Origin of the sequence: Pseudomonas sp. BN417, assembly GCF_029871205.1 — a bacterium.
GTDB lineage: Bacteria > Pseudomonadota > Gammaproteobacteria > Pseudomonadales > Pseudomonadaceae > Metapseudomonas.
Genome location: NZ_SSOJ01000141.1, coordinates 26682 through 81528, shown reverse-complemented (window position 1 = coordinate 81528; position 54847 = coordinate 26682). Strand labels below are relative to the sequence as shown.

At 66.9% G+C, this 54847-nt stretch carries 51 protein-coding genes and 2 pseudogenes (1 of these 53 running past the window's edge); 19 read left to right on the top strand and 34 right to left on the bottom strand.

Going from position 1 to position 54847, the window contains the following annotated elements:
* On the bottom strand, positions 1–372 hold the 5' end (the start) of the coding sequence (locus E8F11_RS20285; protein WP_280290670.1) for a formate/nitrite transporter family protein. The gene continues 516 nt to the left of window position 1, outside the view; 372 of the gene's 888 nt are visible here — the first part of the coding sequence; the start codon lies at positions 370–372; its stop codon lies beyond the left edge, outside the window.
* 214 nt (positions 373–586) lie between these two features.
* Here E8F11_RS20285 and E8F11_RS20280 point away from each other — a divergent pair, with 214 nt between their 5' ends.
* A complete protein-coding gene (locus E8F11_RS20280; protein WP_280290669.1) occupies positions 587–1057 on the top strand; it encodes a PA2169 family four-helix-bundle protein in 471 nt (156 codons plus the stop codon).
* Between the two features lie 39 nt (positions 1058–1096).
* On the opposite strand, the gene E8F11_RS20275 is transcribed toward E8F11_RS20280, so the two are convergent.
* The 3 genes from E8F11_RS20275 to E8F11_RS20265 form a co-directional block, all read right to left on the bottom strand.
* Positions 1097–2515 (bottom strand): saccharopine dehydrogenase NADP-binding domain-containing protein, encoded by a 1419-nt coding sequence (locus E8F11_RS20275; protein ID WP_280290668.1) that lies wholly within the window; start codon positions 2513–2515, stop codon positions 1097–1099.
* Between the two features lie 118 nt (positions 2516–2633).
* Positions 2634–3149: a DUF4142 domain-containing protein gene (locus tag E8F11_RS20270; protein ID WP_280290667.1), complete on the bottom strand. Its 516-nt coding sequence runs from the start codon at positions 3147–3149 to the stop codon at positions 2634–2636.
* Between the two features lie 96 nt (positions 3150–3245).
* Positions 3246–3602 carry a DUF3509 domain-containing protein gene (locus tag E8F11_RS20265; protein ID WP_280290666.1) on the bottom strand — a complete coding sequence of 119 codons (357 nt, stop codon included), beginning with the start codon at positions 3600–3602 and terminating at the stop codon, positions 3246–3248.
* Positions 3603–4105: 503 nt separating this feature from the next.
* On the opposite strand from E8F11_RS20265, the gene E8F11_RS20260 reads away from it, so the two are divergent.
* The 4 genes from E8F11_RS20260 to E8F11_RS20245 all read left to right on the top strand — a co-directional run bounded on the left by E8F11_RS20260 (position 4106) and on the right by E8F11_RS20245 (position 5654).
* A complete protein-coding gene (locus E8F11_RS20260) occupies positions 4106–4324 on the top strand; it encodes a hypothetical protein (RefSeq protein WP_280290665.1) in 219 nt (72 codons plus the stop codon).
* The gene (locus E8F11_RS20255) at positions 4324–4620 is read left to right on the top strand and encodes a hypothetical protein (protein WP_280290664.1); all 297 of its coding nucleotides are present in this window, start codon (positions 4324–4326) and stop codon (positions 4618–4620) included. Before E8F11_RS20260 ends, E8F11_RS20255 begins: the two co-directional genes overlap by 1 nt.
* Positions 4621–4707: 87 nt before the next feature.
* A complete protein-coding gene (locus E8F11_RS20250; protein ID WP_280290663.1) occupies positions 4708–5127 on the top strand; it encodes a phosphotransferase system, HPr-related protein in 420 nt (139 codons plus the stop codon).
* 284 nt (positions 5128–5411) lie between these two features.
* On the top strand, positions 5412–5654 hold the full coding sequence (locus tag E8F11_RS20245) for a metallothionein (RefSeq protein WP_280290662.1): 243 nt from the start codon (positions 5412–5414) through the stop codon (positions 5652–5654).
* Between the two features lie 144 nt (positions 5655–5798).
* Here E8F11_RS20245 and E8F11_RS20240 read toward each other — a convergent pair whose 3' ends face one another.
* Complete coding sequence (locus E8F11_RS20240; protein WP_280290661.1) at positions 5799–6176, bottom strand: Rho termination factor N-terminal domain-containing protein; 378 nt, start codon at positions 6174–6176, stop codon at positions 5799–5801.
* A gap of 181 nt (positions 6177–6357) precedes the next feature.
* On the opposite strand from E8F11_RS20240, the gene E8F11_RS20235 reads away from it, so the two are divergent.
* From E8F11_RS20235 to E8F11_RS20215, 5 genes are all read left to right on the top strand, one after another.
* Positions 6358–6894 carry an MgtC/SapB family protein gene (locus E8F11_RS20235; protein ID WP_280290660.1) on the top strand — a complete coding sequence of 179 codons (537 nt, stop codon included), beginning with the start codon at positions 6358–6360 and terminating at the stop codon, positions 6892–6894.
* 160 nt (positions 6895–7054) lie between these two features.
* Positions 7055–9040: an alpha-1,4-glucan--maltose-1-phosphate maltosyltransferase gene (locus E8F11_RS20230; protein WP_280290659.1), complete on the top strand. Its 1986-nt coding sequence runs from the start codon at positions 7055–7057 to the stop codon at positions 9038–9040.
* Positions 9041–9054: 14 nt separating this feature from the next.
* Entirely contained in the window at positions 9055–12360 is a 3306-nt protein-coding gene (gene treS, locus E8F11_RS20225; RefSeq protein ID WP_280290657.1) for a maltose alpha-D-glucosyltransferase, read from the top strand.
* Entirely contained in the window at positions 12357–14528 is a 2172-nt protein-coding gene (glgB, locus tag E8F11_RS20220; protein ID WP_280290656.1) for a 1,4-alpha-glucan branching protein GlgB, read from the top strand. Before treS ends, glgB begins: the two co-directional genes overlap by 4 nt.
* 157 nt (positions 14529–14685) lie before the next feature.
* A complete protein-coding gene (locus tag E8F11_RS20215) occupies positions 14686–14892 on the top strand; it encodes a hypothetical protein (RefSeq protein WP_280290655.1) in 207 nt (68 codons plus the stop codon).
* Here the strand turns inward: E8F11_RS20215 and E8F11_RS20210 are convergent.
* From E8F11_RS20210 to E8F11_RS20200, 3 genes are read right to left on the bottom strand one after another with little or no spacing between them, the layout of a single operon-like run.
* Positions 14889–15659: an alpha/beta fold hydrolase gene (locus tag E8F11_RS20210; RefSeq protein ID WP_280290654.1), complete on the bottom strand. Its 771-nt coding sequence runs from the start codon at positions 15657–15659 to the stop codon at positions 14889–14891. The two genes, E8F11_RS20215 and E8F11_RS20210, sit on opposite strands and share 4 nt — an antisense overlap.
* The gene (locus E8F11_RS20205) at positions 15646–16743 is read right to left on the bottom strand and encodes a DUF3182 family protein (protein ID WP_280290653.1); all 1098 of its coding nucleotides are present in this window, start codon (positions 16741–16743) and stop codon (positions 15646–15648) included. Before E8F11_RS20205 ends, E8F11_RS20210 begins: the two co-directional genes overlap by 14 nt.
* Complete coding sequence (locus E8F11_RS20200; RefSeq protein ID WP_280290652.1) at positions 16743–16901, bottom strand: hypothetical protein; 159 nt, start codon at positions 16899–16901, stop codon at positions 16743–16745. The genes E8F11_RS20205 and E8F11_RS20200 overlap by 1 nt, the downstream gene beginning before the upstream one ends.
* 171 nt (positions 16902–17072) lie before the next feature.
* Here E8F11_RS20200 and E8F11_RS20195 point away from each other — a divergent pair, with 171 nt between their 5' ends.
* Together E8F11_RS20195 and E8F11_RS20190 are read left to right on the top strand one after the other, a co-directional pair.
* The gene (locus E8F11_RS20195; RefSeq protein WP_280290651.1) at positions 17073–17402 is read left to right on the top strand and encodes a DUF2513 domain-containing protein; all 330 of its coding nucleotides are present in this window, start codon (positions 17073–17075) and stop codon (positions 17400–17402) included.
* A gap of 29 nt (positions 17403–17431) precedes the next feature.
* Complete coding sequence (locus tag E8F11_RS20190; RefSeq protein ID WP_280290650.1) at positions 17432–19888, top strand: glycogen/starch/alpha-glucan phosphorylase; 2457 nt, start codon at positions 17432–17434, stop codon at positions 19886–19888.
* Positions 19889–20056: 168 nt separating this feature from the next.
* Here the strand turns inward: E8F11_RS20190 and E8F11_RS20185 are convergent, their stop codons facing one another.
* Entirely contained in the window at positions 20057–20692 is a 636-nt protein-coding gene (locus tag E8F11_RS20185; RefSeq protein WP_280290649.1) for an NAD(P)H-binding protein, read from the bottom strand.
* A complete protein-coding gene (locus tag E8F11_RS20180; RefSeq protein WP_280290648.1) occupies positions 20689–20913 on the bottom strand; it encodes a hypothetical protein in 225 nt (74 codons plus the stop codon). The genes E8F11_RS20185 and E8F11_RS20180 overlap by 4 nt, the downstream gene beginning before the upstream one ends.
* 170 nt (positions 20914–21083) lie before the next feature.
* On the opposite strand from E8F11_RS20180, the gene E8F11_RS20175 reads away from it, so the two are divergent.
* Positions 21084–21248 (top strand): PSPA7_2676 family Cys-rich small protein, encoded by a 165-nt coding sequence (locus tag E8F11_RS20175; RefSeq protein ID WP_280290647.1) that lies wholly within the window; start codon positions 21084–21086, stop codon positions 21246–21248.
* A gap of 255 nt (positions 21249–21503) precedes the next feature.
* On the opposite strand, the gene E8F11_RS20170 is transcribed toward E8F11_RS20175, so the two are convergent.
* From E8F11_RS20170 to glgA, 10 genes and pseudogenes are all read right to left on the bottom strand, one after another.
* Positions 21504–22484 (bottom strand): lysylphosphatidylglycerol synthase domain-containing protein, encoded by a 981-nt coding sequence (locus tag E8F11_RS20170; RefSeq protein WP_280290646.1) that lies wholly within the window; start codon positions 22482–22484, stop codon positions 21504–21506.
* Positions 22484–23692, bottom strand: a complete 1209-nt coding sequence (gene clsB / locus E8F11_RS20165; protein ID WP_280290645.1) for a cardiolipin synthase ClsB — start codon at positions 23690–23692, stop codon at positions 22484–22486. The genes E8F11_RS20170 and clsB overlap by 1 nt, the downstream gene beginning before the upstream one ends.
* Positions 23689–24474, bottom strand: coding sequence for an endonuclease/exonuclease/phosphatase family protein (locus E8F11_RS20160; RefSeq protein ID WP_280290644.1), 786 nt, complete (start codon positions 24472–24474; stop codon positions 23689–23691). The genes clsB and E8F11_RS20160 overlap by 4 nt, the downstream gene beginning before the upstream one ends.
* 91 nt (positions 24475–24565) lie before the next feature.
* A pseudogene (locus E8F11_RS20155) lies at positions 24566–24640 on the bottom strand (hypothetical protein); the annotation flags it as partial.
* Positions 24641–24838: 198 nt separating this feature from the next.
* A complete protein-coding gene (glgX, locus tag E8F11_RS20150) occupies positions 24839–26992 on the bottom strand; it encodes a glycogen debranching protein GlgX (RefSeq protein WP_280290643.1) in 2154 nt (717 codons plus the stop codon).
* Positions 26993–27018: 26 nt separating this feature from the next.
* Positions 27019–27291: a DUF2934 domain-containing protein gene (locus E8F11_RS20145; RefSeq protein WP_280290642.1), complete on the bottom strand. Its 273-nt coding sequence runs from the start codon at positions 27289–27291 to the stop codon at positions 27019–27021.
* On the bottom strand, positions 27288–30098 hold the full coding sequence (locus E8F11_RS20140) for a malto-oligosyltrehalose synthase (protein WP_280290641.1): 2811 nt from the start codon (positions 30096–30098) through the stop codon (positions 27288–27290). Before E8F11_RS20140 ends, E8F11_RS20145 begins: the two co-directional genes overlap by 4 nt.
* Positions 30091–32163, bottom strand: a complete 2073-nt coding sequence (malQ, locus tag E8F11_RS20135; RefSeq protein WP_280290640.1) for a 4-alpha-glucanotransferase — start codon at positions 32161–32163, stop codon at positions 30091–30093. The genes E8F11_RS20140 and malQ overlap by 8 nt, the downstream gene beginning before the upstream one ends.
* Positions 32160–33923, bottom strand: a complete 1764-nt coding sequence (gene treZ / locus E8F11_RS20130; protein WP_280290639.1) for a malto-oligosyltrehalose trehalohydrolase — start codon at positions 33921–33923, stop codon at positions 32160–32162. Before treZ ends, malQ begins: the two co-directional genes overlap by 4 nt.
* Positions 33923–35461 carry a glycogen synthase GlgA gene (glgA, locus tag E8F11_RS20125; protein WP_280290638.1) on the bottom strand — a complete coding sequence of 513 codons (1539 nt, stop codon included), beginning with the start codon at positions 35459–35461 and terminating at the stop codon, positions 33923–33925. The genes treZ and glgA overlap by 1 nt, the downstream gene beginning before the upstream one ends.
* A gap of 291 nt (positions 35462–35752) precedes the next feature.
* Between glgA and E8F11_RS20120 the strand changes: the two genes are divergently transcribed.
* Together E8F11_RS20120 and E8F11_RS20115 are read left to right on the top strand one after the other, a co-directional pair.
* Positions 35753–36244, top strand: coding sequence for a CinA family protein (locus E8F11_RS20120; RefSeq protein WP_280290637.1), 492 nt, complete (start codon positions 35753–35755; stop codon positions 36242–36244).
* Between the two features lie 379 nt (positions 36245–36623).
* Positions 36624–36853, top strand: a pseudogene (locus tag E8F11_RS20115) (hemerythrin domain-containing protein); the annotation flags it as partial.
* Between the two features lie 219 nt (positions 36854–37072).
* On the opposite strand, the gene E8F11_RS20110 reads toward E8F11_RS20115, so the two are convergent.
* The 5 genes from E8F11_RS20110 to E8F11_RS20090 form a co-directional block, all read right to left on the bottom strand.
* On the bottom strand, positions 37073–38530 hold the full coding sequence (locus tag E8F11_RS20110) for an amidase (protein WP_280290636.1): 1458 nt from the start codon (positions 38528–38530) through the stop codon (positions 37073–37075).
* A gap of 65 nt (positions 38531–38595) precedes the next feature.
* Positions 38596–39630, bottom strand: a complete 1035-nt coding sequence (locus E8F11_RS20105; RefSeq protein ID WP_280290635.1) for an extracellular solute-binding protein — start codon at positions 39628–39630, stop codon at positions 38596–38598.
* Positions 39631–39646: 16 nt separating this feature from the next.
* Positions 39647–40456 (bottom strand): ABC transporter permease, encoded by an 810-nt coding sequence (locus tag E8F11_RS20100; RefSeq protein WP_280290634.1) that lies wholly within the window; start codon positions 40454–40456, stop codon positions 39647–39649.
* Complete coding sequence (locus tag E8F11_RS20095) at positions 40453–41379, bottom strand: ABC transporter permease (protein ID WP_280290633.1); 927 nt, start codon at positions 41377–41379, stop codon at positions 40453–40455. Before E8F11_RS20095 ends, E8F11_RS20100 begins: the two co-directional genes overlap by 4 nt.
* Positions 41380–41407: 28 nt before the next feature.
* The gene (locus E8F11_RS20090; protein WP_280290632.1) at positions 41408–42529 is read right to left on the bottom strand and encodes an ABC transporter ATP-binding protein; all 1122 of its coding nucleotides are present in this window, start codon (positions 42527–42529) and stop codon (positions 41408–41410) included.
* 247 nt (positions 42530–42776) lie between these two features.
* Here E8F11_RS20090 and E8F11_RS20085 point away from each other — a divergent pair, with 247 nt between their 5' ends.
* Positions 42777–43673, top strand: a complete 897-nt coding sequence (locus E8F11_RS20085) for a LysR substrate-binding domain-containing protein (protein WP_280290631.1) — start codon at positions 42777–42779, stop codon at positions 43671–43673.
* Positions 43674–43724: 51 nt separating this feature from the next.
* Here the strand turns inward: E8F11_RS20085 and E8F11_RS20080 are convergent, their stop codons facing one another.
* From E8F11_RS20080 to E8F11_RS20060, 5 genes are all read right to left on the bottom strand, one after another.
* Positions 43725–44435, bottom strand: coding sequence for an rRNA pseudouridine synthase (locus tag E8F11_RS20080; protein WP_280290630.1), 711 nt, complete (start codon positions 44433–44435; stop codon positions 43725–43727).
* A 199-nt stretch (positions 44436–44634) separates the two neighbouring features.
* Positions 44635–45552 carry a biotin-dependent carboxyltransferase family protein gene (locus E8F11_RS20075; RefSeq protein ID WP_280290629.1) on the bottom strand — a complete coding sequence of 306 codons (918 nt, stop codon included), beginning with the start codon at positions 45550–45552 and terminating at the stop codon, positions 44635–44637.
* On the bottom strand, positions 45549–46262 hold the full coding sequence (locus E8F11_RS20070; protein ID WP_280290628.1) for an allophanate hydrolase subunit 1: 714 nt from the start codon (positions 46260–46262) through the stop codon (positions 45549–45551). The genes E8F11_RS20075 and E8F11_RS20070 overlap by 4 nt, the downstream gene beginning before the upstream one ends.
* Entirely contained in the window at positions 46259–47002 is a 744-nt protein-coding gene (locus tag E8F11_RS20065) for a 5-oxoprolinase subunit PxpA (protein WP_280290627.1), read from the bottom strand. The genes E8F11_RS20070 and E8F11_RS20065 overlap by 4 nt, the downstream gene beginning before the upstream one ends.
* A 113-nt stretch (positions 47003–47115) precedes the next feature.
* Positions 47116–48399: an MFS transporter gene (locus E8F11_RS20060; protein ID WP_280290626.1), complete on the bottom strand. Its 1284-nt coding sequence runs from the start codon at positions 48397–48399 to the stop codon at positions 47116–47118.
* Positions 48400–48694: 295 nt separating this feature from the next.
* Here E8F11_RS20060 and E8F11_RS20055 point away from each other — a divergent pair, with 295 nt between their 5' ends.
* The gene (locus E8F11_RS20055) at positions 48695–49648 is read left to right on the top strand and encodes a LysR family transcriptional regulator (protein ID WP_280290625.1); all 954 of its coding nucleotides are present in this window, start codon (positions 48695–48697) and stop codon (positions 49646–49648) included.
* A 96-nt stretch (positions 49649–49744) separates the two neighbouring features.
* On the top strand, positions 49745–50542 hold the full coding sequence (locus tag E8F11_RS20050; protein WP_280290624.1) for a putative hydro-lyase: 798 nt from the start codon (positions 49745–49747) through the stop codon (positions 50540–50542).
* 109 nt (positions 50543–50651) lie between these two features.
* Here the strand turns inward: E8F11_RS20050 and E8F11_RS20045 are convergent, their stop codons facing one another.
* The gene (locus tag E8F11_RS20045) at positions 50652–51776 is read right to left on the bottom strand and encodes a P1 family peptidase (RefSeq protein ID WP_280290623.1); all 1125 of its coding nucleotides are present in this window, start codon (positions 51774–51776) and stop codon (positions 50652–50654) included.
* Between the two features lie 40 nt (positions 51777–51816).
* Positions 51817–52926 carry a polyamine ABC transporter substrate-binding protein gene (locus E8F11_RS20040; RefSeq protein ID WP_280290621.1) on the bottom strand — a complete coding sequence of 370 codons (1110 nt, stop codon included), beginning with the start codon at positions 52924–52926 and terminating at the stop codon, positions 51817–51819.
* Positions 52927–53037: 111 nt separating this feature from the next.
* On the opposite strand from E8F11_RS20040, the gene E8F11_RS20035 reads away from it, so the two are divergent.
* The gene (locus E8F11_RS20035) at positions 53038–53811 is read left to right on the top strand and encodes a LuxR family transcriptional regulator (protein ID WP_280290620.1); all 774 of its coding nucleotides are present in this window, start codon (positions 53038–53040) and stop codon (positions 53809–53811) included.
* Between the two features lie 21 nt (positions 53812–53832).
* On the opposite strand, the gene E8F11_RS20030 is transcribed toward E8F11_RS20035, so the two are convergent.
* Together E8F11_RS20030 and E8F11_RS20025 are read right to left on the bottom strand one after the other, a co-directional pair.
* A complete protein-coding gene (locus tag E8F11_RS20030) occupies positions 53833–54144 on the bottom strand; it encodes a DUF2892 domain-containing protein (RefSeq protein ID WP_280290619.1) in 312 nt (103 codons plus the stop codon).
* A gap of 87 nt (positions 54145–54231) precedes the next feature.
* Positions 54232–54516 carry a hypothetical protein gene (locus E8F11_RS20025; protein WP_280290617.1) on the bottom strand — a complete coding sequence of 95 codons (285 nt, stop codon included), beginning with the start codon at positions 54514–54516 and terminating at the stop codon, positions 54232–54234.
* Between the last annotated feature and the right edge of the window lie 331 nt (positions 54517–54847).

The window sequence follows — 54847 nt, the reverse complement described above, 5'->3', positions numbered from 1 at the left end:
GAAGTTGCCCGCGGTGGGTTTGCTCATCACCGGCAGTACGGCGGTCAGGGTGTTTTCGGTGAACAGCTGCTGGCGCGCCAGGATCACTGCGAGGAAGCCCGCCGAGTAGCCGATGCTGGCGAGGGCGTGGGCGCCTTCGACACCTTCCAGGCGTGCGCGCAACAGGCCCATGGCCATGAGCGAGAGCCCCATGGACAGCCCGGCGGCCAGGGCCGACCACCAGAGCGCGGCGACCGTGCGTTGCAGCTCCTTGTCGCCCTGCACTCGGATGATCTCGTGGACCACCGCGGCCCGCGGCGGCTGCCCCTTCCTGACATCCTGTTCTTCCTTGGGGGTGAGGGCGGGGGTCTTGTCGCTCTTGCTCTTGTCCATGGCTCGCCTCGCGCTGCATAGGTAGGACATGCAGTAGTGACCGCCGCTGCCACTGCCACGCTCCGCAGCGTCGATAGCCGGCGGGCCGTCCGGGCAGAAAGGCTGAACGATCCACCGCCACCCCGCGTCGGAACCAGGGTAGGCCCCGCGCGGGCCTCCACTCCGATTATTGGCTCGGCGAGGCCCCGCCACGTCGACCCGGGAGAACGGACCCATGGATATTGCAAACGACCGCAAAGAAATCATCCGTGTACTCAACGACCTGATCGAGACCAGCAAGGACGGCGAGGCCGGCTTCAAGGTCTGTGCCGGGGACGTCAAGCGTCCGGACCTGAAGGACCTCTTCATCGAGCGCTCGCGGGAATGCGGCAGTGCTGCCGCCGAGTTGCAGCGGGCGGTACTGGAGCTGGGCGGCAAGCCCGAGGGCAGGACCAGTGTCGGCGGTGCCCTGCACCGTCACTGGGTGGACCTCAAGTCCCTGGTAACCGGCAAGGACGAAGAGGCCATTCTCAACGAGTGCGAACGGGGCGAGGACCTGGCCAAGAACCACTACGCTAAGGCCCTGCATCATGAGCTGCCCACCGATATACGGGCGATGGTCCAGCGTCAGTACGAAGGCGTGCTGCGCAACCATGACCAGATCAAGGCGCTGCGCAACGTCGAGCGCGCCCGCGCCCGCGCCTGACCAGTCCCGGCCGCCGCTTGCACGTGCAGGCGGCGCCGGTCAGCTGACCAGGAAGTTGACGAACTGCCAGGGATCGTCGCGGTCCAGTTCCTCGTCCATCAGTCGCCCGCGGTCCTGCAGCGGGTTCCAGTCGGCATAGAAGCCCGCCACTTCGCCCAGGTAGGGGCGGATGAGATCGAGCATTTCTGCGAAGGGCAGCTCCTCCGGCTCGAGGATGCCGCGCCGCGGATTGGCCATGGCCCACACCACCCCCGCGAGGACCGAAGCGGTCACCTGCAGGCTGGTGGCGCTGTTCTGCGGACAGAGTTCGCGGGCCTCTTCGATGGACAACCGCGAACCGTACCAGTAGGCCTGCCGCTCATGGCCGAGCAGCAGCACGCCCAGTTCGTCGCGGCCGCCGATGATGTCAGCGTCCAGCAGCCGTGCCTGGCGCTGGGGTCGCCAGTTGCGCGCGGCCAGTTCGTGCAGGGAGAGGAGGGCGTCGTTGCAGGGTTGGTAGGCGTAGTGCACCGTGGGTCGGTAGCGCGGATTGCTGCCTGTGCCCAGAGTGAAATAGTCGGCGAGGGAGATCGACTCGCCGTGGCTGATCAGGTAGCCAAGGGTCGGCCCGATCGACGGCGTCCAGCTGCGCACCTGGGTCACCGCGCCGGGCCGCTGCAGGTAGATGGACGCCTGGCAGCCGCTCTCGTGGCGAAGGCCGTCGCTGGGCAAGCGCTGCTCATGGCTGCCCCAACCGAGTTCGGCGGGCTGGCAGGCTTCGCTGATGAAACCGTCGATGGACCAGGTGTTGACGAACTCGTCGTCCACCTTGCGCCGCAACCCCTGCTGGGAATCCCGCTCGGCGATGTGGATGCAGCGCACCGCCAGGCGTTCGGCGAGCGCCGCCCAAGCTTCCCGCTCGGTCGGCGCGGATACCGGCTGGCCCAGGCCGGCGGCCAGGTTCAGCAGTGCCTGCTTGACCAGATGGGATACGAGACCGGGGTTGGCGCCGTGGGTCAGTAGGGCGGTGGGGGCGTCTTCGCCAGGTCGGCGCAGGGCCAGGACGCTTTCGCGCAGGGCCTGGTTGCAGCGCTGGGACAAGGTGCGACGGGGATCGGTATAGCCGCCGGCCCAGGGCTCGATGCAGGTATCCAGGTAGAGCACGCCGCGCTCGCGGCAGAACTCCAGCAGCGCCAGGCTGGAAACATTCACCGAAAGATTGAGCAGGAAGTCCCCGGCATCGAGCAGCGGTGCCAGCTCGTCGCGGTAGTTCGCCGCATCCAGACCGATGCGGCGGAACTGAACCCCCTGCGCCTCGGCAAAGGCCTGGCCGTGCGGGTCAGGACTCAGGACAACCACACGGCGTGGGTCCAGGTCGATATGACGGCGGATCAGCGGCAGCACGCCCTGGCCGATGCAGCCGAAGCCGAGCAGCACCAGGCGGCCTTCGAAACGCTGGAGCAACTGCGAGCTGGACATGGCCTGCATCACCTCGGCTGGGTGGGTTGGAGCCACCTGGGACGAGCGGGGCGCCTCTCCGGATCATAGCCCCGGTCGCGAAAGTCGGCCGGATGGCGCCACTGACGCAAAGGACTCGCTATCGGGTGGCGCCCACGTCGACCGCCAGGTCCTCGGCCAGGCGCAGGTGTTGTTCCAGCTGCGGCAGAGTCTGGATGGCGAAGGCGCGGATATCCTCATCCTCCGAGTTGGCCGCCTGGTGGAACAGCGCCACGCTGGCCTTGTGGGCCACCACCTGGTTGTTCGCATAGGCCTGGTCGAAGGACCTCTCGCCGCGCATCTCGAGGATTTTCTGCTTGGCCCGCGCCATCAGTGTGGGAGTCTCCGGCACCTTGATCCTGCGCTTCTGCGCCAGAGCGGCGAGCTGCCGGTTGGCCGCCGCGTGCTCGGTGACCATCATCTGGGCGAACTCCTTCACCTTGAGCGAGGTGCCCTTTCGCAGCGCCAGCTTGCCGGCTTGGACCTCGGCGATGCCATTTGCCGTGGCCTTGGTCACGAACTCCCGCACGCTGATTTCATCGGCGGCCTGCGCGGTCACGGCCAAGGGAAGCGATCCGAGCAGGGTGAACATCAGGATTCCAATGCTGCGAAACATCTGGCGTCCTCCAGTTCTGAACCTCTCACACGGTAGAAGAGGCGGGAAACGGGAAGTTCCATGCGGCCGGAGTCCGGCCAGCCCCGGCCAGCAGCCTCAGGATCTGCAGCGGGCCTGAAGACGCGCTCCGGCCATCGCCACCTTGCGCTCCCGGCGAGGCTGGTTGGGGATGAAGCTGGGCAGCTCGGAACCATGCTTGAATTGCAACGCCTGGTCGTCCCGCAGCGGGCCCGCTTCCAGGATGAGGTCGCGCCTGATCCTTTCCACCAGGGTTCGCAGGACCGCGCCGTTGCACAGCTCTTCGCGGTCGATCGCCCGGCGCACCAGGCGCTTGCCATGCTGGTCGCGCAATTCCAGTACCAGCGCGCCGTCCGGGCGCTGCTGGAACCGTACCTTGAAGTCGAAGAACGCTTCGGCGAGATACTTTGCTGCAATGGATTGAATGGCTTGCACTGTCCGATCTCCTTTCCGTTCACTTCCGATGGTCCTGGCTATCCGTGCGTCCTTGTCGAGTCGATTGGCCAGGCTGGGTTTCCTTGTTCCCCGGAAGGTGCGGCGCTCCCTGCTCAGTGTCGCTCCGCTGGTTGTTCTTCAAGGCGCACGAATTCACGAGCCGGGCACAGCGGCCCGCTCTGGAACAAGGTTGTGGGGGAACCCGAGGCTTTCGCCGTGCCCGCTTTCACGGTGCAAAAAAACATAGCCAAAATCAGCGTAAATGCGAGAAATTCGTCAAATTAGTGGTGCCAAAACAATGGCATAGCATCCGTTCGTCGGCAGCCATATCGGAGCGATAGCAGAGCGATACTGCGCGAACGGCTCTGCATCGGGCTTTGCCTGATGGCGCTGGGCAAACGCTCGACGGAAGGCCGTTCGCCAGCATTTACGACTGGACTTTCCCTGCTAGGTTTTCAAGTCCGGCTGCTCGATTGGTGAGAGGACTGATAATGAATAATTTGATGCATCGCCAGGTTGAGGACACCCTGAACAGAATGAGCGTCACCTTCCAGTTCGAATGCCTGTGGGGGGACGATGGCAGTTGCTCCATCATCCTCAGCAACCAGCACCTCGCCATACCCCGAACGACAGTGGCCGGCATCCGCCAGCAGGACCTGCTGGACGAAACCAGCACCCAGCGGCTGGCCCTCGAATTGATGGACAAATTGCTGGACGACTGATGGGACGCTCCAGCCTCAAGCGGCGCAGGACGCGAGCCCTGGTCCTGCGCCAACCGCCCCGCAAGGATTCGCGCAGCATCCAGCGCTTCGGCATCTGCATGCTCTTCGGCGTGTTGCTGCTGGGCATCTACGGCCAGTACGCCGGGCGTGGCCCCGGGGACAGCCGGCCGGTGCTACGCCAGCAGGCGCCGGTATTCCACTTCGAGACCCGGGTCGTCCGTGCCCCGGCCAGGGACACGGACGACACCCAGGCCGCCCGGGAAGCGTTCGACAACCGCGGACGCCTGCATTTCTAGCCCCTCGCCGGGCCGCCCGGCAAAAAGTCTGAATCATTCGTCATGGCTTCCAGTCGATTGAGGTAGGTACTCAGCTGGAGAAGCCAGATGATCCGCGACAACCCCCTGCCGCGAGCACCAGACGACGCCGAGGACCGCTCGGTGCGCGAGCTGGACTTCAGTGAAGAGCGTGTCGAGCGCCAGGGCCGCATTGGCGACCAGCGCCCGGCCGGCGAGGTCGAGAAGGAATTCCCGCCGGAGCGCGTGGCCGAGAGCGGCATGACCGGCGGCGAAACCCTGACCGACAGCGAACACGAAGACAACGTCACCCTCGATGACCTCAGCCCCGACACCCTCTACGACCTGACCGGCACCAGTGCGCCGGCCGATGCCGACCTGCGTCGCGTCGACGAGTCCGAGATCGGCGGCGGTATCGGCCTCGATGAAGCCGAGCTGGGGCGCTCCGCCCCGCTGGACGGCAAGCTCTGGACCGACAAGGTTTCGCCCGCGGGCGACGAAGAGGAATGAGCACGCGCGATCGCGCGGGGAGGCTCCATGAACAGTCCCAGGATTGGCTGGACTCCAGCCAAGCGTTTCGGCGTGAAAGTCAGGGTATCCCTGTCCCGCAAGCGTTCACGGCGCCATACCAGGGCGCGTCGGGGAGACCCGGGCGGCAGGGAGGAGTGATCCATGGCTTCGCTCCTTTCCCTGCGTAGGCACCGTTATCCGAGCGCTCCGCAAAGGCTGCCGGGCAGCCGCTTCATCCGCACTCCCAACACGGCCATGGGCTTTTTCCTGCAGAGGATTCGGCCATGAATGACAACCGCTGCGCCTGCCCCAGCTGTACCTGTGTGGTGGACGCCAACGCCCTGATCCGAGACGGCAAGGCCTACTGCTGCGCCGCCTGCGCCGACCGCCACCCGGAAGGCTGCAAGCAATGCCGCGATGCCGAGTGCCGCTGCGGCGATCCCACCGTTCGCGACAAGCCGAAGGAGTCCCAGGTGGACAACGCGCTGGAGGAAACCTTCCCGGCGAGCGATCCGATTTCGCCTTGACCTCCCGGCCCGCACCAGCCCCCGGCTTGACGCGGGCAACGGCATTGACCAGGTAGGTGGGGCACGTGCAGGCCTCTTCACACCGCCAGACCCAAGGTAAAAAAATCCGCCGCAACACCAACCGCGGCGGTTAGGGGAAGGGGATTAGCGGGCTTTGCGCAAGGCCTCGATCAACTCCTGCTTACGCATCTTCGAGCGGCCGGCGATATTGCGTTTGCGTGCCCGGTCCAGGAGTTCGGTCTTGCTCATCGAAGCCAGGGTGCTCCCCGGCCGGGGAACGCCACGCCGGGTCGCCGCGGCGCGGCGGGCAGAAGATTTGCGCGCGGCTCTCTTGGTTTCCGGGCTGGTGCGCTGGCCGGAACCGCCGGCTTTCTCGCCGCCGCCGGATTGCTTGTTCACGGTGGCCCAGGCGCGGGCCTCGGCTTCGCCTTCGGAAACGCCCTTGGCCTCGTAACTTGCCTCTATGTGCTCGGCCTTGCGCTTCTGCTTGTCGGTGTACTTCGCCTTGCTTCCACGTGGCATGGCGTGGTCCTCCTGATTCGTCGTGCGGCCGGACTGTCGCGCGGCCCCTGTTTCGGAAGAAGGCCGGGCCCGGGCGAAGGTTCAGCCCTTCTGATGAACGGGCCTGCCGCCCCTCGCATTGGCCGAACCTCTGCGGCTGGCCTGGCCTCAGAAGTTCATGGGCCCTGTCTCGGAAAGGCCGATGGACTTCAGCGAACGCATCCTGGTAACCCTGCTGAGCGAGTTCTCCGACCTCGGCCAGGTGGAGTACCTGACCCGCGCCATCCTGCGCCTGGGCCTGGCCATACTGCTGGGCGGGCTGCTGGGTTACGAGCGGGAGGTGATGGGCAAGGCCGCGGGCGTCCGCACCCATATGCTGGTGTGCCTGGGCGCCGCGCTCTTCGTCATGGCCCTGGAGCAGGAGGGGGCGGGACACGACGCCATCAGCCGGGTGATCCAGGGCATTGCCGCCGGCATCGGTTTTCTCTGCGCTGGCACCATCCTCAAGGGCCATAGCACCTCGGACGTGAAGGGCCTGACCACCGCCGCCGGGCTCTGGTCCGCCACTGCCATTGGCGTGGCCGTGGGCCTGGGCCGCGAAGCCACCGCCGTGCTCGGCACCCTGATGGCGCTGCTGGTGCTCCACGTGATCCCCCTGCTGGTGGACCCCAGGCCGAACGGCGAGCGGGGCAACGAACCGACCAGCAAGCCGAACGGCAAACAGGACGACGACTCTTAGGCAGCCATCGGCCACCGGTCCAAATCCCTGTGAACTTTTCCCGCCGATCCGCTTTCGGAACTCAAGAGGCCAGCGTTGCCGGGATGCCGCATCCGCCGGCCCGCCGCGCCTGACGGATTCACGAACGAAACGTCTGCCAGGCGTAAAGGAGCCAGGAGCGATGCTTTCGATCCAACAGGCCGAAACCGGCGCCATCCTTGCGGCCCAGCAACCGCGCCTTGCCATCGAGGGAGTGGAACCGGTCGTGGAAGGGGGGCGCTTCGCCGCCAAGTGCCTGAGCCATCAGCCACTGGACATCGGCGCGGTGATCTTCGCCGACGGCCACGACCAGCTGGCCGCCGACCTGCTCTGGCGCAAGGCCGGCGAGGCCGACTGGCAACGCGTGCCCATGCAGGCGCTTGGCAACGACCTCTGGACGGCGCGCCTGGTGCCGGACGCCGTGGGCCGCGCCGAGTTCGCCATCGAAGCCTGGGTGGACCTCTATGCCAGCTACCGTTATGAGCTGTTGAAGAAGTTCGGCGCGGGCGTGCCGGTGCAGCTGGAGCTCAAGGAGGGCGCGCAGCTGATCCAGCGCATTGCCGCCGAGGCGCCGGCGGAACTGGGCGCTGAGCTGGAGCAGCTGATGGACCGGCTGGAGACCCGGCAGGCCGTGGACGAGCAGGTGGCGCTGCTGATCGAGCCGGAGGTGGGCGAGCTGATGCGCCGCGCCGAGCACCGCCCGCATCTGCTGCGCAGCGACAGCTACCCGCTCGATGTGGAGCGTCGCCTGGCCCAGTTCGGCAGCTGGTACGAGCTGTTTCCACGCTCGGAGAGCGGCGACCCGCAGCGCCATGGCACCTTCGCCGATGTCCAGCGGCGCCTGCCCGAAATCGCTGCCATGGGTTTCGACGTGCTCTATTTCCCGCCTATCCACCCCATCGGCAAGACGCACCGCAAGGGCCCCAACAACAGCCTGGTGGCCGGGCCGGACGATCCCGGCAGCCCCTACGCCATCGGCGGCGGGGAGGGCGGTCACGACGCGCTGCACCCGCAGCTGGGCAGCTTCGAGGATTTCCGCGAGCTGGTGAACGCCGCACGGGCGCATAACCTGGAAGTCGCGCTGGATTTCGCCATCCAGTGCTCACACGACCACCCCTGGCTGCGCCAGCATCCCGACTGGTTCAACTGGCGGCCGGACGGCAGCATCCGCCATGCGGAGAACCCACCGAAAAAGTATGAGGACATCGTCAACGTCGACTTCTATGCCGAGGCCGCTATCCCCGGCCTCTGGCTGGCCCTGCGTGACGTGGTGCTGGTCTGGGTGGAGCTGGGCGTCACTCTGTTTCGCGTGGACAACCCCCATACCAAGCCCATGCCGTTCTGGGAGTGGCTGATCGCCGACGTTCGTGGGCGCCACCCGCAAGTGATCTTCCTCTCCGAAGCCTTCACCCGGCCGGCGATGATGGCGCGCCTGGGCAAGCTCGGCTTCAGCCAGAGCTACACCTACTTCACCTGGCGCAATACCAAGGACGAACTGCAGAGCTACCTCACCGAGCTCAACCAGCCGCCCTGGCGCCATTGCTACCGGCCGAACTTCTTCGTCAACACGCCGGACATCAACCCGTTCTTCCTCCATGCTGCGGGACGCCCCGGTTTCCTCATCCGCGCGGCCCTGGCCACCATGGGTTCCGGCCTTTGGGGCATGTACTCGGGCTTCGAGCTGTGCGAGGGGGCGGCGGTGCCGGGCAAGGAGGAGTACCTGGATTCGGAGAAGTACCAGCTGCGCATCCGCGATTACCAGGCACCGGGCAACATCTGTGCGGAGATCTCCCGACTCAATCAGATCCGCCGCGACAATCCGGCGCTGCAGACCCACCTTGGGTTCCAGGCCTACAACGTGTGGAACGACAGGATCCTCTACTTCGGCAAGCGCACCGAGGACCTGGCCAATTTCATCCTGGTCGCCGTCAGCCTCGACCCGGAGCATGCCCAGGAAGCCCACTTCGAGCTGCCGCTCTGGGAGTTCGGCTTGGCCGACGATGCCGACCTCGAGGGCGAGGACCTGATGAACGGTAACCGCTGGGTCTGGCACGGCAAGGTGCAGTGGATGCGTATCGATCCCTGGCATCTGCCGTTCGGCATCTGGCGCATCCGCCCGGTCCGCTGACAAGGAGCACGCCCATGGCCAAGCGCAATGGCGGCAGCGCCTTCCTCAACGACCCGCAGTGGTACAAGGACGCGGTGATCTACCAGGTCCACGTGAAGTCCTACTTCGATGCCAACGACGACGGCATCGGCGACTTCCCCGGCCTGATCGACAAGCTCGACTACATCGCCGACCTGGGGGTCAACACCCTCTGGCTCCTGCCGTTCTACCCCTCGCCTCGGCGCGACGATGGTTACGACATCGCCATCTATCGTGGCGTGCACCCGGATTACGGCAACCTTGCCGACGCCCGCCGCTTCATCGCCGAAGCCCACCGCCGCGGCCTGCGGGTGATCACCGAGCTGGTGATCAACCACACCTCCGACCAGCACCCCTGGTTCCAGCGCGCGCGCCATGCGAAGAAGGGCTCGAAGGCGCGGGACTATTACGTCTGGTCCGACAGCGACGAGAAGTACGCCGGCACCCGGATCATCTTCATCGACAGCGAGAAGTCCAACTGGAGCTGGGACCCGGTCGCCGGCCAGTACTTCTGGCACCGCTTCTATTCCCACCAGCCGGACCTCAACTTCGACAATCCCAAGGTGCTCAACGCCGTGCTCGGGGTGATGCGCTTCTGGCTCGACATGGGGGTGGACGGCCTGCGCCTAGACGCCATTCCCTACCTGATCGAACGCGACGGCACCAACAGCGAGAACCTGCCCGAGACCCACGCCGTGCTCAAGCGCATCCGTGCCGAGCTGGACGCCCGCTACCCCGATCGCATGCTGCTGGCCGAGGCCAACCAGTGGCCCGAGGATACCCATCCCTATTTCGGCGATGACGACGAATGCCACATGGCCTTCCACTTCCCGCTGATGCCGCGCATGTACATGGCCATCGCCCAGGAAGACCGCTTCCCCATCACCGATATCCTGCGCCAGACTCCGGAAATTCCGCCCAGTTGCCAGTGGGCGATCTTCCTGCGCAACCACGATGAGCTGACCCTGGAAATGGTCACCGATGACGAGCGCGACTACCTGTGGAACTACTACGCGGCCGACCGCCGCGCGCGCATCAACCTCGGCATCCGCCGGCGCCTGGCGCCGCTGGTGGCGCGCGACCGGCGCCGCGTCGAGCTGCTCAACAGCCTGCTGCTGTCCATGCCCGGTACCCCGACCCTCTACTACGGCGACGAGATCGGCATGGGCGACAACATCTACCTGGGTGACCGCGACGGCGTGCGCACGCCCATGCAGTGGTCGGTGGACCGTAACGGCGGCTTCTCCCGCGCCGACCCGGCCAGCCTGGTGCTGCCGCCGATCATGGACCCGCTCTACGGTTTCCAGACCATCAATGTCGAAGCCCAGGCCCACGACCCCCACTCGTTGCTCAACTGGATGCGCCGCATGCTCAGCGTGCGCAAGCAGCAGAAGGCCTTCGGCCGCGGCAGCCTGAAGATGCTGGCGCCGAGCAACCGGCGGATCCTCGCCTACCTGCGCGAGTACCAGGACGGCGACGGCCGGGAGGAGAGCATCCTCTGCGTCGCCAACCTCTCCAGCGCGGCCCAGGCGGTGGAACTGGAGCTGGCCGAGTACGACGGTCGGGTGCCGGTGGAAATGCTCGGCGGCGCATCCTTTCCGCCCATCGGTCAGCTGACCTACCTGCTGACGCTGCCGCCCTACGGCTTCTACTGGTTCTACCTGGCCGATGCCTCGCAAATGCCCAGCTGGCACCTGAAACCGGTGGAACGCATGCCCGAACTGCAGACCCTGGTGCTCTCGCGGGACCTCGGCGAGCTGATGGCAGGCAAGGCACGGCAGGCCCTGGAGTTCGAATCCCTGCCGCTGTACCTGCCCAAGCGCCGCTGGTTCCCTGGCGAGCGGCTGCCCGCCGGCAGCGTCCACCTGCTCTATGCCATGCCATTGGGGGAGGGCGCCGATGCGCCCTTGCTGGCCGGGCTGGAGGTGCACGGCGCCCACGGCAGCGAGTTCTACCAGCTGCCGCTGGCAGCGGTGCCCGAGCGTGCCAGCGGCAGCGACCTGCCACAGCAGCTGGCCCTGGCGCGGCTGCGCCGGGGGCGCAAGGTCGAGCTGCTGACCGACGCCTTCAGCCTGCCGCGCTTCAGCCAGGAAGTCCTGACCCACCTGCGTGCGGGGTCGGTCCTGCGCAGTAGCGGCGGCGAACTGCAGTTCCTCCCGGAACCCGCCCTCGCGGACTATCCATTGGCGGCCGATGCCGAGTTCAAGCTGCTGTCGGCGGAGCAGTCCAACAGCTCGGCGCTGATCGGCCACGTGCTGCTGCTGAAGCTGCTGCGTCGCGGCTTCTCGGGCATCCACCCGGAGGTGGAAATGGGGCGTTTCCTCACCCACCATGGCTACAGCCATGTGGCGCCATTCCTCGGCGAAGTGCTGCGGGTGGATGCGGCCGGCCAACCCCATACCCTGATGGTCCTGCAGCGTTACCTCGACAACCAGGGCGACGCCTGGACCTGGACCCTGAACAACCTCGACCGCGCCATTCGCGATGAACTGGCCGGCGGCTCGGCGGCCAGCGACTTCGACGCCCTGGCCGAGCTGAAACTGTTCGCCGGCATGCTCGGCAAGCGCATCGGCGAGATGCACGCGGTACTGGCGCGACCGGTGGACAGCCCGGACTTCGGCTATCGCCCGAGCGGCGAGCAGGACAGTTCCGCCTGGGCCACCGCCATCAGCGCCGAGCTGCGCCAGGCCCTGGAGGCCCTGGCCAAGGCTCGCGAGCGGCTGGCGCCGGACGATGCCGCTTCGGTCGAGTGGCTGCTGGCCGAGGAGGAGGGCTTGCTGCGGGTCATCGGCCGGTTGGCGACCCTGGCAGCCGGCGGCATCCGCATCCGCGTGCATGGCGACCTGCACCTGGGCCAGGTACTGGTGGTGCAGGGCGATGCCTACATCATCGACTTCGAGGGCGAACCCAGCCGCCCTCTGAACGAGCGTCGCCAGCGCCACAGCCCGATGAAGGACGTCGCCGGCATGCTGCGTTCCTTCGACTACGCGGCGGCGGTAGCGCGGCGCAACGCCTGTGGCGCAGATGGCTCGCCGGAATCGCAGAACGCATGCCGCCAGGTGGTCGCCCGCTACCGCGCCGATGCTCGAAGCGCCTTCCTCGACGCCTACCGCCCGGCGGCCAACGGCCTGCCCCACGAATGGCATGGCCGTGAAGGCGAGGGCGCCGCCCTGGCGCTGTTCAGCCTGGAAAAGGCGGCCAATGAAGTCCTCTATGAAAGCCGCCATCGCCCGGACTGGGTCGATGTACCCCTGAACGGGCTGCTGGAGCTGGCCCGTCACCTGCTGGGACACCGCACATGACCGACGAAAGACTGGAACGCCTGCGCCGGGCGGAAGAGGGCGACCCCTTCGACTACCTGGGACCGCAACGGCAGGGAGAGGCCACTCTGGTGCGGGTCTGGCTGCCTGGCGCCGAAGCGGTGGAGCTGCTGGCCGCCGACAGCGGCGCATCACTGGGGGCGATGGTACTTACCGATGCCGACGGGCTCTTCGAGCTGCAGCTGGCCGACTGCCCGGCCTACCGCCTGCGCATCCAGTGGCCCGGCGACCAGCAGGAAACCGAGGACCCTTACGCCTTCGGGCCCCTGCTGGGCGACCTGGACCTATACCTTTTCGCCGAAGGCAATCACCGCGACCTGGGCAGCTGTTTCGGCGCACAGCTGATGGAGCAGGACGGCATTCCCGGCGTGCGCTTCGCGGTCTGGGCGCCGAACGCCCGACGGGTGTCGGTGGTGGGCGAATTCAATCGCTGGGACGGCCGCCGTCATCCCATGCGCCTGCGTTACCCGTCCGGGGTGTGGGAACTGTTCATCCCGCGCCTGGGCGCCGGCGAGCTGTACAAGTACGAAATCCTTGGCGCAGACGGCCTGCTGCCGCTGAAGGCTGACCCGGTCGCCCTGGCCGGGGAGATGCCGCCGGCCACCAGTTCGCGGGTGGTGGAGCCCCTGGCGTTCGACTGGCAGGACCAGGACTGGATGGCCCAGCGCGCCAGGCACCAGGCCCAAGACCAGCCGCTGGCGATCTACGAGCTACACCCCGGCTCCTGGCAACGGGTCGACGAACGTCCGCCGAGCTGGGCGGAACTGGCGGAACGGCTGATCCCCTATATCCGTGACCTCGGCTTCAGCCATATCGAACTGATGCCGATCATGGAGTACCCCTTTGGCGGTTCCTGGGGCTATCAGCCGCTGTCGCTGTTCGCCCCTACAGCACGCCATGGCACCCCGGCGGACTTCGCCGCCTTCGTCGACGCCTGCCACTGTGCGGGCATCGGCGTGATCCTCGACTGGGTGCCGGCGCACTTTCCCACCGACGAACACGGCCTAGGACGTTTCGACGGCACCGCGCTCTACGAGTACGCGCACCCCTTCGAGGGCTTCCACCAGGATTGGGACACGTTCATCTATAACCTCGGCCGCACCGAGGTGCACGGCTTCATGCTGGCTTCGGCGCTGCACTGGCTGCGGGTCTACCACGTGGACGGGCTGCGCGTGGATGCGGTGGCCTCGATGCTCTACCGCGACTACTCGCGCAAGGACGACGAATGGATACCCAACCGCCATGGCGGGCGGGAGAACCTGGAGGCCATCGAATTCCTCCGCCACCTCAATGAAGTGGTGCATGCCGAAGCGTCCGGAGCCCTGGTGATCGCCGAGGAATCCACCGCCTGGCCGGGGGTCAGCCACCCGACGGGCGAGGGCGGGCTGGGCTTCGCCTACAAGTGGAACATGGGCTGGATGCACGACAGCCTGGGCTATATCCAGAAGGAACCCATCCACCGCAAGCACCATCACCACCAGCTGACCTTCGGCCTGCTCTATGCCTTTTCCGAGCATTTCATCCTGCCGATCTCCCATGACGAAGTGGTGCACGGCAAGGGCTCGCTGCTGGGCAGGATGCCCGGCGACCGTTGGCAGCAGTTCGCCAACCTGCGCCTGTACCTGGCCTTCATGTGGACCCACCCGGGCAAGAAGCTGCTGTTCATGGGCTGCGAGTTCGGCCAGTGGCGCGAATGGGACCACGACCAGCAGCTGGACTGGTATTTGCTGCGCTACCCGGAACACGCCGCCGTGCTGGGCCTGGTGCGCGAGCTGAACCGCCTCTATCGCAATGAGCCGGCCCTGCACCGGCGCGACGACCGCGCGGAGGGCTTCCAGTGGCTGATCGGCGACGACCAGCACAACAGCGTATTCGCCTGGTTGCGTCATGCCGAAGGTGCAGCGCCGTTGCTGGTGGTGCACAACTTCACCCCCGAGCCACGGCCCGGCTATCGCGTCGGCGTGCCCCGCGCGGGCCTCTGGAAAGTGTTGCTGAACACGGACGATGAAAGTTTCACCGGCTCCAATGCCGGCTCGAGGGGCACCCTGGCCAGCGAAGCCATCGACGTCCACGGTGAAGCCCAGTCAGTCAGCCTCGACCTGCCGCCCCTGGGCACGCTGATCCTGCGTCCGGAAGGCACATTCCCCTAGGTTGCTTTACCTGTGGGGGCGAATTCATTCGCCAAGGGCGGCAAAGCTGCCCCCGTGGCACCCACAAGAGAACGCCAGGCTTGGGAGCTGGGCTGTTGGGCTTCGCGGAGCTCAGCCCAACCTACCGGGAGCAGGCCGGCACCGGTCCATCAGGGGCATGCTTTACCTGTCCGTGCTGCCGCTAATACGGCGGATGCGCCTTTTCCTGCTCCCTGGCCATCTCCAGGTGCCGCTGGAGCACCGGCAGGGTGTTGCGGGCGAAGTCCTGGACATCCGGGTCGCCGGTCTCGACGGCGCGGCTGAAGAAGGCCAGGCCTCCTCGTTGGTCTTCACCTGGTTTCGGGCGAACGGTCCTCCGGGCTAGGAGTAGCGCGCGGAATGATGGGGGTAGTCGCCCACCCGCGCGCCTATGACCATTTCGCTGATCCAGCTGGTGAGAATACTGGTGTAGGCCTGCTGGTCGCAGTCCTGGCTCAAGGCGTGGTCGGCGCCATCGAGAATGCGATGGGTCATGGAATGGGCCTTTTCGAAGGCCGCGCGGTAGCTCATCAGCGTCGTGTGGGGCACGAAGTCGTCGTGCTCGGACTCCACCAGCAGCACATCGCCGGCGAACTGGGCGCAGGATGCCAGCGCCAGGTTGTCCTGGGGGTTCCAGGGAATGCGTCGGTAGCGCTGCAGGCGGGCCACGTCGAGCTGGTGCTTGGGCATGTCCCAGTCATCGTCCCAGTAGAGCGCCGGCACCCGCAGCGCCAGCCATTTCACCGGCCGCAGGGTGGTGAGGAAGGTCGACAGGTAGCCGCCGTAACTGCTGCCGATCACCGCGATGGCCTCGGCGTCGATGGCCGGGTGCTCTGCGAGACGGTCATAGGCCGCCACTATGTCGGCCAGGTTGTGCTCGCGGGTCACGCTTTCCTTGGCGGCGATGGTCTTCTCGTGGCCGCGAAGGTCGAAGGTCAGGCAGACGCAGCCGAGCCCGGCGATGCCCTTGGCCCGCGCCAGGTCGCGGTGCTGGCTGCCGCCCCAGCCGTGCACGAAGAGAACGCCCGGGACCTTGGTCTCGGGCGAGAGGAGCGTTCCGGCTATGGCGTCATTGTCCACGGCGATGTCCACCGTCTGGCTATGCGCTGTCATAGGGTTCCACCTTGACGTATTTGCTGAGCAGACCCAGTTCGGGTTCGTCGCCGCGATAGAGCCGCGTCGAATGGGCCGGCGCTGGCGCGTCGCCATAGATTTCGCAGGTCGAAGCGCGGATCCGCTGCAGCGCCGGGTCGGCCGCGAAGGCCTCCAGGGCGAAGACTTCCGCCGCGCTGGCACCGCCAATGCGCCAGGACTGCTCCAGCACGCCCGAGCGCTGCCTGCCCTGGGCGTCCAGGCCGCGCGCCACGTCATAGTTGCGCCGCGAGGCGAAGAAGCCGGGGTAGGCGGCGAAGGCCGCCTGTTCGTAGAGCTGCGCCTGCTCCACGGCCAGGCGCACGGGTCTGGGCATGTCCAATCGCATCAAGGCGTCGTAGTCGCCGCACACCAGCACCAGATCCGAGCCGCCATAGACGGGGGAGCCATTGTTGTCGCGGGTCAGGCACTGGGTGCCGTAGTAGCTGGCGGTGATGCCGGCCACCTGCACCTGGCCGACGCTATAGGTGTCGGGCTGCTCGAGATCCTCCTCCAGCACCAGGCCCCAGGTGCCGATTTCCTCGGCGTCCTGCTGGGCCAGGGCGTCGGCCAGTTCGCGCAGGTTCCAGATCACCAGCTGGCCACGGCCGGCCTTGCCGCGCACCGGCTTCAGGCGAGCCGGACCGCGCTGCAGCAAGGCCTCGCCGGCGCGCTGGGCATCGCCCAGGTCGAACACCGTGTAGCCGTGCAGGACGGCCTTGCCCGCCTGTTCGGCAAACCGCTCGGACCAGCCCGGCGGCACCCGCGAGGGCCGCTTGAACAGGGGATGGGTAATGGCCTTGGTGGCCATGAAGGGCTGCGGTACCAGGCCACCGAAGAAATCCTCCGGACCCCGGATGCCAAGGCCGTTGGCGTTGCCGATCAGGGTCTCGTCGGGGAGGAAGTAGCAGTGCTCGGCCTCGTGCCGGGCCGGATCGAAGCGGCCGAGGAAGGCGCAGCCAAGCATCCCGGCGATCTTCTCGCCAAGGACCTTGTGCACCGCCAGCTCGTGGTCGAGGAAACGTTCGCCGACCTGCAGCAGTACGACGCCTGTCCTGGCCTTCATCACTGGTCCTGCCACGTGCCGCCGCCGTTCTCGCAATCGCTGCGGGCCTGGCCCAGGTGGGCGACGCTGTGGTAGTGGGTGAGCACATGGCAGGCACCGGCCAGGGCGGTGCCACTGGCCAGGTTGCCGAGCAGGAAGAGCACGGCGGCGATACGCATGGGTGGTCTCCTTGGCGGTGGCGGCCATTCACTGGTTCTGAACGGGGCATTTCCCGGGGAGTTCAGGGTTCCTGATAAGCGGTGCGCGGGCGGACGACAAAAATCTGAACTCATGCAAAAAGCTGCGGACTCAACTTCAAGGAGCAACTGCCAGTGACGGAGGAGAAAGCCATGAGGCGGGACTGGGACCTGATCAGGGAACTGCTGTTGGCGATCGAGAAGCTGGAGCCGGGCTACCACTTCGTGGCGCAGCCCATTGGCGAGCACAGCCTGGAATCGGTGAACTACCACATCCACCTGCTGGAGCATGCCGGGCTGGTGGAGTGCGTCGAGTACCACCCCTGGAGCGGCGACCCCGGACGCGTCGCCACCGCGCTGACCCTGATTGGCCATGACCTGCTGGACAGCATCCGCGACGACGACACCTGGCGGGCGAAGAAGAACATCCTCCTCGCGCGCCTTGGCGTCATTTCCTACGACGCCCTGCGCAAGAGCGCCTGAACCCGCCCCGAATCCGAAGAGACACGGCCATGCCTGGGCAATCGAGCACTGCCGCGGACGCCATCCGGGCGTTCAAGAACAGCATCCTGGCGAAACTCAAGTACACGGTGGGCAAGGACCCAGGCAACGCCTTCGATCACGACTGGTTCGAGGCCGTGGCCCTGGCCGCCCGCGACCATGTGATCGATCGCTGGGAAGAGGCCACTACCCTGGTCGACCGGCAGGATGAGAAGCGCATTTATTACCTGTCGCTGGAGTTCCTCATCGGCCGTCTGCTGGTCGACAACCTGAGCAACCTCGGCCTGCTGGACGTGGCGCGTCAGGCCCTGGCGGAGCTGAACGTGGACCTGGAGCGGATCCGCGAGGTCGAGCCCGACGCCGCCCTTGGCAACGGCGGCCTGGGGCGTCTGGCGGCCTGCTTCATGGAGAGCATGGCCACCCTGCGCCTGGCGGCTCACGGCTACGGCATCCGCTACGAGCACGGGCTGTTCCGCCAGGTGATAGTGGACGGCTGGCAGGCCGAACACACCGAAACCTGGCTGGACTTCGGCAATCCCTGGGAGTTCGAGCGGCCCGAGGTGGCGTACAGCATCGGCTTCGGCGGCAGCGTCTTCACCCACGTGGAGGAAGACGGCACCAGCCGACAGATCTGGCACCCCCACGAAACCATTCGCGCCATCGCCTACGACACCCCGGTGATCGGCTGGCGCCGTTCGGCGGTGAACACCTTGCGCCTGTGGCGCGCCCGCGCCGAGGAAGACCTGCAGCTGGACCGCTTCAACGCCGGCGACCACTTCGGCGCGGTGGCCGATGTGGTACGCGCCGAGAGCATCTCGCGGGTGCTCTACCCGGCGGACATCACCGATGCCGGCCAGGAGCTGCGCCTGCGCCAGGAGTTCTTCTTCGTCTCCGCCTCGCTTCAGGACCTGCTGCGCCGGCATATTGAGCAGCACGGCGATATCCAGTGCCTGCCGGACAAGGTGGCGATCCAGCTCAATGACACCCACCCGGCCATCGCCGTGGCCGAGCTGATGCGCCAGCTGGTGGACCTGCACCAGCTGGAGTGGAGCCGCGCCTGGGAACTGACGGTGGCAACCCTGGCCTACACCAACCACACCCTGATGCCGGAGGCCCTGGAGTCCTGGCCGGTATCGCTGATGGAGCGCCTGTTGCCGCGGCACATGCAGATCATCTACCTGATCAATGCCCAGCACATAGATGCCCTGCGCGCCCAGGGCATCCACGATTTCGCCCTGCTGCGGGCGGTGTCGCTGATCGAGGAGGAGCACGGTCGGCGAGTGCGCATGGGCAACCTGGCGTTCCTCGGTGCCCACAGCGTCAATGGCGTCTCGGCGCTGCACACCAGGCTGATGCAGGAAACCGTGTTCCGCGAGCTGCACAAGCTCTACCCGCGGCGGGTGAACAACAAGACCAACGGCGTGTCCTTCCGTCGCTGGCTGTTCCAGATCAATCCGCAGCTGACCCGCCTGCTGGTGGATACCCTGGGCGAAGCAGTGCTGGACGCCCCCGAAAGCACCCTGGAACAGCTCGAACCCTTCGCCGAGAAGCAGAGCTTCCGCAAGCAGTTCGCCCTGAGCCGCCAGCACAACAAACAGGCGCTGGCCCACCTGGTGCGGCAGCGCCTGGGCATCGCGCTGGATACCGGGGCCATCTTCGACGTGCAGGTCAAGCGCATCCACGAGTACAAGCGCCAGCTGCTCAACCTGTTGCAGACCGTGGCGCTCTACCAGGCCATTCGCAACGACCCGGCCACCGACTGGGTGCCACGGGTGAAGATATTCGCCGGCAAGGCCGCCGCCAGCTACCAGCAGGCCAAGCTGATCATCAAGCTGGCCAACGACATCAGCCGGACCATCAACGACGACCCCACGGTGCGCGGGCTGCTCAAGGTGGTGTTCATACCCAACTACAACGTCAGCCTGGCCGAGGTGATCATCCCGGCGGCCGACCTGTCGGAGCAGATCTCCACCGCCGGGCTGGAAGCCTCGGGCACCAGCAACATGAAGTTCGGCCTCAATGGCGCCCTGACCATAGGCACCCTGGACGGCGCCAATGTGGAGATGTGCGAGCGGGTCGGGGCGGAGAACATGTTCATATTCGGCTTGACGGCGCAACAGGTGGAGGCGAGGCGCCGCGGCGGCGAACGGGGCATGGGCAGCGTGATCGCCGAATCCGAGCGTCTCGGCGAAGCGCTGGAGGCCATACGCGCCGGCGTCTTCTCGCCGGACGACCCCTCACGCTACGCGGCACTGGTAGATTCCCTGTTGTTCGACGACCGCTTCATGGTCTGCGCCGATTTCGACGCCTACTGGGACGCCCAGCGGCAGGTCGACAAACGCTGGCAGAACGGCTCCACGTGGTGGCGCTCGGCGGTGCTCAACACCGCCCGCATGGGCTGGTTCTCCTCCGACCGGATCATTCGCGAATATGCCGAGGAAATCTGGCAGGCGCCGGTGAAGCCCTGAGAGGGCGCCGCTCCAGGCTCTTTGTGGGGGCTTTTGGTGGGGGCTCTTTGTGGGAGCGAATTCATTCGCGAAAGGCCTGCGTAGCGGGCCCCTACCTACCCCCGGGCCGGCCTTCGGCCTGAATCGCGATTGAAATCGCCCCCACACCGATCCCCCGCTTCTGCGGGGTCAAACCCAATCCGCAATCCTCACCCGCTGGCGCAGGTGCAGCCCGAGCATCAGCTCGTCCAGCGCCCCGGCGGCGAAGCGGCGCAGGTGCTCCACGGGCTGGGCCTTGTTGCTCTCCGGGGCATGCACGAAATCGTCGAACTCCAGCGGCTCGTCGGCTTCGGGCGGGGTTTCCACCAGGGTCCACTGCAGGTCGCTGTGCAGCAGGCGCTGCTGCAGGTACTCGGCGGCGGGCGCCGGGCTGTCGGGCGACTGTTCCAGCCAGAGCAGCCGGTCGATCACCATCAGGCGCTTCACCCCGGCGATGCTCAGCCCGTCGATCAGCGCACTTACCGCACTGAATACCTTGTGGAAGGCCCGATCGCTGCTGTCTACCGGGCCTGCCGGCAGCCGCGTGCTGGACAGCACGCAGATCACCGCATCCTTGCCCACCACGCTCTGGCTCACGCTGAGGGCATCGAACAGGTTGCCGGTCTTGGCGCGGATGCCGGGGCGCGCGGTGACCGAATTGAGGTCGCTGAGCACGGCGGTGGCTTCGTACTGGCGGTGCAGGGCCTCCACCAGCAAGGCGCTGCCCAGGGCGCCCTGGGCGCCGTAGATGGCCAGCTTCACCGCGGGGGTCTCGAGATTCTTCATGGCTGCAGGTTATGGGCCGGGGTAGGGCCGTCCTTTTTCGGGTGGACGATGCGCGTCACCTGGATGTCGGTGATGGCCTCTGGTAATTCGGAAGTATGGATGGAACCCAGGTAAAAGCGCGCCTGGTCGGGTGTCATGGCCTCGCTGTCGGATCTCACTTCCACGCTGCGAGTCTGGTCATTGAGGATGTAGCTGATCAGGTAGAGGGTCTTCTTTGGCATGGGCTGGCTCTCCGTCTGGCGTTGCTCCTGCTCGGGTAGACAGACTGGACGCGGCGCCGGGTTCCATCTTTCCGCTGGGTGGAGCCCTCCGGCGAAGACCTGAGCTAACGGCGCAAGCCCGAGGTCCAAGGTTCCATGCACGGCTCTTGCGAGTAGCGCGGGAGGCTGTAATGACCTTCATCTGCTTCTTCTACGGCTGCGCATGGAAAGCGGGCACCCCGGTCCACATGGGCAACGAGGACCTTATCTGGCATTGCTGCAGCCGTTGCGGCAGCAGCCGTTACCTCAAGTTGGAGGCAATGCGGGCGCCGGCTGGTCGCTCGGCGGAAGGGTGAAACGTTCGCACCACCTGGCAAGGCGGCCAAAGAAGGCACGGCTGCAAGGGTGGACCCGACTCGGCGCTTCGCCGCCTTGAGGTGGCGGGCCTGTGTGGACGAGGCGGGGGCCTTGTGTAGGAGCAAGGGGACGCCGAGTTCTTGCTCGCGAAAGGCTGTTCGCGAGCAAGCTCGCTCCTACAAGCCCAGCTCGGGCTACGGTCTGAGTCGAACCGAACCGTCGGGTGGATTTCCACCTGTCGGCGCCGCAACCACCTACAATTTTTCAGGTGCCGGTTTGACCCTGTGCTTGTGGTGTCGGCGGATATGCTTGGCGCGTTTTTCCAGGATCAGGTAGGCGATCACCGCCACCATCAGCGGCAGCAGGAAGTAGAGGGTGCGGTAGCCCAGCAGCGCTGCCACCAGGCTGCCCTGGCTGAGCTGATCGTGGAGCAGGGCGAGGAAGACGGTCTCCAGTACGCCCAGGCCGGCGGGGATATGGGTGATCACCCCGGCCACGCAGCTGATCAGCAGGATGCCGAGGATGGACGGGTAGAAGGCTTCCTTGGGCAGCAGCCAGAAGATCAGCGACGCCATCAGCGCCCAGTTGATGGCACCCAGCCAGACCTGGATCAGCGCCAGGCGCAGGGAGGGCAGGGTGATCTCGTGGTCGCGCCAGGACCAGGTGCGGCGCTTGGCGTAACCGCAGGCATAGAGGTAGGCGCCGGCCAGGGCCAGGAGCAGGAATCCGATCAGCTGCAGGCCGGTGATGCCGATCTTCCAGTTATCCGGCAGGTTCACCATGCGCAGCGAGAACACCAGCCCGGCCAGGGCCATGTAGCCCACCCAATTGGTGATGATGCCCAGGCTGATGACGCGGGTGACGGTGGCGGTGTCCAGCCCCAGGCGCTTGTACAGCCGGTAGCGCAGGGCCACGCCGCCGACCCAGGTGGTGAAGTTGAGGTTGAAGGCGTAGCAGACGAAGGCCACCGGGATCACCTGGCGTGCCGGCAGATGGTGCTCGGTATAGGCCCGGCCGATCAGGTCGAAGATGCTGAACACCATGTAGCTGGAGAAGGCCAGGGCGACGCCCACCATCAGGGTGAGGGTGCTGTAGGTCTTGAAGGATTGCTCCACTTCCCGCCAGTCGAGGTTCTTCACCAGGGTGTAGAGCAGCACCGGCACCAGGATCAGGAAGAACAGGGTGAACAGGCGCATGCCCCAGGTGAACCAGGGATTCTCCTTGTCGGTGGTCATCAGGTCTTGCCCTCGTCATAGCGGGGCCCGGCGTCGGCGTCCGTTTCCGGGTGCAGGGATTCGAGGCTCGGCGCGTGAGCTGGGAACCAGCCGGCAATGGCCGGGAAACGGCGGATGAAGTGGAAACAGAGAAAGATCAGCGGCGCCCGCCACCAGTAGCCGCGGATGATCCGCTCCAGGCTGATGCGCGTGCAGTGTTCCGTGGCCAGCTGCACCAGGTGGTTGTGCAGGCGCTGGTTGAAGTCCGCGTCGCGGATGATCAGGTTGGCTTCCAGGTTCAGCGCCAGGCTCAAGGGGTCGAGGTTGCTGGAGCCGACGGTGGACCATTCCCCGTCCACCAGCGCCACCTTGCCGTGCAGCGGCCGCTGGCAGTACTCGTGGATGGTCACCCCATCGCGCAGCAGGTAGTTGTAGAGCAGCCGCGAGAAGCCCCGCGCCCAGGGCATGTCGGGCAGGCCCTGGAGGATCAGGCTGACCTTCACCCCGCGCCGGGCGGCGTTGCGCAGCTCGCGCAGCAGGCGGTAGCCGGGGAAGAAGTAGGCGTTGGCCACCACCAGCCGCGAGGTGGCGGCCCGAATGGCCTGCAGGTATTGCTGTTCGATATCGGTGGTGTGCCGGTCATTGTCACGCTCGGCCAGCAGCACCCGCACCCTGCCCGTGGGCCGCGCCGGCGGCCGCACCTGGCTGGGCTCGTCGAGGGCCGGGCGCAGCAGACCCAGGCTTGAACGGTGCAGGTCGGCCACCACCGGGCCGGTGACTTCCACGGCGTAGTCCTGCTTGGCCATGGGGCCGTAGTCGGCCAGGTGGTCGGCGGAAAAGTTGATGCCGCCGACGAAGGCGCGCTCGCCATCGATCACCACTATCTTGCGATGCAGGCGGCGGAAGAGGTTGGTGCGCATGCCCAGCAGGCGCGGGCTGGGGTCGAACACATGGACGTTGACTCCGACCCGGGTCATGGCGGCGACGAATTCCCGGCCGAGGTCCGCGGTGCCATATCCGTCCACCGCCAGCTCCACGCGCACGCCGCGTTGGGCCGCCTCGATCAACACCTGCTGCAGCTCGTGGCCCACCTTGTCCTCGAAGATGATGAAGGTCTCTATCAGCACTTCTTCGCGGGCGGCGCGGACGCAGTCGAACACCCGCGGGAAGTAGTCCTCGCCATTGATCAGCAGGCTGACCTGGTTGCCGTCGCGCCATGGACTGGTCAAAGCCGGATCTCCGCGGCCAGCGGCGCGTGGTCGGAGAGGTGCGACCAGGGCCGGGTTGAGAGCACCACCGGTTCGTGGCTGGTGGCGTTGCGCACGTAGATGCGGTCCAGGCAGAGCAACGGATAGCGCGCCGGGAAGCTCTTGGCCGGCATGCCATAGGCCCAACGGAAGGCTTCCACCAGCGACTGCTCGGCCAGCAGGTTGTCGGCGCGCAGGCGCCAGTCGTTGAAGTCTCCGGCGACTATCACCGGCGCTTCCGGGGAGAGGGTCGCCAGCAGGTCGCAGAGCAGTCCGAGCTGATTCTGCCGGTGCGATTCGCGCAGCCCCAGGTGCACGCAGATGGCATGCACCTCGCGGTGGCCGGGGACGTCCAGCACGCAATGCAGCAAGCCGCGCTGCTCGTTGCCGTTGACCGTGACGTCGTGGTTGTCGTGCTGGATGATGGGAAACTTCGACAACAGCGCATTGCCGTGATGGCCGTTGGGGTAGACCGCGTTGCGGCCGTAGGCGAACTGCGGCCACATGCTGTCGGCGAGGAACTCGTACTGTGGCGTCGTCGGCCAGTCCCGGTAGCGCTTGGCGTGGCGGTCATGGTTGCCCAGCACTTCCTGGAGGAATACCAGGTCGGCTTCCGTGGTGCGTACCGCGTCGCGCAGCTCCGGCAGGATGAAGCGTCGGTTCAGGGCGGCGAAGCCCTTGTGGGTGTTGATGGTCAGCACCTGCAGCCGATGCACCGCGGTGACCCGGTCGATGACGATCTCGGACGTGGGAATGGTGGTCACGGTCTCGCTCCTGCGAATCTCACTCATGACTCGACCCTCAGTGGTTGCCCGGCCTGGCCGAGCGCGCTTCGTGGCAGGACGAGGCGCCGATGGGCTCCTGCAGGCCGGGCTCGGGTACATCGTCGAGCCGAATATCCCCCACGTCATGGAAAACCACGGCTTTCATGTTCTTCTCCTGGTGCCGCCGGCGAGGTCGGCAGGCGCAGTCGCATCGGCCGCCGGAGCGCGGCCCCTAGTTTTCCGACTGGCAGGGCGGAGAGGGGTTCAGGGTTTTTGACGGGGGGAATGCCGCGCGTCCGAGGGCGCACCTGCGGCCTGTTTTCGCGAATGAATTCGCCCCCACAGAAGAGCGGCCCCTTGGAGCCTAGGGGTTGGCGGCCTGCAGCTCGAACAGCAGCAGCGAACGGCTGGTCACGGCGTATTCCGAGCCGAAGTCGTGCGCTTCCAGGGCCCGAAAATCGGGCCTGTTGGTATCCAGCAGGCAGGCCCAGCCGCTGCCCTGGGCCACTTCCGGGAGGCGGAAGTTCACCGCTTCGTGGTGGGCGTTGACCAGCAATAGCAGGGTGGCGTCGGCGCCGCTGCGGCGGATGCCGGTGGGCTGGGCGCGGCCGTCCATGAGCATGCCCATGCAGCGCGCGTGGTCGTCCAGCCACTGTTCCTCGGTCATTTCGGCGCCGTCGGGGGCCAGCCAGGTCACGTCCTTGACTCCCAGCTCCTCGTTGTAGAGCCCTACCAGGAACCGGCTCCGACGCATGATCGGATAGGCCCGGCGCAGGCTCACCAGGCGCCGGGTGAACTCCAGCAGGCTGCGGCCTTCCTCGTCCAGGGACCAGTCCACCCAGCCGGTTTCGTTGTCCTGGCAGTAGACGTTGTTGTTGCCATGCTGGGTGCGGCTGAATTCGTCGCCGGCCAGCAGCATCGGGGTGCCCTGGGAGAACAGCAGGGTGGCCAGCAGGTTGCGCATCTGCCGCAGGCGCAGGGCGCGGATCTCCGGATCGTCGGTGGGGCCTTCGCAGCCGTGGTTCCAGGACAGGTTGTGGTCGCTGCCGTCACGGTTGTCCTCGCCATTGGCCTCGTTGTGCTTGTGGTCGTAGGTCACCAGGTCGCGCAGGGTGAAACCGTCGTGGGCGGTGATGAAGTTCACCGAGGCGAAGGGCCTCCGGCCGCGCTGGTTGAACAGGTCGCCGGAAGCGGTGAGGCGCTTGGCGAGCTTGGCCATCTGCCCGCCATCGCCGCGCCAGAAGGCCCGCACCGAGTCGCGGAAACGGTCGTTCCATTCCGCCCAGCCGGGTGGGAAACCGCCCACCTGGTAGCCGCCTGGTCCGCAGTCCCAGGGTTCGGCGATCAGCTTCAGGCGGCTCAGCACCGGGTCCTGGCGGCAGGCCACGAGAAAGCCGTGGCGCTCCTCATAGCCATGGGCTTGGCGGGCGAGGATGGTCGCCAGGTCGAAGCGGAAACCGTCCACGCGCATCTCGCTGGCCCAGTAGCGCAGGGAATCGGTGACCATCTGCAGCACGCAGGGATGGCTGAGGTCGAGGGTGTTGCCGGTGCCGGAGTCGTTGACGTAGCAGCGCCGTTTACCGGACACCAGGCGGTAGTAGGTGGCGTTGTCGATGCCGCGCATGCTCAGGGTCGGACCCAGCTCGTTGCCCTCGGCGGTGTGGTTGTAGACCACGTCAAGGATCAGCTCCAGGCCGGCGTCGTGCAGGTGGGCGACCATTTCCTTGAACTCGTTGACCTGGCCGCCGGCGAGGTAGGCCGGATGGGGCGCGAAGAAGGCGATGCTGTTGTAGCCCCAGTAGTTGTTCATGCCCTTTTCCAGCAGGTGCTTGTCGTTGAGGAAGGCATGTACCGGTAGAAGCTCAATGGCGGACACTCCCAGGGAACGTATGTGCTGCAGCAGCTCTGCGTTCATCAGGCCGGCGAAGGTGCCGCGCAGGCTCTCGGGCACCGCCGGATGGCGCATGCTGATGCCGCGCAGGTGGGCCTCGTAGATCAGGGTGCTGTCCCAGGGGGTACGGAAGCGTTGCTGTGCGCCCCAGGTGAAGGCCGGGTCGATGACCCTGCACTTGGGCACGAAGGCGGCGCTGTCGCGCTCGTCGAAGCTGAGGTCGGCGTCCTTCGAGCCGATCACGTAGCCGAACAGTGATTCTGACCAGCGCAGCCTGCCCACCAGTTGCTTGGCGTAGGGGTCGATCAGCAGCTTGTTCGGATTGAAACGGTGCCCCGCGTCGGGCTCGTAGGGGCCATGCACCCGGTAACCATAGACCTGTCCCGGATGGGCGTCGGGCAGGTAGCCGTGCCAGATCTCGTCGGTGTATTCCGGCAGGTCGATGCGCTCCAGTTCGGTCTCGCCGGTGGTGTCGAACAGGCACAGCTCGACCCTGGTGGCATGGGCCGAGAATAGCGAGAAATTGACCCCCAGACCGTCCCAGGTGGCGCCCAGGGGGAAAGGATGGCCCTCGCTGACCCGCGAGTGCCGAACGATCTGCGGAGCATGGGCGCGCGGCCTGCTCATGGAACCTCCTCAGTGGCCGTTCAGGATCAGGTCGCGCGGGTCGAACCGGTTTTTTTCGCCGACGCCGGTTTCTCGGGCGCAATCTCCTGCGCGTTCTCGGGCGCGGCATCGATCAGGCTCATCGTCTTCGGCTTGCTGATGCGCCGCGCCCGGGGAGGCGCCTTCACCGGCTCTTCGGTTTCGGCGTCGACCAGCACGCAGGCCATCTCCCAGTGGCGGGCAGCCTGGCCTTGCGGGCGGCCCTCGGACTCCCAGATCTGGTAGGCGAGTTCGCGGATGCGTTCCTCGTTCTTGCTCATGGCTGCGGCTCCCGGCTCGAAGGGGTGAAGAACAACAGGTTGACTGGAAATTCCGCCAGGAGCTCCCCGAGGGCCAGGCTGCCCCGCGACGGGATCAGCTCGCGGGCGGAGAAGCTGCCGGTGAAGTGTCCGGCACGCAGGGCCCGGGGCAGGCGCACATGGGTGTCGCCCCAGCGCTGCGGCGGCACCAGGGGCTGATCCTGGCCATCCAGCAGCGGCGCCGCCAGGCGCGGCACCACCACCAGCAGGCTGCGGCCGGCATGGCTGCGGGCGAAGGCCAGGACCCGTTCGGCGTGCTCGCCCTCCACTTCCAACGGCTGGTAGTCGCCTTCGCGAAACAGCTGCGGCTGGGCCTGGCGCAGGTTCAGCACGGTGGCGATCAGCCGCTGCTTGATGCGGCCGTCGCGCCAGGACGCGATCAGCGCGCGGGGCTCGTCCAGGTTGCAGAGGGCAGCGATACATCCCGGATAGTCCACGGGCTGGCGGTTGTCAGGGTCCACCAGGCTGAAGTCCCAGAACTCGGTGCCCTGGTAGAGGTCGGGGATTCCCGGCGTGGTCATCCGCAGCAGGCACTGGGCCAGGCTGTTGAGGACGCCCGCCGGGGCCAGGGCGGTGGCCGCGGCGGCGAGCTCCTGGCGCAGGGCGCGCGCCTGTTCGCTTTGCATCAGGCGTACCAGGAAGTCCCGGCAGGCGTTCTCGTAGGCCTGGTTGGGGGCACTCCAGCTGCTGCGCAGGCGCGCTTCGCGCAGGGCCTTTTCCTGCCAGCGCACCAGGCGCTCCAGGTAGTGCTGCAGGCCTGCGGCATCCTCCAGGTCGAGCCCGGGGGGCCAACTGCCCAGCAGGCACTGGTAGAGGGTAATCTCGTCGGCCGGGGCGATCCCCTGGCCCTCGTCACCGGCCCGGCGCCAGGGGGCGGCCAGGCGCCGCCAGGCGTGCACCGCCTCGACGAACCAGCTGGCCCGCTCGCTCAGTACTGCCAGGCGCGCGCGGCTGTCTTCGCCACGCTTGTGGTCGTGGGTGGCGGTGGCCAGCAGGTTGTCGGGGAAACTCGCCGCGCGCGCGGCGCAGCAGCGGTGGAAGTCCGCCAGCGGGGCGCTGAACCGTTGCGGGTCGAAGCCCACGTCGTTGCGCGAAAGCAGCACCACCGAGCGGTAGCAGGCGGTGTCCTCCACCGCCTTGGCGGCGGCCGGCGAGGTGAGCTGCTGGAAGCGCCGCAGCATCTGCCGGCGCAAGCGCCGCTGCGGGCCTGGCGGCAGGGCGCGCTGGGGGTCGCCGCCGAGCCAGCGGTCCAGGTAGTCCAGCAGTGGCCGGTCGGCTTCGCCGATGCTGCCACGGGCGCCGTCCAGCGCCTGCTGGAAGTATTCGGCATCCTGCTCGGAGCGACCGCAGGCGCCGGCATAGGTGCGGTAGACGGGGAAATGCACGATCAGCTCCAGCAGCGCCCGGCGGATGGCGCCCAGGGTCAGGTCGCGGGTGGCGATATCGCCCCGGGCGATCTGCAGCAGGCCTTGGGCCACGGTTTCCAGGTCGCCGGCCAGGGAGCTGGCCAGCAGGGCCCGGCGCGCCTCCCGTGCTTCTTCGAGGAAGTCGCCACTGCGTCCGCTGACGGCTTTCCACAGCGCGCAGAGGCGCATTTCGCCAAGCGGGTCGTGCTGCAGCAGCGACACCTGGTTCATGAATTCGTAGCCGGTACTGCCGTCGACATCCCAGTCGCCGGGCAGGCGCTCGCCGTGGGCGAGGATCTTTTCGACGTAGATGGGGAAGTGCCTTCCCGCCAATGCCGGCGGACTCTTGGCCAGCAGGGCACGGACCCTGCGCCGCAGACGACGGCAGTAGCTGCGCGGATCGGCCAGGCCGTCGACGTGGTCGATGCGCAGTCCGTCCACCAGGCCCCGCTCGATCAGCTCGAAGACCTTGGCGTGGGTGGCCTCGAAGACGTCCTGGCGCTCCACCCGCAGGCCGCCCAGCTCATTGATATCGAAGAAGCGCCGCCAATTGATGTCGTCGGCGGCGGTGCGCCAGCTGGCGATACGGTAGGGCTGGCGTTCCAGCAGCCGATGCAGGCGTTGCAGCCCGGCCTCACTGTCACTGCGGTACAGCGCCAGGCCGCGCTCCAGGGCCAGCGTGTGGCGCTCGTCGCGGGCCAGCAGTGCCAGGCTCTGCTGCAGCTCGACGGCCTGGCGCCGGGCATCCCGCGCGCCGGCCAGGCGGTCGAAGCCCTGGGCCAGGGCGGACAGCTCCGGGGCGCCGCAGCTGCGCAGGATTTCGCCATAGCTGGGCGGCGAGATGGGGAAGCGGTGCTCGAAATGCCGGGCATGGAAGCTGCCCTTTTCGGCATCGAACACCAGCGGCACCTCGCCGGCGGCCAGCACCTCGCCGTAGTCGCTGCGCAGGAAGGGCGCCAGCAGTTGGCCATGGAGCAGCGGGTCTGGAGACTGCCACTGGATGTCGAAGAAGCTGGCGTAGGGGCTTGCGGTGCCCCACTCGAGCACATCGAGCCACCAGGGATTGCCGTCGCCGCCCACCGCCATGTGGTTGGAGACCACATCGAGGATCAGCCCCATGCGCTGCCGCCGCAGGGCCTCGACCAGGCGTTCCAGTGCGGCTTCGCCGCCGAGTTCCGGATTGATCCGCGTCGGGTCCACCACGTCGTAGCCATGGCTGGAGCCGGGGCGGGCGCAGAGCAGCGGCGAGGCATAGACATGGCTGACGCCCAGGTGGGCGAAGTACGGTACCAGGGGCACGGCGTCGTCCAGGGTGAAGCCGCGGTGGAATTGCAAGCGCAGAGTGGCGCGCAGGTCAGTCATGTTCGGGCCCCCGCTGGATCGCGCGGCTTTCCACCAGGCGGTCGAGGTGGCGCCGGGCAAGGGGCTGGTCGAGCAGCTCGGCGGCCGCCACCGGCCAGCGCCGCCGCCAGTTCGGGTGCACATCCCCCGGTCCCGGCAGGTTGGGTTGCTCCAATTCGCCAAGAGCGTCCTCCAGGGGCAGCAGCACCAGGGGCGCCGGGGTTTCGCCGACGTAGCCGATACAACCTTCGACACAGGCCTCCAGGCTGCACTCGTGGACGGACAGCTGGCCTTGCTGGCGTAGCGCGGCCACCAGCGCATGGCATTCGCGCTGGCGCTCGTCCAGGTCTGCTCGGGCCTGCTCCGGGACGCTGTGGCCGGCCTTGAGCCGCCATTCGACATCGCGGCCCTGGAACCAGCCCTGCAGGCTGGGCAGGTCGTGGGTGCTGGTGGTGGCCAGGGCGTTGTCTGGCCAGTGCTCGGGGGGGATGAAACGGCCGTCGCGTTGTTCGAACAGCAGTACACGCATGCCCAGGACCTGGCGCCGCGCGAGCTCTTCGCGCAGCCCCTCGGGCACAGTGCCCAGGTCCTCGCCTATCACCAGGGCCTGGTGGCGCCAGGATTCCAGGGCCAGCAGGCGCAGCAGGTCGCGGAAGGGGAACTGCAGGTAGGCGCCGGCATCCGGCGGTGCGCCCTGGGGAATCACCCAGAGCCGCTGCAGGCTCATCACGTGGTCGATACGGATGCCGCCGGAATAGCTGAAGCTGGCCCGCAGCATCTGGATGAAGGCGCGGAAACCCTGCCCCCTGAGGCCCTGCGGCGAGAAGGCCCAGACCCCCCAGTTCTGCCCGGAACGGTTGAGGATATCCGGCGGTGCGCCCACGGTGACCATGGGCAGCAACTCGTCCTGGCAGGCCCAGGCCTGGCTGCCGGCACAATCGGCACCCACCGCCAGGTCGGCGATCAGGCCGATGCGCATGCCGGCGCTCACCGCACTGATCTGCGCGCGCTCCAGACAGCGGGCGATCAGCCATTGGCTGAACGCGTGGAATTCGATTTCCGCCGCGTGCTCCACGGCGAAGCGTTGCACCGCGGCGTGCTGCGGGTTGCGCAGGTGCTCCGGCCAGAGTCGCCAGTCGCCGGGCAGGCGGCTGTCCAGCATGTGCCGGTGCAGGGCCTCGAAGCGGCTGTGCAGCAACAGGGCGTCGCCACCGCGTTCGCGGAAGCGCTCGAAGTCGTGGTGCAGCGGCCCGTTGTCTTCGTTGAAGTCGCGATAGAGCTGGCGTAGCAGCGTCTGGCGAGCGCGCGCTACCGCCGGCCAGTCGATCAGCGGGAGGGCTTCCAGGCGGGCGAACTGCGACCCCAGGCCGGTGATTTCCAGCGCCCGGGCGACTGCTGCCTCGCCCAGCACGCTGGCCGGCGCCGCGTGCAGCACATTGAAGTGCAGCCGGCTGGAGGGCGAGTAGGGGCTGTACTGCTGGCCGTTGGCGCTGCACAGGGCATGTACCGGGCTGATGGCCAGGGCATCGGCGCCCTTGGCGGCGGCGCTGCGGGCCAGGTCTTCCAGGGCGCGGGTGTCGCCCAGGCCACCGTCACCGGGGCGGCGCAGGGCATAGAGCTGCGCGCCCAGGCCCCAGATGCGTTGGCGTTCCGCCAGCTCCATCACGCCCTGGCAGGCGGGCGGCGCCACCGCCAGGCAGAGCTGGTGCTCGCCAATGGCCAACTGGTGGTAGCCGCAGGTATTCGGCGCGACGAGGCGGCCATCGGCATCCAGGCGGCCATCCAGCAGGCGGCCGTCCTCCAGGCGCAGCTGGTAGGACTGGCCGGGGCGCTGGCCGTCGGCCAGGGACAGCACTTCGCCCTGGTCCAGGGTGACCAGGGCGCCGGGCCAGCCGCTGTGCCGGCGCGCCTCGATCGCCGCCAGGCTGCCGGCGATCTGCTGCGGGCTCTGGGCGGCGAAGCCAAGGGCTTCCAGCAGCATGCGCTGGGCCTCCGGGCTGATCCGTTGGGGCCGGCCGCCGGCATCCACCCAGTCCAGCAGGAGGCCTGCGGCGCTGGCCAGGCTGGCCAGTTGCGCATCGCTCATGGCGCGCTCTCCCGCAGTACCAGGGCGCTGCGCGGCGGCAGGCGGTGCTCGGCGAGGTCGAGCCCGTCCACCCGGTGGGCATGGAGCAGCTCGGCATTGGCCGGAGCCCTGTCGAAGGGTACCGGAGACGCGCCGAGGTTGAGGGCGATATGCAGGCGGCTGTCATCGCCCAGGCGCCAGGCGGCGGCCACCGCGTGGGAACCAAGCACCCTGGCGCCCAGGGGGCGGCAGCCGGGTAGACGCGGGACGATCCACAGGTGGCGCAGGCGCAGCAGCTCGCGGTACAGCGCTAGCCATTCGCGGTGGCGCAACTGGTGGGCCGGGTCCAGGTCGGGCAGGCTGCTGTCGAAGGTCCGCGACGAGTTGGGGTCGGGAATGGCCTCGCGCAGCGCGGCATCGGCAAAGGCCGAGAACTCTGCGAACTCGTCGCGTCGGCCATCGCGCACCGCGCGACCCAGCTTGTCGGGGTGATCGGTGAAATACAGGAAAGGCTGGGCCGAGCCCCATTCCTCGCCCATGAACAGCAGCGGCACCATGGGCGAGAGCAGGAGCAGCGCGGTGGCGGCCTTGAGCGCGTCAAGGTCGGCCAGCACCGGCAGGCGTTCGCCGAAGGCGCGGTTGCCCACCTGGTCGTGGTTCTGCAGGAACAGCACGAAGGCGGTGGGCGGCAGGTGCGCGCTGGGTTCGCCGCGGGCAGAACCATGCCGGTTGCCCTGGCCCTGGAAGGCGAAGCCTTCGCCCAGGCAGCGGGCCAGCTGGGTGGCGGGAGCCTGCGCATAGTCGGCGTAGTAGCCCTCGTGTTCACCGGTGAGCAGCACATGCAGGGCGTTATGGCCGTCGTCGTTCCACTGGGCGTCGTAGCCTTGCCGCATCAGGCTGGCCTCGTTGCGCTCATTCTCCAGGACCAGGTGCACATGGCGGCCGGGCAGCAGCCCGGCGCGTACCCTGGCAGCCAGTTCCAGCATGAACGCGCGGTCGCGGATGGCGTGCACCGCGTCCAGGCGCAGCCCGTCCATGCGGTAGTCCTCCAGCCACATCAGGGCGTTCTCGACGAAAAAGTCGCGCACCGCCTTACGGCGGAAGTCGATGGGCGCGCCCCAGGGCGTCTGCCGGTCGGCGCGGAAGAACTCACTGGCATAGTGGCCGAGGTAATTGCCCTCCGGACCGAAGTGGTTGTAGACCACGTCCACCAGCACCATCAGGCCCAGCTCGTGGGCGCGGTCCACCAGGCTGCGCAGCTCGTTCGGCGTGCCGTATGAGGACTCCGGGGCGAACGGCAGCACGCCGTCGTAGCCCCAGTTGCGCTTGCCGGGGAACTCCCCCAGGGGCATCAGCTCCACGGCTGTCACGCCCAGGTCGCGCAGGGCCGGCAGGTAGGCCTCGACTTTGGCGAAACCACCGAGCAGGCCCACGTGCAGTTCGTAGATCACCGCCTCATGCCAGGGCCGGCCGCACCAGCCGGGTGTGCGCCAGGCGTAGCGGGAAGGGTCCACGACAATGCTGAAACCGTGGACATCGCCCAGCTGCTGGCGCGAAGCCGGGTCCGGCACCCGCAGGTCGCCATTGACCAGGAAGCGGTAGCCGCCGCCCGCGCGGCACGCCAGCTCGCCATCGAACCAGCCACCGTCCTCGGGCTGCAAGGGGTGCAGCGAGCCGTCCTGCATTTCCACCGCGACTGCACGGCAGTCAGGCGCCCAGAGAGCGAAGAGCACGCGTTCGGCATCCAGCAACCTGGCGCCGTGGCGTTGCGGGGCGGTCATCAGTCCTGGCCCCCGACCTCGCGAACGTCGCCCAGCAGGCGCAGGTAGAGCTCGTCGTAGGGGGCGACCGACTCCTCCCAGTACAGCGGCGAGGCCATCGCCTTGCAGCGCATGGCATCGAACAGCTGCGGGTGGTGGTAGACGGCCAGGGCACGCTGCAGGGCGTCCAGGTAGCTATCGACCGTCGGATCGTCGAAGAGGAAACCGGTCACGCCGTCTTCGATGGTGTCGGCCAGGCCACCGGTGCGCCGGGCGATGGGCAGTGAGCCGAAGCACTGCGCGTACATCTGGCTCAGGCCGCAAGGTTCGAAGCGCGAGGGCATCAGCAGGAAGTCGCTGCCGGCGTAGATGCGTCGGGCGTCGGTTTCGTTGAAGCCGATCTGTACGCCGATGCGGCCGGGGTGGCGTTCGCCCAGTTCGACCATGGCCTGCTCCAGTTCCGGCTCGCCCTGGCCGATCACGGCGATGCGGCCGCCCTCGGCGACTATGTGCTCGGCCACTTCGCGGGTCAGGTCGATGCCTTTCTGCTGGACCAGGCGCGAGACCACGGCGAACAACGGGCCGTCGACATCGTCCAGCTGGAACAGCTGCTGCACATGTTCGGCGTTGGCGCGCTTGCCTTGCCACTGATGGACGCCGAAGCCTTCCACCAGGTGCGGGTCGCTGCCCGGCTCCCAGCTTTCGTCTATGCCGTTGGTAATGCCGCTGAGCTGGCCTTCGGCGACCTTGCCCTGGAGCATGCCTTCCAGGCCGCAGCCGAAGTCGGCGGTGGTGATCTCCTGGGCATAGGTCTCGCTCACCGTGGTCACGTGGCTGGCGTAGGCGATACCGCCCTTGAGGAAGGACAGCTTGCCGTAGAACTCCAGGGCCTCGTGGCTGAGTGCCTCGGGTGGCAGGGCCAGCTCGGGGCTGCTCTGCAGGTCGCAGATGCCCTGGTAGGCCAGGTTGTGGATGGTGAACACAGTGGGCGTGCGCAGGCCGCGCCAGGCCATGTAGGCCGGGGCCAGGGCCGCCGGCCAGTCGTTGGCGTGGACCAGTTCCGGGCACCAGCTGATGCAGGCGGTGCCGGCGGCGATCTCGGCGGCCGCCAGACCCAGGCGGGCGAAGCGGATATGGTTGTCCGGCCAGTCGTGGCCATGGCCGTCGCCGTAGGGCGTGCCTTCGCGCTCGTAGAGCTCGGGGCAGATCAGCAGGTAGACGATCAGCCCGTCGGGCAGGTCCAGGCGGCCGATGCGGCAAGGGGGCAGGGCGGCGAGGCCGCCGACCTGGCCGATGATGCGGATCGGCAGGCCGGCTTCCAGCACCTGCCGGTAACCGGGAATCAGCACGCGGATGTCGTGGCGTGACGACAGGGCCTTGGGCAGGGCCGCCGACACATCGCCGAGGCCGCCCACCTTCACCAGGTCGGCGAGTTCGGAGGTGACGAACAGGATGCGCTTCTTGCTGGCTTGCAAGCTGCCCAGGTGCAGTTCGGCCCTGGGTTTGGCGCTGGGGGATGCGACCTCATCGATGCGGGCCGTGGCTACGGCAGTTCCCATGGTGTGCTCCGATTTTTCTGGTCCTTGTTCTGCGGTCCCCTCGGTCGGCAAGACTTCTACCGGACCTTGCGGACGCGCGCGCCGACTCCCTGCTATCTGGCTCCCGCCAGCCGTACAGGCGCCTTCTCGTGGTGCCGATCTTTTCGGACCCCACATCAGTCCTGACTGACCCGCCGGGCAGATGGTTCGACTTTTTTTCTGTCCGTCGGTCCATCCCTCGATAGGCTGAACTTTGCCCGCGGTCAGGCCTTCCATAAGACAAGGCAGGCCTGTCGCAGAGGAGGGATGGAGATGCGCGAGATCGAGCAGGTGGTGAACTTCCTGGGGAAGTACAGGCTCACCCTGGTGACCGCTGAATCCTGCACCGCCGGGCTGATGGCCTCGCTGGTGGCGGAAGTCTCCGGTGGCGGCGCGGTGCTGGACAGTGGCTATGTGGTCTATTCGCCCCGGGCCAAGCAGGCCTGCCTGGGCGTGCATGAACAGACCATCGAGCGCTACGGCCTGACCAGCGAGGAGGTCACCCGCGAAATGGCGGTGGGTGCCTTGCAGGCCAGTCAGGCAGATATCGCCCTGGCCAACACCGGCCTGGCCGAGGCCGACGGTGGCATGGACGGCGTGCAGTGTTTCGCCTGCGCCATGCGGATCAACGACCACGAAGGCGTGGTCAGCGAGACCCTGCGCTTTCGCGGCGAACGCAACGAAGTGCGCCAGGCCGCGGCGCGTCATGCCCTGCTGCAGCTGCCGTATTACTACGAGCGGCTGCGCCAGGCGGGAGGGAGGTGAGCGTGGACCCGCATAGCGAAGCCTGCAGCCGCTGCCTTGTGGCCTGCTCGCTCTGCATCACCGAATTTCTCATGATCAGGAGCGAGGCGGAGCGCAAGGCGGTCAGGCGTTGCCGGGGACTTTGCGGCGAGTGTATGGACAGCTGCCGGCGCTGTGCCGAAGCCAGCGGGGAATGTGCAGCGGCGCTGGTTGATGAAGTTAAAGTTGTTTCTTGAATATATTTTTCAAGGTGTTGTTATTAAACATAAAAATATCAATCTTGAGAAATCGCACGAACTCCCGGAGGACAAGGGGAGTCAGTTTTCCTGTATTCGCCCCATGCAATCGGGAGTTCGCAATGAATGCCATCGAGCTACTCAAGCAGGATCAGCAGTACTTCCGCACCGTGGACGCCCTGGTCATCCCCGACCTGCTCAAGACCGACCCCGGCTCCGTTCCCTTCTCCGGTCGGGTGAGGTCCTCAAGGAACTGATCGAGCACCACCTGGACGAGGAACAGAAGGAAATGTTCCCGAAGGCCGCCAAGCTGCTGGGCAAGGTCAAGCTGGAAGAACTGGGACAGCAGATGGAGGCCCGAGGGCGCCAGTTGAAGCAGGCGAAGGCGGCCTGAGCCTTCTGCTCTGGGTGGAAAGCACATTTCATATCCACCAGCGGAGCTGGACTTGGCGCCGAGGAATCGATTAAGCGCGATCCACTGTGGGGGCGACTTCAGTCGCTGAGCAGGCCGGAGGCCTGCCCTGCAAACTCCCAGGGGCTGCTTCGCAGCCCATGGCGAATGAATTCGCCCCCACAAGGACCGAATCCCGGCCCACCCTTCAGGTCCATCCGTTCAAACCGCCAGACACCCCGGCGCATGCCGCGTCCAGCCGCTGGCCTGCTCATAGGCATGGGCCAGTTGCAGGACGGCCAGGTCGGCCTGGTGCGGTCCGATGATCTGCAGCCCCATGGGCAGGCCACGGCTGTCGAAGCCCACCGGTACGTTGGCCACTGGGCAGCCGGAGAGGGTGCCGGGGATCACCACTTCCATCCAGCGGTGGTAGGTATCCATGGTCCGGCCGGCAATTTCCTGCGGCCAGTGGACCTGCTTGTCGAAGGGGAAGACCTGGGCGCTGGGCAGCAGCAGGTAGTCGTAGCGCTCGAACAGGCGGCTGATGGCGCGGTACCAGTCGGTGCGCGCGGCCGAGGCGCGGGACACGTCCATGGCCGACAGGCGCAGGCCGTTTTCCACCTCCCAGATGGCTTCCGGTTTCAGCAGCTCGCGCTTGGCCGGGTCGGCGTGGAAGCCTCCGAGCGAGCTGGCCACCTGCCAATGGCGCAGGGTACGCCAAGTGTCCCAGAGCCTGGCCATGGAATAGTCCGGCCGGGCTTCGTCGATCTCGCAGCCCAGGGCCTGGAAGTCCTTGAAGGACGCACGGCAGAGCTCCAGCACGCCGCGTTCCATCGGCAGGTAACCGTCGAAATCCCCCAGCCAGCCGAGACGGGCGCCCTGGAAATCCCGTTGCAGGGCACCGGCGAAGTCCTGGCCGCCTTCGGCGATGGACAGCGGCGAGCGAGGGTCGCCGCCGGCCTGCACCGAAAGCAGCAGGGCGACGTCGCGGGTGTTGCGGCCCATGGGGCCTTCGTAGCCCAGCTGATCGAGGAACAGGTCGGCGGCGTCGTCGAAGGGCACCCGGCCCTGGGACGGACGGAAACCGATGATGTTGTTGAAGGCCGCTGGGTTGCGTAGAGAGCCCATCATGTCACTGCCGTCGGCCACCGGTACCAGGCGCATGGCCAGGGCCGCCGCTGCGCCGCCGCTGCTGCCGCCGGCGGTGCGGGTCGGGTCGTAGGCGCAGCCGGTGGCGCCAAACAGCGGGTTGTAGGTCTGCGAGCCCAGGCCGAATTCCGGGGTGTTGCTCTTGCCGATGATGATGGCGCCAGCAGCCTTCAGGCGCTCGACCATGATGCCGTCACGCTCGGGAACATGGTCGCGGTACAACGGCGAGCCCAGGGTGGTGCGGATGCCGCGGGTGAGGGAGAGGTCCTTCACCGCGTGGGGCAGGCCGTGCATCCAGCCCTGGTAGTCGCCACGGGCCAGCTCGGCGTCGCGCTGGTCGGCCTCGGCCAGCAGTCGCTCGGCCGGTTGCAGGCTGACCAGGGCGTTCACCCGCGGGTTGAAGCGCTCGATATGGGCCAGGTAGTCCTGCATCACCTCGCGGCAGGACACCTGGCGCTGGCGGATGTGCAGGGAAAGCTGGTGGGCCGGCAGCTGCACCAGCTCACTGATGGGTTGGTTCTGATTGCTCATGGTTTTGCCTTGGGCGAACGGCGGGTTGCGGGAAGCCCCGCCCGAACGGGCGGGGGCGGGGCGACTCAGCGCATCAGGCTGGTCCAGACGCGGTCGGCCAGGCGGATGGCGCCTTCGCCGCAGGTCTTGCTGAACAGCACCTTGGTGCCATCGGGAATGTGCAGCTCGGGGGCGTCCTTCAGGCTGGCGTCCAGGTAGGGCTCCACACCCTTGATCGGGCTCTGGTGCTTGAGGAAGTTCTGGGTCAGCGCGGCGTTTTCCGGCTGGCTCAGGAAGGCGATGAAGCGCTTGGCGTTATCCGGGTTGCGCGCACCCTTGGGGATCACCAGGTTGTCGACCCAGGCCAGTACCCCTTCCTTCGGGTAGAGGTAGCGCAGGCTCGGTTTCATCTCCCGGGCGCGCATGGACGAACCGCCCCAGAACAGCGACATGTCGATCTCGCCCGAGGCCAGGTTCTCGCGGATGGAGCCGGCCTTGGAGCTGTAGGTCTTGACGAAGGGCTTCTGGGTTTTCAGCAGGGTCAGCACCTGTTGCATCTGCTTGGGGTCTTCGCTGCACAGCGGGATGTCCAGGTAGACGCTGGCGGCATCTATCACCTCGCTGGCCGAGTCGAACATATTGATCCTGCCTTGCAGCTCAGCCGGCGGCTGGAACAGCACCGAGTAGCTGTCGAGCGGGCCCTTGTAGGTGTCGGTGTCGACGACCACGCTGGTGGTGCCCCAGATGAAGGGCACCGCATAGGCACCCTCCGGGTCCCAGGTCGGCTTCTTCAGGTTGTCGACGATACTGGCGTAGTAGGGCTGCTGCGCCGGGTCGAAGCGCTCCAGCAGGTTCTCCTGGACCAGGATCGGCACGAACTGGTGGGAGGGGATGGCCAGGTCGTAGCCGGTGTCGCCCTGCTTGAGCTTGGCCAGCAGGGTCTCGTTGGAATCGTAGGAGTCCACCGTGACCTTGATGCCGGTTTCCTTCTGGAACTTCTCCAGGATCTGCGGCGAGAAATAGCCGCTCCAGCTCACCACGTTCAGTTGGCCTTCGGCCTGTGCACCGACACTCAGGCCCAGCGCCAGGCCGGCGCCCAGGGTTTTCATCACTGCGTTCATGGGTTGGCTCTCCAGTTCAGTGTTTTTTCTTGCCGAGCAGGTAGGACAGGGTCACGAACAACACCGAAACCCCGAGGATCAAGGTGGAAACCGCGTTCACATCGGGCGTCACGCCCATGCGCAGCAGGCCGAAGATGAAGATCGGCAGGGTGGTGGTGCCGGCCTGCGACACCATCATCGAGATCACGAAGTTATCCAGCGAGACGATGAAGGCCAGCATCAGCCCCGAGACGATCCCCGGCATCAGCAAGGGCAGGGTGACCTTGCGGAAGGTGCGCCACTGGCCGGCGTAGAGGTCGGCCGCGGCCTGCTCCAGGGACAGGTCCATGTCGTCCAGCCGGGCGCGGATCGGCAGGTAGGCGAAGGGGATGCAGAACACCGTGTGGGCGATGATCAGGTTGCCGTAGCCGAGCGACAGGCCGAGGGTCGAGAACAGCGCCAGGGTGGCGACGCCGACCACGATCTCCGGCAGTACCAGCGGCAGCATGATGGCGCCGATGGACAGGCGCAGGCCCTTGAAGCGCGCGCCCCGCGAGGTGCCGAGGGCCGCCAGGGTGGCGATGGCGGTGGCCGCCAGGCTGGCGCAGATGGCGATCAGCAGGCTGTTGCCGGCGGCCTGGCGCAGCGCCTGGTTGGCGAAGGCGGCGCGGTACCAGTCGAGGCTGAAGCCGGTCCAGATGGTGGCGGACTGGTTGGCGTTGAAGGAAAAGATCACCAGCACCAGGATCGGCGCGTAGAGATAGACATAGAACAGGAAACTGAAGCCGCCGAAGCCGGGGAAATCCTGCACGCCCAGGCGGGCCTTGCCGAACAGACGCAGCATCACACACCTCCGCGGGCGAGGCGCTGGCGTTCGGCGCGCAGCGCATAGACGGTCAGGACCAGCATCACCGCTGCCATCAGCACCAGGGACAGGGCGGCGCCGAAGGGCCAGTTACGGGCATCGCTGAACTGCCGGAAGATCAGGTTGCCGAGCATCATCTTCGTCCCGCCGCCCAGCAGTTCCGGGGCGATCATGGCGCCGAGGCAGGGCACGAAGGTGAGGATGGCGCCGGCGAGGATGCCCGGCCTGGCAATGGGCAGCACCACCTTGCGCAGGGTGCGCAGGCGCCCGGCGTAGAGGTCCTGGGCGGCTTCCAGCAGGCGCATGTCCATCTTCTCCAGGCAGGCGTAGATGGGCAGCACCACGAAGGGCGCGTAGGTGTAGACCAGCCCCAGCAGCACCGCACCTTCGGTGTAGAGCAGCTGCAGCGGCTGGTCGATCAGCCCGAGCCCCATCAGGCTGTTGTTCACCACGCCGGTGCCTCGCAACAGCAGTATCCAGGCGTAGGTGCGGATCAGCAGGTTGGCCCAGAAGGGCACGGTGATCAGGAAGATCAGCAGCCCGCGCCGGTGCGCCGGCTGCATGGCCAGCCAGACGGCGACCGGGAAGCCCACCAGCAAGGTGATGGCGGTGGTCGCGGCAGCGACGCCCACCGAGCGCAGGGCGATGACCAGGTAGGAGTCGGCGAAGGCCAGGCTGTCGTCCAGCTGGCGCTCGAACAGCAGCGACAGGTAGGACTCGGTGCTGAAGACGCGGTTGACCCCGCCGTAGGGGTTGGCCTCCATCAGCGAGTAGGCGACCACTATCAGGATCGGCAGGATCAGGAACAGACCGATGGCGACCAGGGCGGGTGACACGCCGAGGAAGCTCTGCATGGCCTGGCGGCGCGCCAGGAGGGCGCCGGGCGGTTGGATTGCTGGAGTCATGGCGATGGACCGGTGTCGGGTGGCGAGTTCAGTCCAGCAGTACGCTGGCGCTGTCCGGATCGAGCAGCAGGGCGGCGGCTTCGCCGGCGCGGAAGCGCTGGCCCTGGCCGGCACGGTTGGGCGTGCGCACGGTCAGGCGGCTGCCGTCGGCGAGGCTGACGTGGTAGTACAGGTCCGTCCCCAGGTAGACCTGGTTGTCGATGCGGCAGGGGATGGCGCCGTTCTGGGCCGGCTCCACCAGATGCAGGCGCTCCGGCCGGATCGACAGGCAGACCTCCTGCCCGGGGATCGCACCCTCGTGAACTGCCGCGCGGAACGGCTTGCCGCCCGGCCCCTGGTAGACCGCCTGGCCGTTCTCCAGCTGCAGCAGTCGCGCTCCGATGAAGTTGGTCTCGCCGATAAAGTCCGCCACGAAGCGGTTACGCGGCCGTTCGTAGATTTCGTCCGGGCGGCCTACCTGCTGCACCTGCCCTTCGGAAAGCACGGCGATGCGGTCGGACATGGCCAGCGCTTCTTCCTGGTCATGGGTGACGAAGATGAAGGTGATGCCGGTGCGCGCCTGGATGCTCTTCAGCTCCTCGCGCATGGCCTGGCGCAGCTTGAGGTCCAGGGCCGACAGCGGCTCGTCCAGCAACAGCACCTTGGGGTGCGGCGCCAGGGCGCGGGCCAGGGCCACGCGCTGCTGCTGGCCGCCGGAAAGCTGGCTGGGGCGGCGCTCGGCGAAGCGCTCCATCTGCACCAGGGCGAGCATTTCGCGGACCCGCTCGGCGACCTGGGCGCGGCTCATGCGCTGTCCCATGGGATGGGACTCGAGGCCGAAGGCGAGGTTTTCGCCGATGGTCATGTGGGGGAATAGCGCGTAGTGCTGGAACACGGTGTTGACCGGACGCCGGAAGGGCGGCAGGTCGGCGATGTTCTCACCGTAGAGGAGGATTTCCCCGGCGCTGGGGAACTCGAACCCGGCGATCATCCGCAGCAGGGTGGTCTTGCCGCAGCCGGAAGGGCCGAGGAGGGTGAAGAACTCGTTGTCCCGGATATCCAGGTCGATGTTCTTCAGGGCTACCGGCCCGCTCTGCGGATCGCCATAGACCTTGCGTACCGCGCGAACCGACACCGCTGCCGTGGGCAACGGAAGATGCACCGCATTCATCACTGCTTCTCCTGTTCCCCGTGGTTGGGCGGCCGCGTATTCTGGCGGCAGGGCCTTGGCCCACGGGCTTTCGATTGTTGTTTTAGGCAGCCCCGGCAATGGGTCGGGGGTAAACAGGGAGTTGATCGGGAGGTTGTTGTTCTTCGTGCTCGGAACCGATCATCTGGCAGGGAAAGCGGCCTATAAAGCTCAATTTTCTTACATGTGATATTAAAAAAACTAACAGCAAGAAGGTGCCGCCCAGTCCATGTCCATCCGCCGTTTGCCGCCCCTCAATGCCGTGCGCGCCTTCGAGGCCGCCGCCCAGCTCGGCAGCTACGTCGCCGCCTCCAAGGCCCTGCACGTGACCCAGCCGGCCATAGGCCGCCACGTGAAGCTGCTGGAGGAGTGGCTGGGGGTGAAACTGTTCGACCGTACCCCGCGGGGGGTGGAGCTCACCCTGGCCGGGCGCCAGTACTACGCGAAGATCAGCTCAGCCCTGGCGCAGATCGCCGACGCCGGCAATGAAGTGGCGCGGCAGGGGGCGGTGCGCTGGTTGAAGATCCTCGCCGTGCCGGCCTTCGCCAAGCGCTGGCTGACGCCCAAGCTGGAAGCGGTCAGCCGCATGCGTCCGGGCCTGAAGATCGCCATCGAGCCCAACTCCACGTTCACCGAGGTGGATGGCAAGAGCGCCGACCTCGGCATCGTCTATGGCATGCCCGGCCAGTACAGCGGCACCCACGCCACCTTGATGCAGCCCCGGGTCTTCCCGGTGTGCTCGCCCGACTACCTGGCCCGCAGCGGCCCCATCCAGCGTCCGGAAGACCTGGCCCGCCACGACCTGATCCACTACGACAGCGAATGGTGGAACCTCTGGTTCGCCAGCGTCGGCCTGGACGTGCAGGTCAGCTCCGATGTGCTCTACCTCAGCAACGACTACGCCCTGTCCCTGGCCGAAAGCGGCCGCGGTATTGCCTTGGCCAACGAGGTGCTGGTCAGGCAGGAGCTGGAGGAAGGGCGACTGGTGCGGGCGATCGATGTGGACGTGCCGCTGGAAAGCTACCAGCTACTGACGCCGCCGGGGCCGGCTTCGGCGGATGTGGAGTGGTTCCTGGAGTGGATTTCCGGGGCCTTGCGGGAGGAGTTTCCCGACTCATTCGCCTGAGTCGCCCCCACAAGGAAGAGCCCACCCTGCGGTTGGAGGACCTGCCTGGCCTCAGAACCGTTCGCCCGGCGGCAGGTAACGCCACTGACCGACGGGAACCTTGCCCATCGGCACGCCGCCGATGCGGATGCGCTTCATGCCGACGACATGCAGGCCGACGGCTGCGCACAGGGCGGCGATCACTCCCGGCCGGGGGTTCTTCAGGGCGAAGCGCAGGTGGGTTTCGTTCTGCCAGCTGGCCTTGACCTTCGGCAGCTCCTCACCCTTTGCCTTGATGCCGTGCTTGAGACGTTCCAGGCCGTTCGGCGCCATCTCGCCGGTGACCTCGACCACGTACTCCTGCTCCAGCTTGGCGGCGTCTTCGTTGAGCTTGCGCAGGGTGCGCCAGTCCTGGGTCAGCACCAGCAGGCCGCTGGCCTTGGGCTGCAGGGGCAGGGTGGTGGTCAGGCGGGCGAAGTGGCTGCGAAGCGCGCGCACCTCGGCACGGTCGTCCGGCCAGCGGCTGGCCGGCGTGAGCAGCTGTTGGGCCGCCTCGAAGCTCAGGCCCGCCGGCTGGTTCAGCAGCAGGGTCATCGGCTCCAGTGGGTCAGGCGTCGCGCCGGGCAGCAGTGCCACGACCTGGTCCGCCACCTTGAACTGGGGCTGCTCCATGACCTCGCCGTCGACCGTGACCCAGCCGCCCTCGATATACAGCTCCGCCTCCCGGCGCGAGCAGCCGGTCAGTTCGATAACGCGTTTGGACAAGCGGATTGCTTCGGTCATGGGGAGGGTCGCAAAGGGGAGAAGGGCGCAATGGTAAACCCTCCAGACACTCCCGGCACTGCGGATTGCTTTTCCTGTGGGGGCGAATTCATTCGCTAAGGGCTGCGCAGCAGCCCCATTGGCGTAACCAGCAGGGCAGACCTGCGGTCTGCTCAGCGATTGAAATCGCCCCCACAAAAGAGAAGCAGGCAACCCATTGTCAGCCCCACCAGGCGGTCAGGGCCTCCCGATGCACCTTATGCGCCGCTTCCTGCACCGTCGGCACCAGGCGCAGGCTGGCGCCGGGCAGGCATTGGGCCAGGCGGGCGACGGCCAAGGGGGTCAGGGCGCCGAGGCGCGGGTAGCCACCGATGGTCTGGCGGTCGTTGAGCAGGGCGATGGGCTGGCCGTCGGGCGGTACCTGCACGGCGCCAAGGGCGATGCCTTCGGAGATCATCGACTGGCGCTTGCATTCCAGTACCGGCCCGAGCAGGCGCACGCCCATGCGGTCGGCGCGGGTGTCCACGGTCCAGGAGGTGTTGAAGGCGTCGAACAGGCTCTGGCCGGAGAAGTCGCCGGCCTGGGCGCCCATGATCAGTTCCAGGCGGGCTTCGCCGCCCAGGTCGGGTATCGCCGCTCGCGGTACGTCGCGTATCGAGCCGGCTTCGCCCTGCCAGCGCAGTTGGTCGCCGCTGGCCAGGGCCTTGCCATTGGCGTGCAGCCCGCCGAGCTCTTCCCTGGCCATCGTCGACAGGCTGCCGAGCTGACGTTCGCCAAGGAAACCACCGGGTGCTGCCAGGTAGGCGCGGGTGCCCTGGCGTGGATGGGCGAAGGCCAGACACTGCCCGGCGCGTACCTTGAAGGCGCCCCAGGCCGGCAGCGGCTGGCCGTCGAGGCTGGCGCCCAGGTCGGCGCCGGCGATCGCCAGGGCGCCGTCCCGCTGGCAGGTCAGGGTGAGGCCGCCGAGGCCGATTTCCACCACCGCCGCATCCGGGTGGTTACCCAACATCCAGTTGGCCCAGCCCATGGACACCCAGTCCAGGGCACCACCCTGGGTCACGCCCAGGTGGCGGCAGCCGAAGCGGCCCTTGTCCTGGAGCAGGATGAAGGGCGTGCTGCTATCGATGCGCAGGCTCATTGCAGGGTCTCCAACGGCGTGTCGTCGCCGCCCAGGCGGATGAATTCGGCGTGGTCGATGGGCTCGAAGCGCACCCGGTCGCCGGCCTGCAGCAGGCTGTAGCCATCCAGGCCGAGGTCGAACAGGCGCACCGGTGTGCGCCCCAGCAGGTTCCAGCCGCCGGGGCTTTCCACCGGGTAGACCGCCGTCTGGCGCTCGGCGATACCGACGCTGCCAGGGGCGATGCGCTTGCGCGGGGTGGTCAGGCGCGGCGCCGCGAGGGCTTCCTCTACCAGGCCCATGAAGGCGAAACCGGGGGTGAAGCCCAGGGCGAACACCTGGTACTCGCGCTGGCTGTGGCGTTGCACCAGCTCCGCCACACTCATGTTCTTGCGCCGTGCCAGGGGCTCCAGGTCCGGGCCCACGCGTGGGTCGTACCAGGTGGGAATGCTGTGGCTACGGCCGCCGGCGCGGGTTTCCGGGCTGAGGTCGGTGAGGGCGCTGGCGATCAGCTCGCGGGCCTGGCGCGGGTCCAGCTGTTGCATGTCGTAATGCAGCAGGAGGGTGGTGTACGAAGGCACCAGGTCCACCAGGGCGGGGCCGAAGGCTTCGCGCAGGCGGGAGCCGGCGGCCAGCAGCCAGGGCATGTTGGCTTCGTCGATGCGCTCGAACAGGCGCAGGATGAAGGCGTCGATAGCCGCCACTTCGATGCGCAGTTGCGGGGTGCTCATTGGGCCTCCAGCGCTTCACGTATGCGTTTGACAGCGGCAACCGAGCCCGGGTTGTCGCCGTGTACGCAGAGGGTATGGGCCTTCAGCGGCAGGTCACTGCCGTCGCTGGCCAGGAGCGGCTCACCGCGGGCCAGGGTGAGGGCCTGGGCCACCACCTGCTCGGGGTCGTGGTGCACCGCACCGGGCAGGCTGCGCGACACCAGGTAGCCGTCACCGTCATAGGCGCGGTCAGCGAAAGCCTCGAACCACAGGGTCACGCCGTGTTCGTCGCCGATGGCCTGGGCCGCGCTGTTGTCGCGGGTGCTCATCAGCATCAGCGGCAGTTGTGCGTCATAGGCGGCCACGGCGCGCATCACGGCGGCGAGTATGGCCGGGTCGCGCATCATGTCCTGGTACAGCGCGCCGTGGGGCTTCACGTAGCTGACGCGAGCCCCCTGGGCGCGGCAGAGGCCGTCGAGGGCGCCGATCTGGTAGAGCATCAGGTCTTCCACTTCGGCCGGCGAGCAGGCCAGGGAGCGGCGGCCGAAGCCCACCAGGTCCGGGTAGCCGGGATGGGCGCCGATGCTTACCTGGTGCTGCACCGCCAGGGCGATGGTGCGGCGCATGGTGCCGGGGTCGCCGGCGTGGAAGCCGCACGCAATGTTGGCGCAGTCGATCAGCGGCATCACCTCGGCATCCAGGCCCATGGTCCAGGCGCCGAAGCTTTCGCCGATATCGCAATTCAACAGCAGGCTGCTCATGGTCAGTCCTTCAGGTACGGGCCCGTCCGGGCGCGGAGGGTTTTCATGGAGGCAAAGCCGTCCCGTTGGCGGCCAATGCGCTGGCCGCCAGTGGGGAGCAGGGGTATTGCCGGTCAGATCTCGAGTTGCTTGCCGCGGGTTTCCGGCAGGCTGAGGGCCGCGAGGATCACCACCCCGTAGGACACCGCGGCGAACCCGCCGATGCCCAGGCTGAGCGGGACATGCTCGCTGATCATGCCGATCAGCATGGGAAACAGCGCGGCGATGGCGCGGCCCGAGTTGTAGCAGAAGCCCTGGCCCGAACCACGGATGCGGGTGGGGAAGAGTTCGGTGAGGAAGGAGCCCATGCCGCTGAAGATGCCCGAGGCGAAGAAGCCCAGGGGGAAGCCCAGCCAGAGCATGGCGGCGTTGCTCACCGGCAGTTGGGTGTAGAGCAGGACCACGACGAAGGAGCCGACGGCGAAGAGGATGAAGTTCTTCTTGCGGCCGATCAGGTCGGTGAGGAAGGCGCTGATCACGTAGCCGACATAGGAGCCGACGATGACCATGGCCAGGTAGCCGCCGGTGCCCAGGACAGTCAGGCCACGCTCGGTCTTGAGGAAGGTCGGCAGCCAGGAGGTGATGGCGTAGTAGCCACCCAGGGCGCCAGTGGTCAGCAAGGAGGCGCGCAGGGTGATGCTGAGCATGCCCGGGGCGAAGATCTCATAGAAGCTGACGTGCTCCGCGCCCTGGTTGTGCTTCTGCGCTTCCTTGTAGATTTCCGGTTCCTTCACCAGGCGACGCACCACCATGACGAACAGGGCGGGCAGCAGGCCCAGCAGGAACAGCGCGCGCCAGGCGTCTTCCGGCGGCAGCAGGCTGAACATCAGGGAGTAGAGGATGGCGGTCATGCCCCAGCCGATGGCCCAGCCGGACTGCACCAGGCCCACGGCCTTGCCGCGATCCTTGGCCTTGATCACTTCGCCGATCAGTACCGCGCCGGCGGTCCATTCGCCACCGAAGCCGAAGCCCATCAGGGTGCGGGCGATCAGCAGTTGCTCATAGTTCTGCGCAAGGCCGCAGAGGAAGGTGAAGAAGGCGAACCAGAGTACCGTCAGCTGCAGGGTCAGGACGCGGCCGATGCGGTCGGAGAGGATGCCGGCGATCCAGCCGCCAGCGGCGGAGGCAATCAGGGTCAGGGTGTGGATGAAGCCGGCCTCGCCGGTGGTGATGCCCCAGATGGCGATCAGGGTGGGGATGACGAAGCTGAGCATCTGGGTGTCCATGCCGTCCAGGCCGTAGCCTATCTTGCAGCTCCAGAAGGTGCGTCGTTCCTGCTTGTTCAGGGCCCGGTACCAGCCGAAATGGCCGCCCTGGTCCACATCCAGGCCGCCCGCTTGGGTCGCGTGTTTTTCCATGGGGTTCTCCGATCGCTGTTCTTGGCGTTGTATGAGCATTCGGTGGATGCGGAGTCGGTGCCCGCAGCCTGTGGCCGGATTCTTGAGCGGGGCTGGCGAGTGCGTCCAACTAATTAAAACGGCCGCGGGAGATAAGAAATTCCGATACCCGGATGCAGTTGCCCGGATCGATGATGCGCGGCCTGGCGGATACGGCGTTCGTCGTTCGCCTAGGCTGGCTGGCACAGGAAGTGCTGGAATCTACTGTATCTTTCCACCTTCGCACCGCTTGGCCCCTTGCTCGCTGGAAACCGCCATGAACCTGAAGTTCCTTGAAACCTTCGTCTGGGTCGCCCGCCTGAAAAGCTTTCGCTTGACCGCCGAGAAGCTGTTCAGTACCCAGGCGTCCATCTCCAGCCGCATTGCCGTACTGGAAGACGAGCTGGGCGTGAAGCTGTTCGTGCGCGACTCCCGGGGTGTGACCCTGACGCCCGAAGGGCACAAGGTGCTGGAATACGCCGAGCAGATGATGGACACCATGCATGCGCTCAAGCAGTCCATCGATACCAGCGCCACCACCCAGGGGCGCATCCGCATCGGCGCCATGGATACCGTGATCCATACCTGGCTCAGCCCGCTGGTCGCCAGGGTGATGGAGCTGTTCCCGGCGGTGGAGATCGAGCTGATGGCCGACACCGCGCGCAACCTGTCCGAGCAGTTGCAGAAGGGCTACCTGGATCTGATCTTCCAGACCGACCCGTTGCGCCACGAGTCGGTGCTCAACCTCGAACTGGGCAGCTATCCGCTGTGCTGGATAGTGTCCACCGGTTCCATCTACCACCGCGACTACGCCACCCTGGCGGAGCTCGCCAGCGAGCGGGTGGTGACCTTCTCCAAGCATTCGCGGCCGCACCAGGATGTGCTCAGCCTGCTGCATGCCAACGGTGTGGCGGCGCCGCGCCTGAACTGCGTCAACTCGGTGGCGGCCATGACCCGCCTGTTGCGCGACGGCTTCGGCATCGGCGCCTTGCCGCCGGCCCTGGTGAGCCAGGAACTGGAGCGTGGCGAGCTGACCATACTGCGCATCGGCCCGCCGCCGCCGAGCCTGCCGCTGGTGGTGTCCTGGCGCGGCGGCACCGGGCTGGAGCTGGTGGACGAGGTGGTGGAAGTGAGCAAGGCGGTGGTGACGCACTATGCCGGCAACGTCGGCAAGGAACGCTTCGTCCAGGCCCCGCTGAAGAAGGGCGAGGGACGCCTGCGTTCCCTCTGATTCAATTTTCCCGATGGCCGCCCCCGGAAAATTCTTGTTGGACGTCGGGCCGGCCGGCTGACTAAAAGATCGGCCAGTCCCCAACGGAGCCGGCCCATGAGCAAACAAGACCTGCACGAACTCGCCAAACTCGCCCCCCGTGAGCTGCGCCGGCTGATCCGCCGCGGGGACTACGACGGCCACACCAGCGGCCTCGGCCAGCGCCACCTGCAGGCCAACCTGGTGATCTTGCAGAAGTCCTGGGCGGACGAGTTCCTGCGCTTCTGCGTGCTCAACCCCAGGTCCTGCCCGCTGCTCGACGTGACCGAACCCGGCTCGCCGTATTTCGAGAAGCTCGGCCTGGACGTCGACGTGCGCAGCGACCTGCCGCGCTACCGCGTCCACCGCCGCGGACGGGGCTTCGAGGAAGTGACCGACATAGGCGAATTCTGGGAGGCGGACTTCGTCGCGTTCGCCATCGGCTGTTCCTTCTCCTTCGAGCAGGCCCTGCTGGATGCCGGTGTGCCGCTGCGCCATATCGAACTTGGGCGCAACGTGGCCATGTACCGCACCGCCATCGATACCAGTCCGGCCGGACGCCTGGCCGGCAAGATGGTGGTGTCCATGCGTCCGATGAAGGCGGCAGACGCGGTTCGCGCCATCGAGATCACCGCGCGTTTCCCCATGACCCACGGCGCGCCGGTGCATATCGGCAACCCGGCGCTGATCGGCATCCGCGACCTGTCCGCCCCGGACTATGGTGACCCGGTGCCGGTGGCCGAAGATGAAATCCCGCTGTTCTGGGCCTGCGGCGTCACCCCCCAGGCGGTTCTCGCCGAAGCCGAGCCCGAGCTCTACATCACCCACGCACCTGGACACATGCTGGTCAGCGACCGGCTGTACGGGGAGCTCTAGTACCAGCAAAGGCCGGTAGGGAACTTCTGCAGGAGCCAGCTTGCTGGCGAAGGGGCTCATTTCGCGAGCAAGCTCGCTCCTACGGGGCTTCCGGCTCGTGGCTAGCGCGTCATGCCGGCTTGGCGCCCGGCCAGCCGGCCTGGTGCAGGGCGCGGGTCAGGGTCTCGACATCCAGTCCCGGCACCCGGTGACCGTTGCCCTCGGTGGTGGGGGAGGCCAGCATCGCATTGATGATGGCTTCTTCCACGGCCTCGGCTGCGGCGAGGAACAACTCGCTGATGTGGTCATTGTTGACCATGCGCAGGTTGTCGCAGGTCGGCGCGCCCTTGGCCTCGTAGGCGGGGGCCGGCAGCTGCCGGTTGCCGGTGGAGAAGGCGACGAAGATGTCGCCGCTATGGTCTTCCGTGCCACCGCCGGTACGGGCCAGGCCGATGCTGGCGCGCTGGGCGAGGCGCGTGCACTGGTGCGGCAGCAGCGGCGCATCGGTGGCCAGGCAGACGACGATCGAACCCATGCCCGGATGCGGCAGCCTTGCCCTGAGGAAGGGCGAGTCCACCTGTTCCATGTAGCGGCCCACCGGATAACCGTCGACGCGCAGTTCCTGGCGGACACCATGGTTGGCCTGGACGATGGCGCCCACCGTCCAGCCGCCCTGTTCCTCGCTCAGGCGGCGGGAGGCGGTGCCGATGCCGCCCTTGAACTCATGGCAGATCATGCCGCTGCCACCGCCCACCGCCCCTTCGGTCACCGGGCCGTCCACGGCGTTGTCCTGGGCCTCGGCCACATGCTCGAGATGGACGTGGAAACCATTGATGTCGTTGAGCAGGCCGTCGAAGGTTTCCAGGACCACCGGCATGTTCCAGTACAGCCGCCCGTCCTCGGGCTGGTCCTTGCGGTCCAGGGCGATCAGGGCGTCCCGCACCACACCCACGCTGTGGGTATTGGTGAAGGCGATCGGGCTGGTCAGCAGGCCGGCCTCGCGAATCCACTCCAGACCCGTGGCATCGCCATTGCCGTTGAGGATGTGCAGACCGGCGAAGCAGGGCTGCTGGTTGGTGGATCCCGGGCGCGGTTCGATCACCGTGACGCCGGTCTGGATATCGCGGCCTGCGGCGGTTCGGCCGCGTATATCGCAATGGCCGACCCGCACGCCGGGTACATCGGTGATGGCGTTGAGGCGGCCGGGTTGCAGTTGGCCGAACTGGAGTCCGAGGTCTCGGGCACGTGGTTTCATCGTCGTTCTCAATGGTGGGTGGTTGCGGATGAGGGAAGGGTTACTGGCCGCTCTTAACCTTGCTCCAGACGCGGGTGCGCAGGCGTTCGGCCTTCTTCGGCAGCGGCTGGAGGGTGAACAGCCTGGCCATGGCGTCGGCCGGCGGATACACGTCGGGATTGTTGCGGGTCGCCGCGGCGACCATCGGGGTGGCGCTGAGATTGCCGTTGGGATAGTTGAGGAACTCGGAAATCGGCGCGATGACTTCCGGGCGCAGGAGGTAGTCGATGAATGCCAGGCCCTGCTGCGGATGCGGCGCCGCCTTCAGCAACACCAGGGTGTCGAACCAGACGGGCGCGCCTTCGGCCGGCAGGCTGTATTCGACCTTCACGCCATTGCCGGCCTGTTCGGCATTGGTCTTGGCTTCCAGCATGCCGCCGGACCAGCCCAGGGCCACGCAGATGTCGCCGTTGGACAGGTCGGTGATGAACTTGGAGGAGTTGAAGTAGGCGATATGGGGGCGCAGCTTGAGCAGCAACGCCTCGGCCTTCTCGTAGTCCTCCGGCCGGGTGCTGTTGGGCGGCAGTCCCAGGTAATGCAGGGCGATGGGCAGTACCTCGGACGGTGAGTCGAGCATCGCCACGCCGCACTGGCTGAGTTTGGCCAGGTTCTCTTCCTTGAACAGCAGGCCCCAGGAATTCACCGGCGCCTGGTCGCCGAGCACGGCGCGGACCTTGTCGACGTTGTAGCCGATGCCGTTGGTGCCCCAGAGGTAAGGCACGGCATAGCGGTTGTCCGGATCGTTGACGGCCAGCTTGGCCAGCAGTTCGGGATCCAGGTTCTTCAGGTTGGGCAACCGTTCCCGGTCCAGTGGCTCGAGGACGCCGGCGGCGATCAGGGTCGGCAGGCTGAAGTTGCTCGCCACCACCACGTCATAGCCGCTGCCGCCGGTGAGCAGTTTGCCTTCCAGCACCTCGGCACTGTCGAACACGTCGTAGATCGGTTTGATCCCGGTGTCGCGCTTGAAGTCCGCCAGGGTGGTGGGGCCTATGTAGTCGTACCAGTTGTACACGTGCACGCTGGGCGCTTCGGTCGCGGCGCCGGCGGTCGACAGCCATGCCGACAGGCATGCGCCAAGTCCGAGGTTGAGGTACGAGCGGTGACGAAGCATGATGCGGCACTCCTGGCCTGCGGCAGGCCCCTGGTGGTCGAGAGTCCCGAGGCTAGAGGTCGGAGGTGGCGCTGCACATTCCCATCACGGGTTATGCGAAAGGGGTAGAGAGTGGAAGCCTTGTTGAAGGAACTACCGGTGCATCAGGGGCTGGCGCGTGTTTTCGCCAGCCTCGGGCGGGACGCGTTCTGGCGCAGCCTGGTGGATACGCTGCGGCTGCTGGTGCCCCTGGACAACGCCCTGGTGGCGCTGATGCGTCCGGGCCGGGTGCCGCACCTGCTGGCCGACTTCGAGTTCCGCGGCGGGCCGGACGAGCGCGAGGACCTGGCGGACTACTGTGCCGGCCGGTACCTGCTCGACCCGTTCTACCTGGCCGCCTGCAACGGCATCGCCGATGGCCTGCACAGCCTGGAGTCGGTTGCGCCGGACCAGTTCCAGCAAAGCGAGTACTACCTGAGCTACTTCCGCAGCGTGGTCGGCGGTGGTGAGCTGCAGTTCATCTGCAACCTCGACGATGCGGTGCTCGGCCTCTCGCTGGGGCGCGAGCAGGTATTCGCCGCTGACGAATTCGGGCGTCTGCTGTGCGTGCGCGACTGGGTGCTGGCGGCCATGCGCAGGCACGTCCAGCTCATGCCCCCGGAAGCCCCGGTGAACGAGGCGATGGCCAGCGACCTGGCCACCATCCTGGGGCGGTTCGATGCGCGTCTGACCGAGCGCGAGATGGAAACCGCCCGGCTGATTCTCCAGGGCTTTTCCAGCAAGGCCATTGCCCAGCGCCTGGGGATTTCACCGGAGACGGTGAAGGTGCATCGGCGCAACCTCTACAACAAGCTCAATGTCAGCGGCCACGCCGAGCTGTTCGCGCTGTTGCTGCACCCCCATTGACCGATACCGGGAAGGGCCGGCTCAGGCCTGCGGCGCCTTGGCCGCCGTTTCCTTGCTGAGCCTGTCCACTGCGCGCTGCAGGCGTTCCAGGTCGGTACGCAACTGGCGCAGGGCTTCATGGCGGTCGTGCAGCACTTCCTTCATGTAGCAATGGCCGGTCACCCCGCGCAGCAACAGGAAGGCGCCCATGCCAAGGTTCCAGATGCCCCCGAGGCCACCACGTTGAAAGCCGCGACGCGCCATGAGCAGGCCGGAAATGATGGAGCCTGCCCGCTCCCAGCCCTCGACGTTCTGCTCGTACGCCGGGCCCATGATCTGCCATTGGTTATCCATGGTTCGAATCCTCCCGTGTTGGTTTGAAACTTGACTGGCGGCGGGAGCGCGGCGTTCAGCCGACGGGATGAGCGGTCGGTGCGCAGCCTAGCGCTGGCCGGCCGGTGGCTCCTTGCCGCCTTTCTTGTCGGGGCTCATCAGGTACACCGTGAGGATGAAGCGCGCCGGCACCAGCGACAGCAGGCCGAGCATGCCGAACACGGCGATCAGGGTGACGCCGCCAGCGGCCTCGGTGACATTGCTGAACACCGCCAGGCCCACCGCCATCAGGAACATCACCACCCCGAACCATTGCAGCCCCTGGGCCCAGCGGAAGAGGGGCGACTGGCGCACTTCAAGCAGGTGGCGGTTGGATTCGTTCTCTTCGGTCATAGCTGCATCCTCGGAGACTTTCCCTTTTTCAGACTAGCAGCACGCTGGTCATGTTCAGGCGACGAACCCACGTAGGGTGCGCTGCGCGCACCGAACCCTCCGCGCGGGATTGCCGGTGCGCATGGCGCACCCTACGGGCAGCCACGCGCGACCCTTGGGGTGGAAGCAAAAAAAGGTTCATCGCGGATTTTCGGGGGAGGCATTGGATTCGCGCTGGATTGGCAAGATTGTCTGATCGCCATTGATTGGCGCCGTGCAGCTGGATGCGGCCCTCTCCCCCGGCCCCCGCCCTGCGCCCCGGCCTGATCGCTTCGCGCTCAGGCGCTCATCG

Bases quoted from the DNA above. Each gene is read 5' to 3' on its own strand.
- E8F11_RS20210 (WP_280290654.1), bottom strand. From the start codon at position 15,659: ATGACAGCGCATAGCCAGACGGTGGACATCGCCGTGGACAATGACGCC.
- E8F11_RS20260 (WP_280290665.1), top strand. From the start codon at position 4,106: ATGCATCGCCAGGTTGAGGACACCCTGAACAGAATGAGCGTCACCTTC.
- E8F11_RS20215 (WP_280290655.1), top strand. From the start codon at position 14,686: ATGCTTTACCTGTCCGTGCTGCCGCTAATACGGCGGATGCGCCTTTTC.
- E8F11_RS20060 (WP_280290626.1), bottom strand. From the start codon at position 48,399: ATGGAAAAACACGCGACCCAAGCGGGCGGCCTGGATGTGGACCAGGGC.
- E8F11_RS20250 (WP_280290663.1), top strand. From the start codon at position 4,708: ATGATCCGCGACAACCCCCTGCCGCGAGCACCAGACGACGCCGAGGAC.
- E8F11_RS20205 (WP_280290653.1), bottom strand. From the start codon at position 16,743: ATGAAGGCCAGGACAGGCGTCGTACTGCTGCAGGTCGGCGAACGTTTC.
- E8F11_RS20110 (WP_280290636.1), bottom strand. From the start codon at position 38,530: ATGAGCAATCAGAACCAACCCATCAGTGAGCTGGTGCAGCTGCCGGCC.
- E8F11_RS20040 (WP_280290621.1), bottom strand. From the start codon at position 52,926: ATGCTTCGTCACCGCTCGTACCTCAACCTCGGACTTGGCGCATGCCTG.
- E8F11_RS20180 (WP_280290648.1), bottom strand. From the start codon at position 20,913: ATGCCAAAGAAGACCCTCTACCTGATCAGCTACATCCTCAATGACCAG.
- E8F11_RS20055 (WP_280290625.1), top strand. From the start codon at position 48,695: ATGAACCTGAAGTTCCTTGAAACCTTCGTCTGGGTCGCCCGCCTGAAA.
- E8F11_RS20090 (WP_280290632.1), bottom strand. From the start codon at position 42,529: ATGAATGCGGTGCATCTTCCGTTGCCCACGGCAGCGGTGTCGGTTCGC.
- E8F11_RS20240 (WP_280290661.1), bottom strand. From the start codon at position 6,176: ATGCCACGTGGAAGCAAGGCGAAGTACACCGACAAGCAGAAGCGCAAG.
- E8F11_RS20235 (WP_280290660.1), top strand. From the start codon at position 6,358: ATGGACTTCAGCGAACGCATCCTGGTAACCCTGCTGAGCGAGTTCTCC.
- E8F11_RS20095 (WP_280290633.1), bottom strand. From the start codon at position 41,379: ATGACTCCAGCAATCCAACCGCCCGGCGCCCTCCTGGCGCGCCGCCAG.
- E8F11_RS20080 (WP_280290630.1), bottom strand. From the start codon at position 44,435: ATGACCGAAGCAATCCGCTTGTCCAAACGCGTTATCGAACTGACCGGC.
- E8F11_RS20075 (WP_280290629.1), bottom strand. From the start codon at position 45,552: ATGAGCCTGCGCATCGATAGCAGCACGCCCTTCATCCTGCTCCAGGAC.
- E8F11_RS20045 (WP_280290623.1), bottom strand. From the start codon at position 51,776: ATGAAACCACGTGCCCGAGACCTCGGACTCCAGTTCGGCCAACTGCAA.
- E8F11_RS20030 (WP_280290619.1), bottom strand. From the start codon at position 54,144: ATGGATAACCAATGGCAGATCATGGGCCCGGCGTACGAGCAGAACGTC.
- glgB (WP_280290656.1), top strand. From the start codon at position 12,357: ATGACCGACGAAAGACTGGAACGCCTGCGCCGGGCGGAAGAGGGCGAC.
- E8F11_RS20270 (WP_280290667.1), bottom strand. From the start codon at position 3,149: ATGTTTCGCAGCATTGGAATCCTGATGTTCACCCTGCTCGGATCGCTT.
- E8F11_RS20280 (WP_280290669.1), top strand. From the start codon at position 587: ATGGATATTGCAAACGACCGCAAAGAAATCATCCGTGTACTCAACGAC.
- E8F11_RS20175 (WP_280290647.1), top strand. From the start codon at position 21,084: ATGACCTTCATCTGCTTCTTCTACGGCTGCGCATGGAAAGCGGGCACC.
- E8F11_RS20025 (WP_280290617.1), bottom strand. From the start codon at position 54,516: ATGACCGAAGAGAACGAATCCAACCGCCACCTGCTTGAAGTGCGCCAG.
- E8F11_RS20185 (WP_280290649.1), bottom strand. From the start codon at position 20,692: ATGAAGAATCTCGAGACCCCCGCGGTGAAGCTGGCCATCTACGGCGCC.
- E8F11_RS20195 (WP_280290651.1), top strand. From the start codon at position 17,073: ATGAGGCGGGACTGGGACCTGATCAGGGAACTGCTGTTGGCGATCGAG.
- E8F11_RS20105 (WP_280290635.1), bottom strand. From the start codon at position 39,630: ATGAACGCAGTGATGAAAACCCTGGGCGCCGGCCTGGCGCTGGGCCTG.
- E8F11_RS20120 (WP_280290637.1), top strand. From the start codon at position 35,753: ATGCGCGAGATCGAGCAGGTGGTGAACTTCCTGGGGAAGTACAGGCTC.
- E8F11_RS20275 (WP_280290668.1), bottom strand. From the start codon at position 2,515: ATGTCCAGCTCGCAGTTGCTCCAGCGTTTCGAAGGCCGCCTGGTGCTG.
- E8F11_RS20085 (WP_280290631.1), top strand. From the start codon at position 42,777: ATGTCCATCCGCCGTTTGCCGCCCCTCAATGCCGTGCGCGCCTTCGAG.
- E8F11_RS20070 (WP_280290628.1), bottom strand. From the start codon at position 46,262: ATGAGCACCCCGCAACTGCGCATCGAAGTGGCGGCTATCGACGCCTTC.
- glgA (WP_280290638.1), bottom strand. From the start codon at position 35,461: ATGGGAACTGCCGTAGCCACGGCCCGCATCGATGAGGTCGCATCCCCC.
- E8F11_RS20050 (WP_280290624.1), top strand. From the start codon at position 49,745: ATGAGCAAACAAGACCTGCACGAACTCGCCAAACTCGCCCCCCGTGAG.
- E8F11_RS20140 (WP_280290641.1), bottom strand. From the start codon at position 30,098: ATGACTGACCTGCGCGCCACTCTGCGCTTGCAATTCCACCGCGGCTTC.
- treS (WP_280290657.1), top strand. From the start codon at position 9,055: ATGGCCAAGCGCAATGGCGGCAGCGCCTTCCTCAACGACCCGCAGTGG.
- E8F11_RS20170 (WP_280290646.1), bottom strand. From the start codon at position 22,484: ATGACCACCGACAAGGAGAATCCCTGGTTCACCTGGGGCATGCGCCTG.
- E8F11_RS20190 (WP_280290650.1), top strand. From the start codon at position 17,432: ATGCCTGGGCAATCGAGCACTGCCGCGGACGCCATCCGGGCGTTCAAG.
- E8F11_RS20230 (WP_280290659.1), top strand. From the start codon at position 7,055: ATGCTTTCGATCCAACAGGCCGAAACCGGCGCCATCCTTGCGGCCCAG.
- E8F11_RS20245 (WP_280290662.1), top strand. From the start codon at position 5,412: ATGAATGACAACCGCTGCGCCTGCCCCAGCTGTACCTGTGTGGTGGAC.
- E8F11_RS20255 (WP_280290664.1), top strand. From the start codon at position 4,324: ATGGGACGCTCCAGCCTCAAGCGGCGCAGGACGCGAGCCCTGGTCCTG.
- E8F11_RS20145 (WP_280290642.1), bottom strand. From the start codon at position 27,291: ATGAGCAAGAACGAGGAACGCATCCGCGAACTCGCCTACCAGATCTGG.
- E8F11_RS20200 (WP_280290652.1), bottom strand. From the start codon at position 16,901: ATGCGTATCGCCGCCGTGCTCTTCCTGCTCGGCAACCTGGCCAGTGGC.
- malQ (WP_280290640.1), bottom strand. From the start codon at position 32,163: ATGAGCGATGCGCAACTGGCCAGCCTGGCCAGCGCCGCAGGCCTCCTG.
- glgX (WP_280290643.1), bottom strand. From the start codon at position 26,992: ATGAGCAGGCCGCGCGCCCATGCTCCGCAGATCGTTCGGCACTCGCGG.
- treZ (WP_280290639.1), bottom strand. From the start codon at position 33,923: ATGACCGCCCCGCAACGCCACGGCGCCAGGTTGCTGGATGCCGAACGC.
- E8F11_RS20065 (WP_280290627.1), bottom strand. From the start codon at position 47,002: ATGAGCAGCCTGCTGTTGAATTGCGATATCGGCGAAAGCTTCGGCGCC.